Origin of the sequence: Chryseobacterium lathyri, from assembly GCF_030812195.1 — a bacterium.
GTDB classification, from domain to species: domain Bacteria; phylum Bacteroidota; class Bacteroidia; order Flavobacteriales; family Weeksellaceae; genus Chryseobacterium; species Chryseobacterium lathyri_A.
In genome coordinates this window covers 461371-519041 of record NZ_JAUSSF010000002.1, presented here as the reverse complement: position 1 = coordinate 519041, position 57671 = coordinate 461371, and the positions used below count along the sequence as shown (strand labels likewise).

Annotated in this window: 48 protein-coding genes (2 of these 48 only partly in view); 19 read left to right on the top strand and 29 right to left on the bottom strand. The window is 37.8% G+C overall.

Annotated elements, in window-relative coordinates; translation table 11 throughout:
- Positions 1-992, bottom strand: the start of a protein-coding gene (locus tag J2T03_RS12480; RefSeq protein WP_306840763.1) for a TAT-variant-translocated molybdopterin oxidoreductase. Its footprint begins 2074 nt before the window's first position; only the first 992 of its 3066 coding nucleotides appear in the window; its start codon is at positions 990-992; its stop codon lies off the left edge, out of view.
- Positions 993-1015: 23 nt separating this feature from the next.
- Complete coding sequence (locus J2T03_RS12475; RefSeq protein ID WP_306840761.1) at positions 1016-2377, bottom strand: c-type cytochrome; 1362 nt, start codon at positions 2375-2377, stop codon at positions 1016-1018.
- Positions 2378-2559: 182 nt separating this feature from the next.
- On the opposite strand from J2T03_RS12475, the gene J2T03_RS12470 reads away from it, so the two are divergent.
- Complete coding sequence (locus J2T03_RS12470; protein WP_306840759.1) at positions 2560-3108, top strand: SPOR domain-containing protein; 549 nt, start codon at positions 2560-2562, stop codon at positions 3106-3108.
- Positions 3109-3155: 47 nt separating this feature from the next.
- Here J2T03_RS12470 and J2T03_RS12465 read toward each other — a convergent pair whose 3' ends face one another.
- From J2T03_RS12465 to J2T03_RS12440, 6 genes are all read right to left on the bottom strand, one after another.
- Positions 3156-4433: a DUF6080 domain-containing protein gene (locus J2T03_RS12465; protein WP_307211508.1), complete on the bottom strand. Its 1278-nt coding sequence runs from the start codon at positions 4431-4433 to the stop codon at positions 3156-3158.
- A gap of 75 nt (positions 4434-4508) precedes the next feature.
- Positions 4509-5423, bottom strand: a complete 915-nt coding sequence (locus tag J2T03_RS12460) for a T9SS-dependent choice-of-anchor J family protein (protein WP_307211506.1) — start codon at positions 5421-5423, stop codon at positions 4509-4511.
- 86 nt (positions 5424-5509) lie between these two features.
- Positions 5510-7051 carry a protein adenylyltransferase SelO gene (locus tag J2T03_RS12455; protein ID WP_307211504.1) on the bottom strand — a complete coding sequence of 514 codons (1542 nt, stop codon included), beginning with the start codon at positions 7049-7051 and terminating at the stop codon, positions 5510-5512.
- A gap of 75 nt (positions 7052-7126) precedes the next feature.
- A complete protein-coding gene (locus tag J2T03_RS12450; protein ID WP_306840751.1) occupies positions 7127-9505 on the bottom strand; it encodes a penicillin-binding protein 1A in 2379 nt (792 codons plus the stop codon).
- Positions 9506-9511: 6 nt separating this feature from the next.
- Entirely contained in the window at positions 9512-9979 is a 468-nt protein-coding gene (locus J2T03_RS12445) for a gliding motility lipoprotein GldH (protein WP_306840749.1), read from the bottom strand.
- A complete protein-coding gene (locus J2T03_RS12440; RefSeq protein ID WP_307211502.1) occupies positions 9972-11372 on the bottom strand; it encodes a PSP1 domain-containing protein in 1401 nt (466 codons plus the stop codon). Before J2T03_RS12440 ends, J2T03_RS12445 begins: the two co-directional genes overlap by 8 nt.
- Positions 11373-11650: 278 nt before the next feature.
- On the opposite strand from J2T03_RS12440, the gene J2T03_RS12435 reads away from it, so the two are divergent.
- The 5 genes from J2T03_RS12435 (at position 11651) to J2T03_RS12415 (ending at position 17624) form a co-directional block, all read left to right on the top strand.
- A complete protein-coding gene (locus J2T03_RS12435; protein ID WP_306840746.1) occupies positions 11651-12889 on the top strand; it encodes an OmpP1/FadL family transporter in 1239 nt (412 codons plus the stop codon).
- A gap of 10 nt (positions 12890-12899) precedes the next feature.
- The gene (locus tag J2T03_RS12430) at positions 12900-14462 is read left to right on the top strand and encodes a G-D-S-L family lipolytic protein (RefSeq protein WP_307211500.1); all 1563 of its coding nucleotides are present in this window, start codon (positions 12900-12902) and stop codon (positions 14460-14462) included.
- 85 nt (positions 14463-14547) lie between these two features.
- Positions 14548-15486 carry a ribose-phosphate pyrophosphokinase gene (locus J2T03_RS12425; protein ID WP_116010304.1) on the top strand — a complete coding sequence of 313 codons (939 nt, stop codon included), beginning with the start codon at positions 14548-14550 and terminating at the stop codon, positions 15484-15486.
- 55 nt (positions 15487-15541) lie between these two features.
- The gene (locus J2T03_RS12420) at positions 15542-16183 is read left to right on the top strand and encodes a 50S ribosomal protein L25/general stress protein Ctc (protein ID WP_306840740.1); all 642 of its coding nucleotides are present in this window, start codon (positions 15542-15544) and stop codon (positions 16181-16183) included.
- Between the two features lie 220 nt (positions 16184-16403).
- Positions 16404-17624: a cysteine desulfurase gene (locus J2T03_RS12415; RefSeq protein ID WP_306840738.1), complete on the top strand. Its 1221-nt coding sequence runs from the start codon at positions 16404-16406 to the stop codon at positions 17622-17624.
- A 56-nt stretch (positions 17625-17680) separates the two neighbouring features.
- On the opposite strand, the gene hemE is transcribed toward J2T03_RS12415, so the two are convergent.
- From hemE to hemA, 6 genes are all read right to left on the bottom strand, one after another.
- Positions 17681-18712, bottom strand: coding sequence for a uroporphyrinogen decarboxylase (gene hemE / locus J2T03_RS12410; RefSeq protein WP_306840736.1), 1032 nt, complete (start codon positions 18710-18712; stop codon positions 17681-17683).
- A 66-nt stretch (positions 18713-18778) separates the two neighbouring features.
- Complete coding sequence (locus tag J2T03_RS12405; protein ID WP_307211498.1) at positions 18779-19450, bottom strand: uroporphyrinogen-III synthase; 672 nt, start codon at positions 19448-19450, stop codon at positions 18779-18781.
- The gene (locus J2T03_RS12400) at positions 19450-20106 is read right to left on the bottom strand and encodes a peptidoglycan recognition protein family protein (protein ID WP_307211497.1); all 657 of its coding nucleotides are present in this window, start codon (positions 20104-20106) and stop codon (positions 19450-19452) included. Before J2T03_RS12400 ends, J2T03_RS12405 begins: the two co-directional genes overlap by 1 nt.
- Before the next feature lie 8 nt (positions 20107-20114).
- Positions 20115-20696 (bottom strand): DUF1287 domain-containing protein, encoded by a 582-nt coding sequence (locus J2T03_RS12395; RefSeq protein ID WP_307211495.1) that lies wholly within the window; start codon positions 20694-20696, stop codon positions 20115-20117.
- A 45-nt stretch (positions 20697-20741) separates the two neighbouring features.
- Positions 20742-21650, bottom strand: a complete 909-nt coding sequence (gene hemC / locus J2T03_RS12390) for a hydroxymethylbilane synthase (protein ID WP_306840727.1) — start codon at positions 21648-21650, stop codon at positions 20742-20744.
- Entirely contained in the window at positions 21637-22911 is a 1275-nt protein-coding gene (gene hemA, locus J2T03_RS12385; RefSeq protein WP_306840725.1) for a glutamyl-tRNA reductase, read from the bottom strand. Before hemA ends, hemC begins: the two co-directional genes overlap by 14 nt.
- A gap of 399 nt (positions 22912-23310) precedes the next feature.
- Between hemA and J2T03_RS12380 the strand changes: the two genes are divergently transcribed.
- The 6 genes from J2T03_RS12380 to J2T03_RS12355 are packed head-to-tail and all read left to right on the top strand — an operon-like array spanning position 23311 to position 29579.
- Positions 23311-24336, top strand: a complete 1026-nt coding sequence (locus J2T03_RS12380) for a rod shape-determining protein (RefSeq protein WP_306840723.1) — start codon at positions 23311-23313, stop codon at positions 24334-24336.
- A 28-nt stretch (positions 24337-24364) separates the two neighbouring features.
- Positions 24365-25219 carry a rod shape-determining protein MreC gene (mreC, locus tag J2T03_RS12375; protein WP_306840721.1) on the top strand — a complete coding sequence of 285 codons (855 nt, stop codon included), beginning with the start codon at positions 24365-24367 and terminating at the stop codon, positions 25217-25219.
- Positions 25212-25718, top strand: coding sequence for a rod shape-determining protein MreD (locus tag J2T03_RS12370; RefSeq protein ID WP_306840719.1), 507 nt, complete (start codon positions 25212-25214; stop codon positions 25716-25718). The genes mreC and J2T03_RS12370 overlap by 8 nt, the downstream gene beginning before the upstream one ends.
- Positions 25715-27721, top strand: a complete 2007-nt coding sequence (locus tag J2T03_RS12365; RefSeq protein ID WP_307211493.1) for a penicillin-binding transpeptidase domain-containing protein — start codon at positions 25715-25717, stop codon at positions 27719-27721. Before J2T03_RS12370 ends, J2T03_RS12365 begins: the two co-directional genes overlap by 4 nt.
- Entirely contained in the window at positions 27718-28947 is a 1230-nt protein-coding gene (gene rodA, locus J2T03_RS12360; protein ID WP_306840714.1) for a rod shape-determining protein RodA, read from the top strand. The genes J2T03_RS12365 and rodA overlap by 4 nt, the downstream gene beginning before the upstream one ends.
- 56 nt (positions 28948-29003) lie before the next feature.
- Complete coding sequence (locus J2T03_RS12355; RefSeq protein WP_307211491.1) at positions 29004-29579, top strand: pentapeptide repeat-containing protein; 576 nt, start codon at positions 29004-29006, stop codon at positions 29577-29579.
- A gap of 236 nt (positions 29580-29815) precedes the next feature.
- Here J2T03_RS12355 and J2T03_RS12350 read toward each other — a convergent pair whose 3' ends face one another.
- Together J2T03_RS12350 and J2T03_RS12345 are read right to left on the bottom strand one after the other, a co-directional pair.
- Positions 29816-30526 (bottom strand): C40 family peptidase, encoded by a 711-nt coding sequence (locus J2T03_RS12350; RefSeq protein ID WP_306840710.1) that lies wholly within the window; start codon positions 30524-30526, stop codon positions 29816-29818.
- 337 nt (positions 30527-30863) lie between these two features.
- Complete coding sequence (locus J2T03_RS12345) at positions 30864-33059, bottom strand: glutamine synthetase III family protein (protein WP_306840709.1); 2196 nt, start codon at positions 33057-33059, stop codon at positions 30864-30866.
- Positions 33060-33349: 290 nt separating this feature from the next.
- Between J2T03_RS12345 and J2T03_RS12340 the strand changes: the two genes are divergently transcribed.
- The 3 genes from J2T03_RS12340 to J2T03_RS12330 all read left to right on the top strand — a co-directional run bounded on the left by J2T03_RS12340 (position 33350) and on the right by J2T03_RS12330 (position 37822).
- Entirely contained in the window at positions 33350-35041 is a 1692-nt protein-coding gene (locus tag J2T03_RS12340) for a DUF6909 family protein (protein ID WP_307211490.1), read from the top strand.
- Positions 35042-35267: 226 nt separating this feature from the next.
- Positions 35268-35738, top strand: a complete 471-nt coding sequence (locus J2T03_RS12335; RefSeq protein ID WP_307211488.1) for a DUF1572 domain-containing protein — start codon at positions 35268-35270, stop codon at positions 35736-35738.
- Between the two features lie 242 nt (positions 35739-35980).
- A complete protein-coding gene (locus J2T03_RS12330; RefSeq protein ID WP_307211486.1) occupies positions 35981-37822 on the top strand; it encodes a M1 family metallopeptidase in 1842 nt (613 codons plus the stop codon).
- A 205-nt stretch (positions 37823-38027) separates the two neighbouring features.
- Here the strand turns inward: J2T03_RS12330 and J2T03_RS12325 are convergent, their stop codons facing one another.
- Positions 38028-38630, bottom strand: a complete 603-nt coding sequence (locus tag J2T03_RS12325) for a hypothetical protein (RefSeq protein WP_306840702.1) — start codon at positions 38628-38630, stop codon at positions 38028-38030.
- A gap of 238 nt (positions 38631-38868) precedes the next feature.
- On the opposite strand from J2T03_RS12325, the gene J2T03_RS12320 reads away from it, so the two are divergent.
- Together J2T03_RS12320 and J2T03_RS12315 are read left to right on the top strand one after the other, a co-directional pair.
- Positions 38869-39627, top strand: a complete 759-nt coding sequence (locus tag J2T03_RS12320; protein ID WP_306840700.1) for a type III pantothenate kinase — start codon at positions 38869-38871, stop codon at positions 39625-39627.
- 32 nt (positions 39628-39659) lie between these two features.
- The gene (locus tag J2T03_RS12315; RefSeq protein WP_306840698.1) at positions 39660-40199 is read left to right on the top strand and encodes a GNAT family N-acetyltransferase; all 540 of its coding nucleotides are present in this window, start codon (positions 39660-39662) and stop codon (positions 40197-40199) included.
- An 83-nt stretch (positions 40200-40282) separates the two neighbouring features.
- Here the strand turns inward: J2T03_RS12315 and J2T03_RS12310 are convergent, their stop codons facing one another.
- The 12 genes from J2T03_RS12310 to J2T03_RS12255 all read right to left on the bottom strand — a co-directional run bounded on the left by J2T03_RS12310 (position 40283) and on the right by J2T03_RS12255 (position 55611).
- The gene (locus J2T03_RS12310; RefSeq protein WP_306840696.1) at positions 40283-40714 is read right to left on the bottom strand and encodes a nucleoside deaminase; all 432 of its coding nucleotides are present in this window, start codon (positions 40712-40714) and stop codon (positions 40283-40285) included.
- Position 40715: 1 nt separating this feature from the next.
- Positions 40716-41342: an energy transducer TonB gene (locus tag J2T03_RS12305; RefSeq protein WP_307211485.1), complete on the bottom strand. Its 627-nt coding sequence runs from the start codon at positions 41340-41342 to the stop codon at positions 40716-40718.
- Positions 41343-41397: 55 nt separating this feature from the next.
- On the bottom strand, positions 41398-42318 hold the full coding sequence (locus tag J2T03_RS12300; protein WP_306840693.1) for a helix-turn-helix transcriptional regulator: 921 nt from the start codon (positions 42316-42318) through the stop codon (positions 41398-41400).
- Between the two features lie 216 nt (positions 42319-42534).
- Positions 42535-43086: a hypothetical protein gene (locus tag J2T03_RS12295; protein ID WP_307211483.1), complete on the bottom strand. Its 552-nt coding sequence runs from the start codon at positions 43084-43086 to the stop codon at positions 42535-42537.
- Positions 43087-43096: 10 nt separating this feature from the next.
- On the bottom strand, positions 43097-45664 hold the full coding sequence (locus J2T03_RS12290; RefSeq protein WP_307211481.1) for a hypothetical protein: 2568 nt from the start codon (positions 45662-45664) through the stop codon (positions 43097-43099).
- A gap of 230 nt (positions 45665-45894) precedes the next feature.
- On the bottom strand, positions 45895-49689 hold the full coding sequence (locus J2T03_RS12285; protein WP_307211479.1) for a hypothetical protein: 3795 nt from the start codon (positions 49687-49689) through the stop codon (positions 45895-45897).
- A gap of 22 nt (positions 49690-49711) precedes the next feature.
- Entirely contained in the window at positions 49712-51892 is a 2181-nt protein-coding gene (locus tag J2T03_RS12280) for a hypothetical protein (RefSeq protein ID WP_307211477.1), read from the bottom strand.
- Positions 51893-51904: 12 nt separating this feature from the next.
- Entirely contained in the window at positions 51905-52546 is a 642-nt protein-coding gene (locus J2T03_RS12275; RefSeq protein ID WP_306840682.1) for a leucine-rich repeat domain-containing protein, read from the bottom strand.
- A 6-nt stretch (positions 52547-52552) separates the two neighbouring features.
- Positions 52553-53185: a leucine-rich repeat domain-containing protein gene (locus J2T03_RS12270; RefSeq protein WP_306840681.1), complete on the bottom strand. Its 633-nt coding sequence runs from the start codon at positions 53183-53185 to the stop codon at positions 52553-52555.
- A gap of 294 nt (positions 53186-53479) precedes the next feature.
- A complete protein-coding gene (locus J2T03_RS12265) occupies positions 53480-53650 on the bottom strand; it encodes a hypothetical protein (RefSeq protein ID WP_306840679.1) in 171 nt (56 codons plus the stop codon).
- A 232-nt stretch (positions 53651-53882) separates the two neighbouring features.
- Positions 53883-54920 (bottom strand): patatin-like phospholipase family protein, encoded by a 1038-nt coding sequence (locus J2T03_RS12260; protein WP_306840677.1) that lies wholly within the window; start codon positions 54918-54920, stop codon positions 53883-53885.
- Positions 54921-55110: 190 nt separating this feature from the next.
- Positions 55111-55611 carry a M15 family metallopeptidase gene (locus tag J2T03_RS12255; protein ID WP_306840675.1) on the bottom strand — a complete coding sequence of 167 codons (501 nt, stop codon included), beginning with the start codon at positions 55609-55611 and terminating at the stop codon, positions 55111-55113.
- A 527-nt stretch (positions 55612-56138) separates the two neighbouring features.
- On the opposite strand from J2T03_RS12255, the gene J2T03_RS12250 reads away from it, so the two are divergent.
- Entirely contained in the window at positions 56139-57410 is a 1272-nt protein-coding gene (locus J2T03_RS12250) for a Y-family DNA polymerase (RefSeq protein ID WP_307211475.1), read from the top strand.
- A gap of 229 nt (positions 57411-57639) precedes the next feature.
- Positions 57640-57671, top strand: partial view of a hypothetical protein gene (locus J2T03_RS12245; protein ID WP_306840672.1) — the start only. The gene runs 829 nt beyond the window's last position; only the first 32 of its 861 coding nucleotides appear in the window; it begins with the start codon at positions 57640-57642; the stop codon falls past the right edge of the window.

Sequence of the window (57671 nt, the reverse complement as noted above, 5' to 3'; positions counted from 1 at the left end):
TTAAGTTCGTTTGCTATTTCAGTAGCAGTCTTGTCTGAAGTACCTCCACCTACGATTGCATTGTAAACTTCAACTAATGTTTTGTTTACAGCACTTGGCTTTAATCTGTATCTTGAGTCAGCGTTAGCACCAGTCAATGACATGTTGGATTCCACCTGAATGTGTCTCAACATGTTTGGTCCAGGCTTTCTTGCTGCTGCGTAAGATGTTTCTAAGCTTGAAGCATTATAATCTCCTAAGAAATCCGCCTGGAAAGAAACAACCAGCTCAGAACCTTTAAGATCATATACCGGCAATGCTCTCTGTCCGAATACTTCCTGAGCTGCATCTAAAGCTGCAGAGTGAGGATAAGCATCATAAGTTACAAGTTCAGCAGTCGGATATTTAGCTTTGAACTCAGCAAATAACTTTTTGAAAGTAGGGGAAGGGAAAGAGTGTGACAAAAGCACGATCTTTTTACCTGCTGCATTAGCATCTGCCAGCCCTTTCAGTACAAAACTGTCTACTTTATCGAAAGTTTCATCTTTACCGTCCAGTTTAGGCTGCTTTACTTTATCGTTATCATAAAGAGAAAGTACACTTGCCTGAGCTCTTGCGTTAGTTTTTCCTAAATCTCCTGCTGCCGGGTTCGGATCTATTTTGATAGGTCTTCCTTCACGGGTCTTTACTAAAACGCTGGCGAAGTCGAATCCGTCAAAATAAGTTGAAGCGTAATAATTCGGAACCCCCGGAATAATATCGTGTGGTTTTACCACATAAGGAATCGTTTTGATCACCGGAGCTTCACAGGCAGCCAATGTTACGGCTGCTGTAGAGAATCCTAATATTTTTAAGAAATCTCTTCTTGAAGTACTGGATCCGTTCTGTTCAGCATCTCCAAGGAAATCTTCTACCGGAATTTCTTCCTGAAACTCTTTCTGAGCCAGCTTATTGTTCAAAGCCGGATCTTTAAGTTCATGAATACTTCTAAATTGTATTTTGTTTGAAGCCATTTATACTTCTAATTTTTTAGTTATTAATAATGACATTTACCACACTCAAGACCTCCAATTGCATCTACAGTGATCTTACCGCCATCCTGAGGATATTGTTTTTTCAACTTGTCATGTAGATTCTTGAAGTATTCTTTATTATAACCGTTGTTCATATCAACCTCAGTAGTTCTGTGGCACTCGATACACCATCCCATAGTGAAGTCATTAGCCATCTGAACAACATTCATTGTATCAATTTTTCCGTGACAAGCTTTACATACAACATCAATTTTGTTGTTTGGATTCTTTTTGTTGAAAGAATTAATGATTGCCTGCTCACCTGCTACTACGTGCTGAGAGTGGTTGAAGTACACGAAGTCTGGCATGTTGTGGATTCTGGTCCATTCAACCGGCTGTGTTTTTCCAGTGTACTGCTGTTTTGCAGGATCCCAGCCTGTTGCAGCATAGATCTTCTGGATCTCACCGTCGTAGAATGCTTTATCTTTTCCTGGCTCCATGTAATGCTCTGCGTTATACTCAGAAATTGTTCTGTGACAGTTCATACAAACGTTCATGGAAGGAATTTCAGATACTTTTCCGTATTTGGCACTGGAGTGACATAACTGACAGTCAATCTTTTGCTCTCCAGCGTGAATTTTGTGAGAGAAGTAAATAGGCTGCTCTGGCTTATATCCTTTGTAAACCCCGATCCACATGATCCAGTTCCAAACTCCATAAGCGGCCAGAAGGGCAAGGATTGCCAATACTCCTTTACCGATGTAATGGTATTTCTCATAGATTTCGCTGAAAGATTTAACTCTTGTTTCGTTAAGTCCAGCTAAGTCTTCAGACTGACCTAATTTAACCAATTGTCTCAGTTTAATTAAGATCCAAACTAATAAAGCTGCTATTGCAATAAGCGAAATGATAACAACGCTTGTTGTTGTTTTGTCTGCCGGCGCTGCAGCTGCTCCGTCTGTTGCAGTTGCCTTGTCGTCAGTTTTAGCTGGCTCGGGAGCCGGAGGATTAGTTGTATACTCTAAAATATCGTCAATATCCTTCTCTGTAAGATTAGGAAACTGTAACATTTCAGTCTTGTTATACTTTTCAAAAATCTCATTGGCGTATTTATCTCCAGAAGCTCTAAGAGCTTTATTGTCTTTGATCCACTTATGAAGCCAATCTTTGTCTACACCACCTTCTGTCTTTACTCGTTCTACAACCCCTTTCAAAGGAGGCCCTATTACTTGTTTGTCCAGCGCGTGACATGCAGTACAATTCGCTTTGAAAAGTTTTTCGCCGTTTTTAGGATCGCCGTCTTGCCCGTAAATTGAAGCACTGGTTGATAGCAATAAGCCTATCGCGATCAACGTTTGTTTATAATGCTTTCTCCAACTAATCATTTAAATTATCTTATGTTAGTAAAATATTGAACCAATCAATTCCGCAAAAATAATATTTTTAACAGGAATTTAACGGTATATGGAAAAGGGAAAATATCATTTACGTTTAATTTGTATTGATTCTAAATAGTGTTGTTTGGTATAATTTTTTAATTTTAATAGATTTGCAGAAACAAGTTTAAATGAGAAATTTAATCAAAATATTTTCAATATTATCTTTATTTGGGTTTTATAGTGTTGAAGCCCAACAGGTTGTTCAGAAAGATACGCTGGCGGGAACGGAGCTAATTATGACTATGGATTCCAAAGTAAGTACTGCTTTGGGAGGTATTGAAGACAAATGTTCAAGAGCTGCAGGTGGTCCTTCGGTGAGGGAAAATAATACGGACAGTGGAATTGTGACGAGTCCCAAGCCTCCAAAGATCTATGTTCCAAGCAGGGAATTGAGTAATGCGGAAATCTGTCGTAAGAATCCGAGGATTTTAGGATTTAAGATCCAGATCACAACAGTAAAAAGTAATGAAGAGGCCAACGAGGTGAAATCTTATTTCAGAAAAAGATTCCCGAACCTGAAAGTGGAAACAGATGCTTCTTTAAGACCGAATTATAAGATTCTGGCAGGAAGTTATTTTACGAAACAAAGTGCAGCTTCAGATCTGTCAAAAATAAGAGAATACTTCAAATCAGCGATCGCTGTACAGTACAGGATTTTCTGTTCTGAAGCGAGATAGCGAGAATAGCATAAACAAACTAAAGCTGAGAATTTTCTCAGCTTTTTTTATTGGTAATAAGTATTTAAAAACTGGAAGAAGTCGGACATTCTGAACAGATTATTAGTCAGTAGAAAAACAAACAGAATAACCATTGTCACCATTAAAAATGATAAGGTTTTTGGCTTTGATCTATAAGCGTAAAAAAGCCATCCCAAAAGCAGCGGATAAACAAAAACAAAGTGTCCTCCGTAGATGTAAGAAGTATGAAGCCCAAATCGCATAATGCAGTGAATGACAATATCAAACAGGAATGAAATAGCTATGATCTGCACCAGCTTATTCCTGAAATTTTTAAAATAACTCCACAAAATAAGGCTTAATAATATCATAACAAAGGCGTAACAAACCGGTGATGAATAGGACTCCATTAAAAGGCCTTTGAAATTAAATCCTTTCATATTATGTTTGTCCGTAGTCATGAAACTGGGAAGCAGAATACTGCCCCCGAAAAAATAAGAAAGCATCATATCCCAATCCGGAATGGATTCTACATTGGAGAACTTTTCATACTGCTGGTTGGTTTTTGAGAAAATATTTTCATATTTAAAATCAATCCGGAGTAAGTAAAGAAATACAAAACAGGCTGTGGCAAGTATAACACGAAAAACTGTGTTTCCGAATTTTTTCCAGCTTCTGAAAACATCCTTTTCAAATAAAACGGGAATAAAAACTTTAGCCAGATTGGTGATGGTAAGACCTCCGATGGTAATTCCGGCAAGCGTTAAAGCAGATCCGGGAATCTTTTCTTCTTTCCTGAGTTTTACGGCTGCATAATAATTGTAAATACACAGCAACAGCAGAGTATAAGTGAAATTCTCCGGAGTGAAAGAAAGAATAATACTGGTGGAAAAAATTCCAAAAAACAAAATAAGAAATAAGGCAATCATTAGCGGAAGCCTGATGATGTTCTTCAGATACTTGAAAATCTGAACAATGCATAAACTTATGGCGATATTACTCAGCCATGCCAGGGTAAGCCTGAATGTAGCATCCATTTTTCCACCCGAAACAAAAAGAGAAAACTCCCGGACCCAATTGAAAAAATAATAGGCCAAAGGATGTCTTTCGAAGCTTCCGCCTGTCATTACAATCGCTTTGTTATCAAAGCTGAAATAGGCATCCCAGGGAATTCTGTTGTCAAAAATGATCCTGTAATGAAGTGCGATATAGGTGCCCAGTATTCCATAACAAAGCAGGAAGAACATGAATACTGCCAATTCTGTGTGGGAAGATGGAAAGACCTGTTTTAATAGGTTGATGAGTTTTGTTTTAATAAAAGACACGTGTCAGTTTTTTGCAAAAATAAAATAAAAAAGCTCACCATGTCCGGTGAGCTTTAAAGATTATAGGGAAAGTAATTATTCTTTAATTACTTTTTCTGTCGTAGTTGTTCCATCTGCAAATTCAATCTGAAGCAAATAGGCTCCTTTTGAAAGAGAGGAGATGTCTACTTTTTCAGATGTTGATTTCAATACTGATTTTCCGGAAAGATCTAAAACTTTTGAAGATTTGATCTTTTTATCAGTTTTAATATTGATCTCTCCTTTTGTTGGGTTAGGATAGATGTTTGTTATTTTTGCTTTTGTTCCTATTTCATCTGTTGAAAGAGTTCCAGTTGTGATTTTTACATCATCAACCATAAACATATAAGTATCAGAAGAAACGCACTGAATGCCAATACGAACTGTTTGCCCTGCATAGGCATCTAAAGAATATGTTTTTTGTTCCCAGTTTGGGTAAGGGGCTAATAATGAGGTAGCACCTGAAATAATAGTGAAATTTGCAGAAGATGTAGGGGTACCTGAGCCAACATATACACCAATTTTATACTTCTCAAGTCCATACGAGTTAGACATTGATTTTACCCATAATGAAAGTGAATTAGAAGCGGCTCCTAATGTTACCGAAGGAGATATAAGCCAGTCATTGTTAGCAACAGCGACATCAGGAACACCTGCCCAGCAAGCAGCATATTTTTGACCACTGTGAGGATCAAAATTTCTTACCTCCGTTCCTGATGTTGCATTGGTTACAGCAGCAGCAGTAGGGTTGAAAATTTGAAATGCCATAGGGGCACCAGCATTATTCCATAATGGATCGTCTGTTCCCCCTGTATAAGTGTTAAGTTGGTCTAGATCTAATGTTTGCCAGTTACCAAATCCCGTAATTACAAAATCTGTGTAAGAATCAAAATTTTCATTTAATAATACTGTTTGTGCTTGAGTAGCGGCTCCGGTAAGCATTAAGCTTAGAGATAGTAGAAATTTTTTCATAATATTAATTTTTGATAAAATTAGTAAAAATTAACAATATGATATAAAAAATTCAATAAAAGTGAATGAAATTTTTGCTTTATCTGTCAAGAGCTGCAAGAAAGTGTAGAACATCCACTGGTGTCATCATAGGCTGCAGGCCTTTTTACAGAAAATTCAGGATACAATTCTTCATAAGGATTTTCTAAGGCACGGGTGAGTTTTCCGAGCATTTCTGTTTTTCCGGTATTAATCTCTTCGATGCACTGATAAAGAAGATAATTTCTCAGTGTGAATTTCGGATTTGACTGTCTCATCAGTGATAATGACTCTTCTCTTGAAATCGTATTGGATAATAGTCTTGCTTCATATTTTTTTGTAAAATCTTCCAACTTTTTGATTTTGTCGTCATTCAAAAAAGAATAGGAAATATCTTCAAAAAGAGATTTAATATCACTATTGGTATTAAATTTTTCCAGCTGATTAAAAAATAGCGTGTAATCAAGGTGAAATTCCTGCATCAGTCCCTGCCAGTTGGTGAAAAAATCTTCATCGCCTTCTCTAAGTTCATCGAATCCGAATTTTCTGCAGAGCATTTTATCATGGGCTTCCCAGAAATAGCTTCCATAGTGGTTTAAAGTATCTTCTAAGAACTTTTCATCTTTGATCAGCGGGTGAAGGGCATTGGCCAGCTGCCAAAGGTTCCACTGGGAGATCTGACCTTGTTTTCCAAAAGCATATCTCCTTCCCGGAAGATCAGTTGTATTCGGGGTAAAATTCAGATCATATTCATCCATCATCGAATAAGGTCCATAATCTATGGTCAGGCCTAAAACAGACATATTATCGGTATTCATGACACCATGTACAAATCCTACCCTGAACCATTCGGTCATAAGATCTGCTGTTCTGATGCATATTTTTTCAAAAAAGTCTTTATATTTCTGAATTCCGTCTGTTGTGATTTCCGGATAATAATTTTCAATAGTGAAATCTGCCAGATCCTGCAGGGTATTATACTCTCTTTGTGCGGAGAGCAGTTCAAAATGTCCGAAACGAAGAAAGCTTTCTGCAGTTCTGATCACGACAGCCCCTTTTTCCAGCTGAGGGTTTCCGTTATACATCATATCTCTTACCACATCTTCACCGGTAAAGGCAAGGCTTAAAGCTCTGGTGGTAGGAACTCCAAGATGGTGCATTGCTTCACTCATCAGATATTCACGTACGGAAGACCTCAGCACTGCTCTCCCGTCTGCATGCCTTGAATATGGAGTTGCCCCAGCGCCCTTCCATTGGATTTCTGTTTTCTTTCCATCTTTATTGATGATCTCTCCGGCAAGTATTGCCCTTCCGTCTCCAAGCTGCCCGGCCCAGTTTCCAAACTGATGTCCTGCATAAGCCGTTGCGTATGTTTTTACATTTTCAGGAAGATTGTTTCCTGCCAGAAAATCCAGATCTTTTTCTTCATATTTTCCCAGTCCGATCTCTTCGGATAAAACTTCATTAAAAGCAATCAATTCTGGTCTGTCAAAACCTGCCGGTTTTACTGTTGCGAATAAAACTTTCGGAGTATTTCTCTGAATTGGGTTGTTGGAAAGGTCTCCAGGAAATATATCGGTAAAAGGCTGTTTGATCTGTTCAGTATTCATAGGTCAAAGGTATTAATTATAAAAGAAAAGACCTTCCAGATTATTGAAAGGTCTTGTATATTTCTAAAAGAGAATTTATTTATTGAAATCTACCTCATCGGTGGAGTGAAGATTATCATTGATATTTTCTTCTTTCTTTTCTGTATTGTTTTTAGGCGCAGGGTCTACCGGTCTTGGATTTTTGATCTCATCAATGGTCTGAAGCCCTCCGTCATCTCCATATCCTTCACCGAGGCCTTTTAAATTAGAGCATCCGTCTTTCCAGTCTGATGGTCTGGTGAACTTATCATCAGGAGTAATTCCCAGGGATTTGTCTGCCCACACTTTCTTCATGAAAATTGCCCAGATAGGTAATGCCATTTTTGCACCCTGACCTTCTCCTGTTCCGAAGAAGTGGGTTGCTCTGTCTTCCCATCCTACCCATGCTCCTGTTGCCAGTTTCGGAGTGATTCCCATAAACCAACCGTCAGAGTTGTTCTGTGTAGTACCTGTTTTAGCAGCAATTTCCACACCTTTTGATATTCCTCTTCTTCCCAATTCTCCTGAAGCGGTACCGTATTGTGCAACACCTTTCATCAGTTCTATCATGGTATAGGCATACATTGGGTTCATTACCTCTTTCGGCTCTACATTTACTTCTTTGATCACTCTTCCGTTGGCATCTTCAATTCTCCAAATCATTTCCGGCTTATTGTAGTTTCCATAATTGGCGAAAGTACTGTAGGCGCCAAGCATTTCATAAATTGTAATATCCGATGAACCTAAAGCAATGGTATTGTTTCTGGGAATGTCTTCTGTAACCCCAAGATCTCTTGCGGTCTGGATAACGGCATCTACACCGGTCATTTCAATAAGTCTTGCAGCAATCGGGTTTTGAGAGTGTGCCAGACCGTCTTTTAACGTCAGCATTCCTCCTCTTCCCGGAACATTCCATCCGTTATGGCTGTAAGAGGCGTTAGAAACTGCTGAACAAGGTGTCATACCAAGCTTCATGATTGCTGTAGCATATACGAAAGGCTTAAAGGTAGATCCTACCTGTCTTTTCCCCTGTTTGATGTGGTCATACTGGAAATGCTGCCAGTCTATACCACCTACCCATGCTTTGATCTCTCCACTTCCCGGAACCATAGACATTAAGCCTGCCTGCGCAACCTGTTTGTGGTATCTGATAGAGTCCCAAGGGGACATTTCAACTTCTTCTTCACCAGCCCATGTAAAGCGGGAAGTTTTGATTGGCTTATGGAATTCCAGTAAGATAGAATCTTCAGAAACTCCGGCAGCTTTCAGTTGCTTGTAACGGCCGGTTCTTTTCATTGCCTGGGTCATTACACTGGTTACCTGCTTGTCTGTCAAATAGTAAAAGGGTCTGTTTTTTCTGCCTCTTTGCTCGGCATCAAATCTTTTTTGAAGGTCTGTTAAGTGTTCCTTAATTGCTTGTTCTGCATATTTTTGCATTTTTGAATCAAGGGTTACATATATTTTTAAGCCGTCCTTGTAAAGATTAAGTTTCTTGCCGGTTTCTTTTTCATAGCCTTCAAGATATTTATCGATTTCCTTTCTTAAATAAAATTTATAATACGCAGAGTAATCATCATTAATATTTTTGATTGGATGATAATCTACCTCAACAGGTGTACTAACTGCCTTATCATAGGTTGTCTGATCTATATAACCTGTTTCAAACATTTGCTGTAAAACAACGTCTCTTCTGCGTTTTGCACGCTCAGGGTTTCTCATAGGGTTATTGGCGATAGGCGCCTCTAACATGGCTACGAAAACTGCTGCTTCCGGAAGGGTAAGCTGGGAGGTTGTTTTGTTAAAATAAATTTTGGAGGCCATCTCAATACCGTTCGCATTATATGTAAAATCGAACTTATTGAAATATAATGTGATAATCTCTTCCTTAGTATATCGCTTTTCAAGACTTACGGCAACAGACCATTCCTTTAATTTCTGTATAACCCTTTTGATAGGGTTTTTAGATGGTTCTTTGGTAAATAGTAGTTTAGCCAGCTGCTGCGTGATTGTAGAACCTCCACCTCTGTCTCCACCATATCTCACAGCTCTCAAAATGGATTTTAAATCAATTCCCGAATGCTCTTTAAAACGCTCATCTTCTTTTGCCTGTAAAGCATAGATAAGATAGGGAGGTAGCTGTTTATAGGTAATAGGCTGCGTTTTTTCTTTTTCAAATTTCCCGAGTAAAACACCGTCCGATGAAATGATTTCAGAAGCGACATAGATATCAGGGTTTTCAAGTTCCTTTACATCCGGCATTTCTCCAAGAAATCCCTGGGAAACAGCAAAGAAAAGTCCTGAAATACCTAAAACTACTGCAATGAGTCCAATCCAAACGAATCTAACCCATCTTTTCCAAGAGGTATCTTTCTTTTTTTTGGGAGGAAGTGGGAAGGTTTTTCCCTTGTTTCCTGCATTTTGTCTGTTGTCTTCCATTTATGGTTACGGTTTAGCCGTTTCTACTTTTACTCCAACGTCTTCAATTCCCGGAAGGTTGTCATTTCTCATGGCCTGGATCAGGCTGATTTCATATTTTCCCTTTCCCGGAAACTTATAGTTCATTTTATACTGAAATAATGCTTCCTTCGTATCACCAAAACCTGTACCAAGCCATTCTCCGTTTGGTTTTGCCAGTACATAATTCAGGGTATCTGTTTCCTTCTTTTTGTTCTGGATATTGGTGAAATTGACAATAAATCTTATGTTGCTGTAAGGATATGTATTGTTATTTCTTACAACAAATATAATATTTTTAGGATTCTGCGGATCTGAAACTTCAAGATTAAATTTTTGCTCACTTTTCTTATTCCATTTGTTATTAACGGAATTCATAATGACATACTCTCCTTCTGAGGAGGAGTTACAGCTAAAGAAAAGGATAAGAGGTAATAATCCTAAAATTTTACGCATTTTTATCTTTTTTTGGAGGATATTTCTTTTTAAAATTTTTCTTGTTTGGGTTCTGCTGTTTTTTTTCAGGGCCAGAAGCGGCATCCGTTTTTTCCGCTTGTGCTTTTGGCTGCGGCTTAGGTTGTTGTCTTGGCTGATTTCCAGCATTGGCATTAGAACTTTCTGATCTGTCAGGTCGCTCGGGCCTTTCAGCTCTTTCCGGCCTGTTTTTCTTTGGTCCTTGGCCTTGTCCCTGCTGTCCTCCCTGGTTTTGCCCGCTGTTATTCGGTCTGTTTTGGTTTTTGCTTCTGTTGTTGCCTCTGCTCTTTTTTTCGAATCTGTCCATGTTGTTTTCCTGGATCAGGTCGATGGTATGAACAGGAGTGTCAGGCTGTTTAAGATCTTCTAAAGGAAGGATTTTTTCGCCTCTCTTATTTTTAGCGATTAGCTTCTTAACAAGGTCAATATCAAAGTCATACCATGCCATAGAACTGTCTACGTAAGCAAACCACATTTTCTTTTTGAAAACGTCTATTTTAATACAGAATGCTCTTCCTTTTTCTGTGTCCAAAGTAGTTGAAGAAGAAGGAAAGTTGCTTAATGCATCAAGGTAGCTGTCTAATTCATAATTCAGGCAGCATTTCAGTTTACCACACTGTCCAGCAAGCTTTTGAGGATTAATACTTAGTTGTTGGTATCTTGCTACATTCGTATTAACAGATCTGAAATCCGTAAGCCATGTTGAACAGCAAAGTTCTCTTCCGCATGATCCAATACCTCCAACTTTTGCAGCTTCTTGTCTGAACCCGATCTGTTTCATATCGATCTTTGTTCTGAAAGCACCGGCGTATTCCTTGATCAGCTGTCTGAAATCCACCCGGTTATCAGCTGTGTAATAGAAGGTGATCTTAGAGGCGTCGCCTTGGTATTCCACATCCGTTACCTTCATTTCAAGACCTATTCTATGCGCAATTTTTCTCGCTTCAAGCTTTACGCTGTCTTCTTTTTTTCTAGCTTCCTGCCAGACCTCAAGGTCTTTTTGGTTAGCCTGTCTGTATATTTTAAGTATAGATTCTTCAGGAAATTTTTTCTTTTTCATCTGAATCTTTACTAATTCTCCGGTGAGGCTTACAACGCCTACATCGTGTCCGGGACTCGATTCTACTGTTACTACGCTACCTATATGTAAAGGAATATTGTTTACATTTTTATAAAATGATTTTCTGTCATTTTTAAATCTAACTTCCACAAGATCACACCTGTTCGATGCGGGATTGTTGATGTCAGAAAGCCAGTCGAAAACACTTAATTTATAACTATTACCACAGGTATTTACACTTTCACAGCCATTCGCGGTTTTTTTTGGTCCGCAAGAATGGGCAGAATCGCCGGATGTTTTGCATCCACAACTCATATAACTATTTTTTATAATCTTGCAAATTTATGTAAATTTATCTTTATGCAATTCTAAAATACTTAAATATTCAATATCGCAGTTGTTTAATATTAAACGTGAAAAATATAGCATGCTTCAAAAGGCGATAAGTTGCTAGAGTATATGTGTTTATGTTGATATATTTTTAAAGTGTTATTTTAAACATAATTTTCTTTTGGTGTATTGTTTAAAATATTAAGAAATATTAACAGGCGTATTCAAAATAATTTTATATTTGGGTTATATAATAACAGTCTATGAAAAAAATATTAGTATCAACTGCTTTATTGGCGGGTGTTTTATCTTATGCAGGAGGCTTCAGGGTATCTCTGCAGGGAGTGAAACAATTGGCAATGGCGCATACTAGTGCTCATGCCGAAGATGCAAGTGTGGCATTCTTTAACCCAGCGGGGATGTCATTTATTCCTTCCAAACTGAGCATAGTAGCAGGAGGGTTCGGTGCAAGTAATAAAGTTACTTTTCAAAACTTGAATACTTTGCAGAGTACAGAAACAGATAATCCTATTGGTACTCCGTTATATGCTGCGGTTGCTTATAGACCGATAGAGAATTTATCTGTTGGTTTCAGTTTTACAACACCTTTCGGAAGTACAATCGAATGGCCGGGAGACTGGGAAGGTAGAGAATTGGTGCAGAAGCTGGAGCTTAAGAGCTTCTATTTTCAACCTATGGTTTCTGTGAAGCTGGCGCCTTGGGTATCATTCGGAGCGAGCTATATTTATGCAAAAGGCAAAGTAGACTGGGATAAGGCTGTAACACAGTTTGGCGGTGAATTAAATATTAAAGACGAAAAAGCAAGTGGAAGTGGCTATGGATTCGGGTTCTATTTCAGACCTGATCCTAAATTAGACATCAGTATTGCTTACCGCTCACCTATAGATATGAAAGCTAAAAAAGGAACGGCAACATTCAAGTTCCCTTCAGCATCTATTTATCCATTATTAGGACTGGACCCGAGTACGGGACAGGATAAATTTACAGCAACACTTCCTTTAGTAGAAGAATATACAATTGGTTTAACATATAAAGTGACACCGAAATGGTTGATTTCAGCAGACTTTAACTATCACGGATGGGAAAGATACAGCAAGCTGACGCTGGATTTTGCTACTGCTCCGGTGGGGAATCAGCCAGATCCTACGGTTCTTGTGTCTCCTAAAAACTTTAGAAACTCGAAAACATTCAGATTGGGTACACAGTATGCATTCACGGATATGATTTTTGGCCGTTTAGGTGCTTACTATGATGAATCGCCATACACCGACGAAAACTTCATCCCGGAAACACCATCATTTAATACGTATGTAATTACCGGAGGTGTTGGCTTTAAACTAAAGCAGTTTGGAGTTGATATAGCAGGAGGATATGCCCTTCCCCAGGCCAGAGATGTAAGAAATGCTTCTCTCGGATTTAATGGACAGGCAAAAGCTAAAGCATTTTACTTTGGTTTAGGTTTATCGTACAACCCTTTTTAATTGAAAAACTATGAAAAAAATTATAATATCAACACTTGCCGTTTCCGCACTCCTTTTTACAACAAGCTGTGAGAATGACTTTGATACTGATGTAAAAGATATCCAGGTGACAAGCGGGGAGGCGAACTTTTCCAATTACGTTTCTTTGGGAAACTCGTTGACGTCAGGTTACAGAGATGGAGCTCTTTATAGCAGCGGACAGAATGAATCATACCCAAGCATTATTGCTATGCAAATGAAGCTTGCGGGCGGCGGAGCATTTAAACAGCCTTTAATGCCCAATGATGTAGGTGGATTTATTGGACTTCCGGGCTTTCCTGGAAAATTAACCCTTCAGGTGACTGCAAGCGGAAGTTTGGGGCCGGTGGCAAGTAGCCCTGCAGCAGCATTAGACAATGTGACTGCCGGTGGGCCTTACCACAATATGGGGGTTCCTGGGGCGAAATCTTTCCATCTGGTTGCACCTGGTTACGGGAGCGCTGCGAACCTTGCTCTAGGAGCTGCCAATCCATATTTTGTGAGATTTGCCACTTCTGCAACAACTTCAGTTTTACAGGATGCAATGGCCCAGAAACCTACATTCTTCTCTCTTTGGATTGGAAATAATGATGTCTTGTCTTATGCGACCAATGGAGGAACGAATTCTCAAACTGTGGGAGGAGTTACTACTTATACCCCGGCAACAGTTCAGAGTGGCAACGTAAATCCGCTAACTTATAAATCAAATGATATTTCTGATCCTAATCTTGTAGCAGGATCTATTAAAGGGGTATTGGATGGCCTTAAAAGTGTAGGGACAACAAAAGGAGTTATTGCAAATATTCCTTATGTTACATCCATTCCTTTTTTTACGACAGTTCCATATAATCCTTTAACACCAACAACTTTAGGAGCAAATTTGGCTACTCTTAACACAAATTTATATGGACCGTTGAAGCAGGCACTTACAGCTTTCGGAGCAGGAGATAGAATTAATTTACTTTCTTCCACTTCCTCTAATCCTGTTTTGATAAAAGATGTTGCTCTTACAGATCTGTCCGCACAGCTTACTGCTGCTTTGACTCCTGCTTTAGGATTGCCTACAGCAACTGCATTTGGACAAATATTTGGACAGGCAAGACAGGCGACATCAGAAGATTATATCCTTCTTACAACAAGTTCTCTAATTGGAACAGCTGCACCTGGCGCACCAGCACCAGCAAATGTTTACGGAATTTCTTATCCACTGCAAAATCAGCATGTATTAACAAAAACAGAAGCTTCTTATGTTAAAACGGCAGTTGATGCCTATAATAATTCTATAAAATCACTTGCTGATTCTTATGGATTGGCTTTTGTAGATGGGAATGCTAAAATGGTTGAGCTTAATGGAAAGTCAGGGATTATTTATGATGGGGTAAGATATACTGCCAAATTCGTGACCGGCGGAGCTTTCTCCCTTGATGGTGTTCACCTTACAGGAAGAGGTTATGCAGTTATTGCCAACGAGTTTATCAAATCTATTAACACAAAGTATAAATCTACGCTACCGCAGGTAGATCCTAATAAATATTCAGGAGTAAAATTCCCGTAATAATACAGGAAAATAAAAACTTAGAAACCACAAGAGCAATTCTTGTGGTTTTTTTTTAAATTTGCAAAATCTTTAAAAAGTAAAAATGGCAGATCAGTTAAGTTATCTATTTTGTACAAGAACCAGTAAGGACTTGGCAGAAAACATTGCCCAATATTATGGGAAAGAGTTAGGGAAAATCAACTTTCAGGAGTTCAGCGACGGGGAATTCGAGCCCGTTTTGGATGAGTCAGTAAGAGGAGGACGAGTTTTCCTAATCGGATCTACCTTCCCGCCTGCAGACAATCTTTTAGAACTACTATTGATGATTGATGCAGCGAAAAGAGCTTCCGCTAAAAGCATTACTGTTGTAATTCCTTATTTCGGACTTGCAAGACAGGACAGAAAAGACAAGCCAAGAGCTCCGATAGGTGCAAAACTGGTTGCTAATTTATTAACAGCTGCGGGAGCAACAAGAATAATGACCATGGATCTTCATGCAGACCAGATTCAGGGATTCTTTGAAATTCCGGTAGATCACCTGTATGCTTCAAGTATTTTCGTAGATTATATCAGAGCTTTAAATCTGGATAACCTTACTATTGCTTCACCGGATATGGGAGGTGCGAAAAGGGCTAAAAACTATGCAGGTCACCTGAGTGCCGAAGTAGTGATTGCTTATAAAGAAAGAAAAAAAGCAAATGTTGTAGAAGAAATGTTCCTTATCGGTGATGTGGAAGGTAAAAATGTGATCCTTATTGATGATATGATCGATACTGCAGGTACACTTTGTAAAGCAGCGGATATCTTAATGGAAAAAGGAGCAAAGTCAGTAAGAGCGATGGCTACTCACGGAGTACTTTCCGGAAAGGCTTACGAAAATATTGAAAACTCTAAATTGTTGGAAGTTATTGTAACTGACTCAATTCCTGTTAAAAATAATTTGTCAACTAAAATAAAAGTGCTATCTTGCGCCCCATTATTTGCAGACGTTATGAAGATGGTTCATGAGCACCAATCAATTAGCAGTAAGTTTATTATTTAATTGATTTTTAGCGGATTGCAAAATTAAACAGAACAATTTTTTAAAATTTTTATAAATGAAATCTATTACAATTCAAGGTACAAAAAGAGAAAGCGTGGGCAAAAAGTCTACAAAAGCTTTACGTGATGCTGAATTAGTTCCTTGTGTTGTTTATGGAGGTGAAGCGCCTTTAAACTTCTCTGCTGAAGAGAAAGCTTTCAAAGGTTTAGTATACACTCCTGAAGCACACACGGTATCTATTGAACTAGACGGAAAAACAATTCCAGCTGTTCTTCAGGATATTCAGTTCCACCCAATTACGGACAAAATTTTACACGTAGACTTCTATCAGTTATCTGCTGATAAGCCAGTGGTTATGGAAGTTCCTGTAAGAATTACCGGACGTTCTAAAGGTGTTGTGGCTGGTGGTGTTTTGCGTCAGTCTTTCAGAAAATTAAAAGTGAAAGCTATCCCTGCAAACTTACCTGACGAGGTAGTTGTAGATGTTACTCCTTTAAAAATCGGTAACAAGATTTATGTTGGAGGTATCAAAACTGAAGGATATTCTTTCGTACATCCTGACAATGCAGTTGTAGTAGCTGTTAAGATGTCTAGAAATGCAATGAAAGGAGGTGCAGTAGTAGAAGATGATGAAGAGGAAGAGGTTGTAGCTGAAGAAGGTGCAGCTCCGGCAGCAGAAGAAACTGCAGCAGAATAATATTTGCTTATTCAATAAACAATAAAAAAACCTGTCAATCTTTGACAGGTTTTTTTTATTTTGTGATAAGGAGCAGGTAATTACCTGTCGGCTATTCTGTCCATCGAATCTTTCTATTGCCTGACAAGTATCAGTTCTCAATCCAATACATCCTTTCAGAAAAAAAGCCGTAAATTTGAAGTGTTCTAAATAAGAGCAATCTAATTTAAAATTTTTATAAATGTTTGACATTCAGGAAATAAGAAGTCAGTTTACTATATTAAACCGCGAAGTGAATGGTAAGCCTTTGGTTTACTTAGATAATGCAGCAACATCCCAGAAACCGGACTCTGTTTTAAAGGTCTGGAATGACTATTATACAGAGCTTAATGCAAATGTTCACAGAGGAATTCATACGTTAAGCCAGTTAGCTACTGAAGAAATGGAACTTTCGAGAAGGAAGATCCAAAAATTCATCAATGCTAAACATGATTTTGAAGTCATTTTTACAAAAGGAACAACAGAAGGTCTGAACCTCATCGCCTATATTCTGACACAGAAGCTTAAAAAAGATGATGAGATTATCATTTCTTACCTGGAACACCATTCCAATATTGTTCCATGGCAGCTGCTTTGTGAAAGAACCGGGGCAAAGCTCAGAGTGATCCCGATTGATGAAAACGGAATTCTTCAATTAAATTATTTAGATGAGTTTTTAAGTGAAAAAACAAAGGTTGTTTCTGTAAATCAGGTTTCCAATGCTTTGGGAATTGTAAATCCGATAGAAGAAATCATCGCTAAAACAAGAAAAAATTCAGAGGCTTATATTGTGATCGACGGGGCGCAGTCTGCTCCTCACTTTGAAATCGATGTACAGAAGATGGATTGTGATTTCTTCGTATTTTCAGGGCATAAGATGTATGCACCAATGGGAACCGGTATCCTTTACGGAAAACAGGAAATCCTGGAAGAGCTTCCGCCATTTCACGGAGGAGGGGAGATGATCGCAACATGCTCTTTCGATGGAACTACATATGCCGGGCTTCCTTTTAAGTATGAAGCAGGAACTCCAAATGTAGGAGGAAATATTGCGTTGGGCGCTGCTGTTGATTTTATTGAAAAAACAGGCAGGCAAAATATTCAGAATCATGAAAATGCTTTATTGGAATATGCCCAGAGAAAACTCCTGGAACTGGAAAATATAAAGATTTATGGAGAAAAAGCCAATAGAACAGGGGTGGTTTCCTTTAATCTGGAAGGCGTGGGAATATCTTCCGATGTAGGAATGATCCTGGATAAAATGGGGATTGCAGTAAGAACAGGACATCACTGTACACAGCCTATTATGAGCTTCTTCAATATAGCCGGAACCGTAAGGGCCAGTTTTGCTGTTTACAATACTTTTGAAGAAATTGATAAACTTGTGGAGGGCGTTAAGAAAGCTCAGAAAATGCTCAGTTAAAACTATAAAAGCCCTTTCAAACAACTGAAAGGGCTTTTTATTTTTATGAATAAATCTTAAATATTAGGTTTCCAGTCCACAACAGCTCTGATGAAAGCCTCTGCATTTTCTACAGGAATATTCGGTAAAATCCCGTGTCCGAGATTCGCAATATATCTGTCTTTTCCAAATCGGTTGATCATCTCAGTTACCATTTTCCTGATCGTTTCAGGTGTAGAATGTAATCTCGCAGGATCAAAATTTCCCTGAAGCGTCATCGTATGATTCGTTAGTGTTCTTGCAAATTCCGGAGTAATCGTCCAGTCAACGCCCAAAGCTGATGCTTTTGACATCGTCATATCCTCAAGGGCAAACCAGCATCCTTTTCCAAATACCACGACATGGGTAAGAGGGCTTAATGCTTCAACGATCTGATTGATATACTGCCATGAGAATTCCTGATAATCTGTAGGAGAAAGCATACCTCCCCATGAATCAAAAACCTGAACAGCAGAAACTCCTTTTTCAACTTTTCTTTTCAAATAGGCAATAGTAGTATCCGTGATCTTCTGAAGCAGTAAATGAGCCGCTTCCGGCTGCTGGAAACAGAATGATTTTGCAATGTCAAACGCCTTGCTTCCTTTTCCTTCCACACAGTAGCACAGGATTGTCCAGGGAGAGCCTGCAAAACCGATCAGCGGAATTTCATTATCCAACTTCTGAAGAGTCAGCTCAATCGCATCAAAAACATAACCCAATGTATCATTTACATCAGGGACTTCAATATTCTGAACCTGTTCCGCTGTTCTGATAGGATTATCCAGCCAGGGGCCAACTGATTCCTTCATTTTGAAATCAATTCCCATAGCCTGAGGAACCACCAGAATGTCAGAAAACAGGATCGCAGCATCCAACGGAAATCTTTTGATCGGCTGTATCGTGATCTCAGCAGCCAGCTCAGGAGTCTGACATCTTGTGAAGAAGTCATATTTATCCCGGAGAGCAATGAATTCCGGCAGATATCTTCCGGCCTGTCTCATCATCCATACCGGCGGTCTTTCTACAGTTTCTCCGCGGAGTGCTTTTAAATATAAGTCGTTTTTAATCATAATTTATTTAAACTAATACGGCCGTTGCCGGCACTCATTATTTTTACCAGCCAGGCGTGTGGCTGTTTAAAGTTCCTTTTTTATCAATTCAAAAATGGAAGCCAGATTGTTTTCTTCTGATGTGAAGATCTCTTCTGTAGTGTGCTTTCTAAGCTCACCTGAGGTAGTTTCCCCAATGGAAAAAATCTTCATTCCTTCTAAAGAGTTGAGTTTTGCAAAACTACGAACTCCGCTTGGACTAAAAAAAACTGCAGCATGATATTTTTCAGGTACGGAAGGGTAGATCTCTTCCGTTTTGTAAATCGTGACCTTTCTGTAGCTGATATTCTGCAAAGGAAGATCCTTATCCAGTACATCAATGGCAAGATTGCCGCAGAAGTGAAGGAATTGTTCGTGCTGGCAGTTTCCAATGATAAATCTTGAAAGGGTTTCGGCGTTTTTAAGAACTTTAAACGTTCCGAAGCCGTATTTCCTCAGTTCCCGCTTCGTTTTTTCTCCGACGCAGTATATTTTATTGTAGTTTTTTGCTGTAAAATCCTCGTTGGGCTTAAATTGATTGTTGAAAAATGAGCTTACCCCGTTCACACTTGTGAAGATCAGTGAGTAATTTTTTAAATCAAATGCAGCTGTTTTTATAGGTTCTGTCCTGATTACCTCAATACATTCAGCCAGGATATCCGATCCTAATTCGTTGGATAGTAATGTGGCATCTATGGTTTTGGTAAACAGAATTTTCATTAAGGCTTGTCTTTTAAATGTAAATCAGTTACTAGCAATCTTACTTTTTTCATAAAATCTTTCCCCGGATCATCTTTTATAGTGAAATAATTCGGATCCGTTTCTTTCCAAAGTTTAGAACCTCTGAACACACCATATTCTGAATGGCCTATAAGATATTCTATATTGTACTTTTTTGTTAAATATCTAATCAGCTGAGCATTGGCTGAAGCCTGCTTTTCCGTAAGAGGCTGGTTCCTGCTTCCTATGTTTTCAATACCGATTGCACAGTAATTAAGGCCAATGGTATGTCTTGCAAACATATTGGGCTCCATAAGCTGGTAGATGGTACCATCCCGGTCTACAATAAACTGTGAAGAGACATTTAAAGTGCTTTGTTTCTTTAAAACATTTCTGGCTGCTTCCAGATGAGTCTTATTGAAATATTTATAATTCGTTTCAACAGTTCCGCCTGCGGTATAATGCAGAACAATTATTTTAGGCGAAATCGTTGGTGAGTTTTGTACAATATTATGATGATCTTTAAGATACTCTAAACTTAAACGGACTCTCTCCTGAGAATAATCGATAGGCTTACTGACGATTTTAAGCTCGTTGGTTTGAGCTTTCGTACAACATGATAACAATACCAATAAAGCATAAATAAGATTTTTCATGAAGCAGTTTATTTTGGGTATTGATAATGTCCTGTGATGGTATATTTAAAGAGACAGTCTTCCAAAACCTGCCCCCCTCCTATGTTATGCACAATCAGGAATCTTTTTCCGTCGGCCGATTTTTTATTGACAACAATTCCGATGTGCGTCAGGTTTCTCGGTAAAATCCACGTTACAATATCTCCCGGAACATAAAGCGCAGGGTTGGTTTCAGTAGATTTTACTTTTCCAAATTTAGAAAAAAAGACGGCAAGATTGGGAACCCTTCTGTGATCAATATTCGTGTCAGGCTTTTTTAGCCCCCAGATTTTCGGATACTTTGAAAAGTTCTTTGCCATGTCCTCGTGTACTTCTTTTTGCAGATCAATACCAAGTTTTCTATAGGCTCTTATAATAACATCGGTGCATACTCCTTTGTCTGCAGGGACATCGCCGTTGGGATATTTGAGCACAAAATAGGTGGGATCGTATTTAACGGAGCTGTCTATTAGCGTCAAAGCAGAGTTGGACAATTGAAGCCCAAATTTATTCTGGGCATTTGAAACAAATACACAAAATAGGAATACGAATAAAAAAAAGGATTTTTTCATTGTTCTGCAGCTATGAAAATAAAGGTAAGGTTTACTTGAAAATTCTTAATACGAATTTTTAATTTCGGTCATCAGTTCTTTTCCGCCGTTTTCAAGAACGATCTTGGCGAACTTTTTCCCAAAATTTTCAGTGTCATTATATTCAAAGTTCTCATCAGTAGCAATACAGTTCTTGCCATCAAGAGAGCAAAGAGCAGCTTTGAAACGGATCTGGTTTTCGATCATTTCTGCAAAAGCTCCGATTGGGGCCGTGCAACCGCCTTCCAGGGTGCTCAGGAAATTTCTTTCGATCTCTACACAGATCTGGGTTTTCTTGTGGTTGATCTGGCTCAGGATTTCATTGATCTCTGTTTTATCAGAATGTCCGGCAACAGCAATGACTCCCTGTGAAGCAGCTGGGATCATTAAAGGTAGCATTTCATAATCAATATCCATTTTCATTCTCTTGATTCCTGCCAGGGACAGAATGGTAGCATCAAAATCTCCTTCTTCCAGTTTCTGAAGACGGGTCTGAATATTCCCGCGGATATCAGAAAACTCAGCATGAGGATAATTTTTTAACCAGAATGCTCTTCTTCTTAAGCTGCTTGTGGCTAGCTTCAGTTCATGGAATTCCTTATTTCGCGCAGATTCCTTTCTTATTAAGACATCCTGAGGGAAATCTCTTTCCAGGTAAGCAACGATCTCAATATTTTGAGGCAGTTGCGTAGGGACATCCTTTAAAGAGTGTACGGCAATATCAATTTCGTCATTCAATAGGGCAACATCAAGGTCTCTTGTGAAAACCCCGGTGATTCCTAAAGAATAAAGCGGTTGATTTAAGTTCTTGTCGCCGGAAGATATAATAGGAACAATTTCCGTTAAATAATTACGGTTCTGAAGGTTCCTGGCAACCTCTCTTGCCTGCCAAAGTGCAAGTGCGGAATTTCTTGTTCCGATTCTAATGCTTTTCATTGAATTCGTTGTTTGGTTGTTCAACTAATATTTCGTGCATTAATTTACTAATTTCTTCGGCTTTTAGAGGATTATCGATGATAAATTTTGCAAAACGGTTGGTGATTTTCTGGATCATTTTATCAGAAAGCTCCATGTCCGTGATGTTTATGTATTTATTCTTTTTATAAAAATTATGCATTTCATTGCGTTCCATATTCTTCAGAACGGCTTTGAAATGGTGAATATTGGGTGCCAGCTTTCTCTTTTTTTCCCATTCCAGAAACTCTTTCATCAGTTCTTTGATGATTTTTTCAGCTTTTGGAATCTCTTTTTCCCGCTGTTGAATCGTTTCCTGAATCTGTTTTGAAAGTTCATCTACATCAATCAGGGTTACATTTGCATTCTCAGTAACGTTTTTTTCAACGTTGTGAGGAATAGAGAGGTCGATCACCAGAGTTTCTTTTCCGTTCGGGAAATGAGATTTGTTGATGATAGGATGTTTGGCTCCTGTGGCAACAATAAGAATGTCAGTGTTTTTTAATTCCCTGTCAAAATCAGAATAATCAACATGAGGTATACTGTATTTCTGGGAAATTTTTTCAGCTTTCTCCTGGGTTCTGTTCGCAATTTTAATTTTTGGCTGGTAGACATGTTTAACCAGGTTTTCAACTGTATTCTGACCGATTTCACCCACACCCAAAAGAAGGATATTCTTTTCTGTAATTTTCTTCTGGCTGTTTAAAATATAATGAACAGCAGCATAAGACACAGAGGCGGCTCCGTTTGAAATTCCTGTCTCATTTTTAATTCTTTTCGAAATCTGGATCGCTGCATTGATTGCTCTTTCCAGGTATGGATTGGAATTCTGTCTTTCTTTTTTAAAACGGCTGTATGCTTTTTTGATTTGTCCGATGATCTCAAAATCTCCGATAATTTGACTTTCCAGCCCGGCTGCCACCCTGAAAAGATGGATAAGGGCCTCTTCTTTGGTGAGAATATTGGCAAACTGAAGAAAATCTGTAAGGTTTACCCCGATTGTTTTGCAGTATTCCTCTGCTACCAGGAGATAATTCGGGGAAGTGGTATAGATCTCGGTTCTGTTACATGTAGAAACTACAAATGCATCCCCCAAATCCATATTGTGGACCCTGGCGACAAAATTCTTGATGTTATCATCAAAAAATGCAAACTTTCCTCTCGTTTCCACATCAGCCTTTTCATAGCTAATGGAAAGTACAGCAAAATTTGATGTCTGATGAATATTGGAATACTGTAACATAAGCAGTCGCAAATTTACGGATTTTTTAATTAACCACCCTCTGATAATGTATATGATAATTATCGTGAAAAACTATGGTGACAGGGAAGGAGGGCAAAGGGCGAACAGGAAAAAAATTAGGTTCTGAAATGTCTCTGTAACGTAGAAAATATTTTATAATCAGCAATTTATCACTTTTTTGGAGTCGTCTTTTTGTTACTTTGAATGAAATGGCCCATCTCTCGACTTCGGTCTTTCAGCCTGTCAATTTTAGTTTAAATCAGGCTCCGTAAATGATTAAATCAAAAGTTAGTAAACAATTGTGAATTTTAATAAAATTTTAACCAAATTATATTCATGTTAAATTTCTTTAGTAGTGTTAAATTCATATCTTTGTAAACTTAAAATCAGAAGAAAAACATGAGTATATTCGATATGTTTACGCAGGAAATTGCGATAGACCTTGGTACTGCCAATACCCTTATCATCCATAATAATAAAATTGTTATAGATCAACCGTCAATTGTTGCAATTGAACGTTCTACGGGTAGACCGATTGCCGTAGGTGAGCAGGCTAAGCATATGCAGGGTAAAACTCATGAGGATATCAAGACGATCCGTCCATTGAAAGATGGTGTTATTGCAGATTTCCATGCTTCTGAACACATGATTAAGGAATTTATTAAAAAGATTCCCGGAATTAAAGGCAGATTTATTCAGCCGGCACTAAGAATCGTTATCTGTATCCCTTCCGGTATTACTGAAGTTGAAAAGAGAGCGGTAAGAGATTCTGCCCAAAAAGTGAATGCAAAAGAAGTAAGACTGATCTACGAACCAATGGCTGCGGCAATAGGAGTTGGAATTGATGTACAGAAGCCAGAAGGAAATATGATCATTGATATAGGAGGCGGTACTACAGAAATTGCAGTTGTAGCTTTAGGAGGTATCGTGTGTGATAAATCTGTAAAAATTGCAGGTGACGTATTTACAAATGATATTGCTTACTATCTTAGAACCCATCATAACCTTTACATCGGAGAAAGAACAGCTGAAAGAATCAAAATTGAAGTAGGTTCTGCAGTGGAAGATCTTGATGTGGATATTGAAGATATCCCGGTACAGGGTAGAGACCTTATTACAGGGAAGCCAAAAGAGATCATGGTAGGATATAAGGAAATTGCACGTGCATTGGATAAATCTATCATCAGAATTGAAGATGCTGTAATGGAAACGCTTTCTCTTACTCCGCCGGAATTGGCTGCTGATATCTATAAAACAGGTATCTATCTAGCCGGAGGAGGTGCTTTATTGAGAGGTCTTGCGGACAGATTGCACAAGAAGACCGGTCTTCCTGTATTTGTTGCAGAAGATCCGTTGAGGGCTGTAGTTCGCGGAACCGGTATTGCCCTTAAGAATATGGATAAATTCAATTTCTTAATTAAATAATTTTAACCTTTTACGACTATATATCTGAATGGGATTTTTGCTGAGACTATTTTCGAAGAACGCCCTTTTTGTCTTCTTTATATTCCTGCAGATTGTTGCTCTGGTTCTGATATTCTCTAAAAATGCCATGCAGAAATCATGGGTAGCTGGCCAGTCGGCTGCGCTGAATTCATGGATTTCAGGGTATATTGATGAAGGAGTTTCATATCTAAAGCTGAAACAGATCAATGAAGGTCTTGTCGCCCAGAACAAAGCTCTGATGACTCAGCTTTATGGTAAAGAAGGCGCAAAAAATCCTGTATTCAGAAAAGTGCACGATACATTAGGGGGCGGCCAGATCTATACTTTTGTAGATGGCGAGATCGTCTTTAACAGTATCAACAGAAGAAATAATTATTTTACAATTAACCGGGGCCGAAGAGATGGTGTCTTTCCTCAAATGGGCGTTATGGCTCCTAGAGGGATTGCCGGAATTGTCATCAACTCTACAGACAGCTATGCTTTGGTTCAGTCTGTTCTGAGTGTTAACAGGATCAGAATCAACGCTTCGTTGAAAAATTCAGGATATTTCGGAACTTTAACGTGGAATGGCGATAATTCCAGGGTGATGCATCTTGCAGACATTCCTAAATATGTTGCTTTAAAAGTTGGCGATACCGTTGTTACAGACGGAAAATCAGCTATTTTTCCTAAAGGAGTAATGATTGGTACCATTGCAGGATATTCTGTAGACAATAAAACAGGTTTCTGGGATATCTCAGTAGAACTAAGTGAAAAAATGGGTGCTTTAAGCAAAGTATTTGTTGTGAAGAACCTTAAAAAAGCTGAGGTACAGAAAATTCAGGATACATTACAGGCCGTAATAAAAAAAGAAAATGATTAGCAGGACTCTATTTACCGATATATTGATCATGATCTTCCTGGTTGCGTTACAGATTTTTGTACTGAACAGGATCACGATTTTTGGAAAGTACACACCGGTTCTTTATCCAGTGTTCGTCATGTTTTATCCTTTTTTCAGAAATAAATATCAGTTTTTAGCTTTAAGCTTTTTAATAGGACTTTCTGTAGACGCGTTTCTCTACTCGTGGGGAATCAATGCTTTTGCGACAACGCTGATCGCTTATTTCAGAACATTGATCTTCAGAACTTCCACAGATACTTCCACAGATTTCTTCTCTTTTCAATCCCTTCAATGGGGCCAGTTTTTGCTGTTTCTGTTTTCAAGTATCTTTCTGCATCAGCTTTTAGTGCAGTATATAGAATTTTTTAAATTTAGCCGTTTTTTTGAAATATTACTTAATGTAGTGATCACAAGTATAATTTCCTTTATATTTATAGTGGTTTATGCATTAATATTTAAAATCAAACAAAAAGTTTGAACACACGTTATTTAAAAATCTTTTCTGCTCTTGTAGTTATCGCCCTTATTTTTGTGGCGAGGCTTGCTTATTTGCAGCTGTTTACAGACCGCTATGCCTTAAATGCAGCCAATACATCTATTAAAATTGAATACGTTATCCCGCAGAGAGGTGTTGTTTTTGACAGAAACGGAAAAATCCTTGTAGGAAACCAGCCTGCCTACGAAATTTCCTTTACACAAGCCTTAATGAAACCGGATTTTGACACCCTTGGGTTCTGTAACCTGATGCAGATCAGTAAAGCGGATTTTATTAAAAGAATCAATATTATTAAAAAAGAGAAATATTATTCAAAGCTGACTCCTATGACCTTTCTGAAGGACCTCAGCAGGGAAGATATTGCCAGAGTACAGGAAATTATTTTCAAATATCCGGCTTTCAGTATTGTTTCAAGACCTCAGCGTCAGTACGAAGTGGCCACTTCCGGAAACCTTTTAGGATATACCAGTGAAGTGAACGAAAGAGAAATTAAAAAAGATTCCACATATTATCTTCCCGGTGATTTTATCGGAAAAACAGGAGTTGAGAAATCTTATGAGAAAGATCTTCGAGGGATAAAAGGGATGAAATATATTCAGAAGGATATTAAACTCCGGAATATTGGATCATATAAAAACGGGGCGCTGGACAAAGATGTGGTTACCGGAAAAGATATTACCTTAACCATTGACTACGACCTGCAAAGAATAGCTGAAGAAATGCTGGTTGGAAAACATGGGGCAATTGTAGCAATTGACCCGAATAATGGCGAGATTCTAACCATGGCGACCGGCCCGGATATTGACCCGAATTTATTTACAGGACCTTATAAATCAAAAAATCTTTACGCATTATCAAAAGATACTTTATACGAAAACAAGCCAACATTTGACAGATCTGTTCAGGCGGCCTATCCTCCGGGTTCCACCTTTAAGCTGCTAACTGCCCTGGCGGGAATGCAAATGGGAGTAATGGACGAAAATACGGTTTTCCCTTGCGGAGGCGGCTTTTATTATAAAGGTTTGAGAATTAAAGGACACGGTGGAGCTGATCCACTTATTCCTTCTATCCAGGTTTCCAGTAACTGCTATTTCTCCCATGCGTTTATTGCTATCATGAATAAATATCCGGGCGATCCTTCCAAGGGGGTTGATGAATGGAAAAAAATCATGAGCAGCTTTGGGGTAGGAGAATACCTGAACAATGACATTGCCGTAGGTTCTCCGGGAAGAATCCCTTCCGGTAAATTTTACGAAAAAAGAAGCGGAAAGAAAAACTGGAGCCCTGACTATACCATGAACGGTTCCATTTTTAATGGAATGGGACAGGGGGATGTTTTGGTAACCCCTCTTCAATTGGCGAATTATGTTGCTGCCATTGCCAATAAAGGTTGGTTTTACACGCCACATATCGTTAAATCTATTGATGGTAAGCCGAATCCTGATCCAAGATTCAAAACAAAACATAAAACCCTTGTAGATCCCAAGCATTTCGAGCCTGTACTGAAAGGAATGGAGGCCGTAGTATTGAGAGGTACTGCAAGAAGCTTGAAGTCCAATGATTTTACCCAGCTTGCAAAAACGGGTACTGCACAGGTTCCTCAGGGTAAGGACAACTCTATTTTTGTATTGATTGCTCCTGCAGACAAACCTAGAATTGTAGTAGCGGCAGTAATGGAGCATGCCGGGTTTGGTGCAACGTGGGCAGGTCCTGCCTGTACCGTGATCGCTGAAAAATACATAACCGGAGATCTTAAGAGAGAACACCTTTACAAGAAAATGACCAGCGCCAGCTTTATGCCTGAGTATAAAAGACAGTGGGTTGCAGATCTGAAACGTAAAGGATTATACAAAGATCCTAAAGCAGATTCTGTTAAGCTGAAAAGGCAACAGGACAGCCTGAATTTTATCAAAGAGCAGAAAGCAAAACTGAAGAAGAAAATAGAAGAAGAAACAAAGAACAATCCTAAAAACGTAAAGCGATGAAGTGGGCAGAAGGAATAGATAAACTAGGTCTCGGGCTGTATTTCCTGCTTTGCATTTTTGCGATTGCAAACATATACAGTGTTGACCAGAAATTAGGGGAAAAACAGCTGATCTTCTTCTGTATATCCTTATTTGTAGGGCTTATTATATTCGTAGGAAGAAGCAAGTTCTTTGAGAATATGTCTGCCATTATTTACATTGGTGGTGTTTTACTTCTCATTGGGCTTTTCCCGTTTGGAAAAGAGATCCTTGGTCAGAAAAACTGGTATAAATTTGGAAGCTTTACCATGCAGCCGGTGGAATTTGCAAAAATAGGGACAGCTCTAATGCTTGCGAACTATGTCTCCGGACCGGATTTCAATTTGAAAGTTAAAAAATCGCTTTGGACGGTTTTGTCTATTATCGGGATTCCGGCAGTAGTCGTTCTGGCGATTCCGGACGTGGGCTCCATGCTTGTGTTCATTGCTTTCTTTATTGCCTTATACCGGGAAGGTCTGAGTGGTCTTCTATTTGGTGTAGGATTTGTTTTCGCCGGAGTCTTTTTGGTCTCTCTTGCCATACCTCCTGTTTATATAGCATTGACGGTAGTTGTAATTGCCGGGATTTTAATTGCGATGAATTATCACAGAATGTCCTGGGATGTGATTTCCATTTCAGGAATTGCGGGCTCAATCCTGTTGTTGTGCGGACTGGCATTCGGGTCACCCTATATTCTGGAAAAACTCCCAAAGCACCAGAGAGAAAGAATTGAGGTGCTTTACAAAGGAGAAAAAGCATTCCGAGATACTTCCGGATACAATTTATTATATTCAAAAACAGCTATAGGATCCGGTGGGCTTTTAGGAAAAGGATACCGCGAAGGATCAGTAACACAGGGAAAATTTGTTCCTGAGCAGGAAACTGATTATATTTTCTGCACAGTAGGCGAAGAATGGGGGTTTGTAGGAAGTGCGGTATTGGTTTTATGCTATATGATCTACATCGGGCGGATCTATTATCTTGCAGAACGTCAGAAATCTACCTTTAACCGGGTGTTCGGATATTGCTTTGCTTCCATCCTGATGATGCACTTTACGATCAATTTAGGGATGGTAATGGGGCTTTTCCCGACCGTAGGTATTCCGCTTCCTTACTTCAGCTATGGAGGAAGCTCATTGCTTGCCTTTTCTATGATGACTTTTATCTTCTTTAAACTGAATTATTCAGATAAGAACAGTCTGGTATAAGTTATAGAACGATATCTTAAATAACAGGACAAAACCTTAGCATAAAGACAGACCTGATGCAAGCATATATTCTGGATCAAAATTATCAAAGCATAAATTTTAATGAACAGCCTTTGGAAAAAGGTGAATACGAAAACTGTACCTTCAGGAACTGCAGCTTTGAATATGCAGATCTTTCCGGCTTCAGCTTTGCAGACTGTGAATTTACCGGATGTAATTTAAGCATGGCAAAACTGGTGAAAACTTCTTTTCGGGACACTGCTTTCAAAGAATGTAAAATGTTAGGGCTGCAGTTTAATGATTGCAACGATTTCGGACTTTCATTTACATTTGATGAATGCTTACTGAATAATGCTGTATTCTACAAAACCTCAATTAAAAAAACGGTATTTAAAAATTCCAGGTTAATTGAAACCGATTTTGCTGAATGTGACGTGTCCAATTCAGTATTTAAAAACTGTGACCTGTCCGGAGCCATTTTCGACAATACCAACCTTGAAAAAGCAGATTTCAGGACTTCCTTCAATTATTCCATAGATCCTACCTTAAATCGGCTGAAAAAGGCTAAATTTTCACTTTCGGAAGTTCACGGACTCTTATACAAACTGGATATTGAAATAGAAAGAGATTAAACGGAGAAAGAAAAATAAGAATAAACCTCATATTTAATTATAAAACCTATCATTCTCTTTCTGTCTTCCATCATTCCCCTTCTTCGAAGGGGTGGATTTTTGCAGAGCAAAAAGACGGGGTAGTTAAAACATGTTGGTTTCAAGAACCTCAGCCAACAATCAGTAAAATATTAATGAAACAAATAAAAAAGCCATCAGATTCTGATGGCTTCATTATTTAAATCAATTATTTAAAATTAAAAACTTGTCGCTGCGGATGGAGTAGAAGATGCCAAATTGTTATAAGCTTCTCCGTTCTCGTTGATCACTCTTTTGGCAAACCTGAATTTCGGTCCCCAGTAAGAATCATTCAGCGATGAGATCATTACCCCTTTAGAAGTGGCTGCGTGGATGAATTTGATTTCACCTTCTTCAGTTACACTTTCTACGATACCTACGTGAGAGATTCTTCTTCCGTGTGAAAAGAAGATCAGGTCTCCTTTCTGAAGCTCACTTTTATCAATACTTTCTCCCTCCTGAGCCTGAGAAGCCGCTACTCTTGGTAAGCTAAGCCCTGCTGCTGCTCCGAATACAGAAAGAACGAAAGCTGAACAATCAATACCTCTTCTGGTCATTCCTCCGTATCTGTATGGAGTTCCAAGGTATGTTTCAGCTTCTGTAAGGATATTGTCGATGGTTTTATTGTATTTGACTGCTTTTGCAATCTCAGAATTCTTAATAGCTTTTTTCGCATTTGCGATAGATGCCGCCTTTTCCGCCAGGAAGGAATCAATAAGTCTTTGCTTATCCTGCTCCATTTTCTTGTTATCAATAGAAGCTAGTTTGGCATCTGTTTTGTATTCTTTAGCGTAAGTTGCTGGTTGTGAAACTACATAATTTGTAGCGCAAGATTGAACAGAAACTGTAGACACTAAAGCAACTAAATAAAACAAAACTCTTTTCTTCATATATATTTGATTATCCGTGTTAAAAGGAATATTTATTTTCACAAAGCATTACAAAAGTAGAGATTCCGAGCAAAAGACCCCTGATATGATTATTGTCAGGTTCTTTATTTAACACATTTTAACATATTATTTAAGTATGTTAAAGAAAAACAAACCGCAACCGCCTATTTTTCGTGAGTCTGCGGTTTTTTTTATTAAGATTCTTTAACATAATAAATAGCTTTTCCTTTATTAATCGGAGATTGGGATTTAAAACTCTACTTTTCACTCCTGTTAATAAAACAAAAAAACTCCCCGGAAAACCGGGGAATTTAACTAATATGGAACTTTACAGATGTTATTTTGTGAATAACATTTCTCTATATTTAGTCATTGGCCAAAGTTCATCATCCACCATCATTTCAAGATCATCAGAAGCCTCTCTGATCACATCGAATAATGGGATTACTTTGCTGCAGTATGTTTCTGCCTGCTTCTGACTATTTGATACAGCTTTCGCTGCTTCTCTTGCTTTAATAAGATCTTCAACGCCCAATTTGATCTTGGAAACATTTTCAGAGATATTGGTAATTAAGCTCATTTGCTCTTTTGCCAATGTTTTGAATTCTTTATCTCCGAATATTTCTTTAAGACCTTTTACGTTCTCGATCAGTCTGTTCTGATAATTTAAAGCTGAAGGAATGATGTGATTTCTTGCGATATCACTTAAAACTCTTGCTTCAATATCAATGACAGTAGAATATTTTTCTAATTTAATTTCGTTTCTTGCCTCAACCTCTCTGTGAGTGAATACTCCGATCTCTTCATAAAGGGCAACGAATTTTTTATCCATTTCCTGCTTAAGCGCTTCAGGAGTAGTTTTTAAGTTATTTAAACCTCTCTTTTTAGCTTCTTTCGCCCAGTCGTCAGAATATCCGTCACCTTCAAACATAATGCTCTTACACTGCTTGATGTATTCTCTTAATACATTAAAGATGGCTTCGTCTTTCTTCAGTCCGGTTTCGATAAGGGCATCAACTTCTTTTTTGAAATCGATAAGTTGTTTAGCAGCAATGGTATTCATTACCGTCATAGACTCTGCACAGTTCGCAGAAGATCCTACCGCTCTGATTTCGAATTTATTTCCTGTAAATGCAAATGGAGAAGTTCTGTTTCTGTCCGTGTTATCTAAAAGAATTTCAGGAATTTTTCCAACGACATTCAGTTTAAGGTCTGTTTTTTCGTCCGGAGAAAGCTTTCCTTCCGTTACTTTTTCAAGCTCTTCCAATACTCTGAACAATTGGCTTCCGATGAATACGGAAATAATTGCCGGTGGAGCTTCGTTAGCACCTAATCTGTGGTCGTTACTTGCAGATGCGATACTTGCTCTCAAAAGGTCAGCATATTCATATACCGCTTTAATCGTGTTTACGAAGAATGTTAAGAACTGTAAGTTTTTCTTAGGGTTTTTTCCCGGGCTTAACAGGTTTTCGCCTGTATCAGTTGCTAAAGACCAGTTGTTGTGCTTTCCGCTTCCGTTTACTCCTGCAAATGGTTTTTCATGGAATAAGATATGGAAATGGTGTTTGTGAGCAATTCTTGCCATGATATCCATCAACAGAGAGTTGTGGTCTACGGCAACGTTTACTTCTTCAAACATTGGCGCAAGTTCAAACTGGTTAGGAGCAACCTCGTTATGTCTTGTTGTTACAGGGATTCCCAGTTTCATACATTCGATCTCCAGCTCTTTCATGAAGTTCATTACCCTTGTAGGGATGGAACCGAAATAGTGGTCGTCCAATTGCTGCCCTTTAGCAGGAGAGTGTCCTAATAAAGTTTTACCTGTTAAAACAAGGTCCGGACGGGATTGGTATAATGCGGAATCAACTAAGAAATATTCCTGCTCCCACCCTAAAGTAGGAGTTACTTTTGTTACGTTTTTATCAAAATACTGCATTACGTTGGTTGCGGCCTCATCTACAGCATTCAAAGCTCTTAAAAGAGGTGCTTTATAATCTAAAGTTTCTCCTGTATAAGAAATGAAGATAGAAGGAATACATAAAGTAGTTCCCATGATGAATGCAGGAGAAGTAGGATCCCATGCTGTATAACCTCTTGCTTCGAAAGTATTTCTGATCCCTCCGTTCGGAAAAGAAGAAGCATCCGGCTCCTGCTGTATCAATAAGTTTCCGCTGAATCTTTCGATAGCTCTTCCTCCTTCAATTGGAGTGAAAAAAGAATCGTGCTTTTCTGCAGTAGTTCCTGTCAAAGGCTGAAACCAGTGGGTGTAGTGAGTGGCTCCTTTGCTCATTGCCCAGTCTTTCATAGCTACGGCTACCTGGTCTGCAATGTGTCTCTGGATCTTTGTTCCTTTTTTAATAGCATCCATAATAGACTGGAATGCTTCTTTGGTCAAATATTCTCTCATGGTTTCTTCTGAGAAAACATTCTGGCAGAATAATTCTGACAATTTTCCGGGAACCTCAACAGAATTATCTCTTCTGAAGTCCTTAAATGGTAAAGTTTCTAACGCTTTGAATCTTAAAGTTGACATATTAAGGTTGTATTTTGTGGGGCAAATTTACAAAAAAAATGAATTGAAAATATTTTACCCCTGTATTTTTTAGGGGTATTTATAAAATTCATTAAAATCAAACGATGGTTTAACTATTTTTAATAGGGGTGATTGGCTGGTGAAAGGAATATTTAGCCCTGTAATAAGCATCATAATACATTTTATGACACACTTTTTACAGTTTTAAAGATACAAATTTAAACTGCTTGTTAAAAGATACTTAAAATAAGTTGAGCGAAGATTTTGTATATTTGTGTGAAATTTATTTTATGACAAATTCTAGAGCTAGAGAAACAACGGAAGCAATTGAAAGATTGTATATTTCTATGAGACACCTCTTTTACAGAGGTTTTTTTAAACCTGCCGGTGTTTCTGGAGAAAGTATCAGAAGTTTGTTAAAGACTATCAATCCAGAGATATATGGTACCATGAATATTCCTAACAAAATGGAATTGGATGGTTTGATGTACGTTTTAGACAGACTTCCGGAGGGAATTGAAGAATGTGCTTTTATTCATCTTACATCAGATGAAGGTTTTGATAAAGGAAGTTTCGAACCAATTGTACCTAAAAAAAGAAGAAGAAACTGTTACAGGATAGATGAGCACCAGATGAATATTGAAGTTCTTTTGGGGCGTTCTGAGATTTACGATATTCTTACCCACTTAACATTCTTATTTATAGAAGCGGATAAAGTGAGAAATCTGGCTTTCATTCAGGATGAAAACTGGAAACCGACACGTGCTTTTAAAATTATCGAAGAAGTAGTAAAAGGCGAAAAGAAATTCAGTAGAAAAGAAAAAGAGGTTGCTCTTATTCATCTGTCTTCATTAATAGGAAGAACTTTTGAAGAAACGCTGAATGCTTACAATGCTTTTGGGGATGATGAGAATCCAGACCGTTTATTCAAAATCATCTACAACTTAGGAAAAGTAAGCCTGGAAGATGCAAAACAGACGAGAGAAAGAGAGATTCATTTCAGTGCCATATTAAAGGAAAGAGTGGGGCATCACTATTTTGGTGAAAAATGGGCCAACAAAGTGAAAGAAGTTTTGTTTGAAAACAATCTTCATATGCGTCCGCTTCACATTATTTCAGCCAATATGCACTCGGTAAAAAATATGCTGTACGGAAATGATGCCTTAAAGAAAAAAGACAACAAAGAAGTAGACTATAAACTTTACGGAGAGATTTCTGATAAAAAAGAACTTCGCGACAAAGTTTCCAAATATGCTTTGGAAGAAGGATTGATTTATATTAATGATAAGAGCGGAAGTAATATAGATGTTCAGATCATTGATTTAAGCAAGACAGATCTTAAAAACACTCCGTTCAGTGGTATAAAATATGGCGGAGATGATGTGATCATGGTTTTCGACTATGCTTTCGGTGAACAGGCCTTTGAGGTAATGGACGAATTATTGAGACCTTTCGAGCACAAAGGAGAAGTGTATATGATGAAAGTGAAATCTGTTTCCATTATGGGTAAAGCAGGTATTCTTGCCGGAGGAAAAGGGGACATCATGATTCCTACTTCCCACATCTTTGAAGGAACGGCAGATAACTATCCTTTTGAAAATGCTTTAAAACTAGATGATTTTAAAGATGATGAACTGAAAGCGTTTGAAGGACCGATGATTACCGTTTTAGGAACCTCACTTCAGAACAGGGATATTCTTTCTTATTTTATGAACACTTCATGGAAGGCGATCGGTCTTGAAATGGAAGGTGCACATTATCAGAAAGCCATTCAGGTAGCTTCTAAGATCAGGCATCATATTGTCCCGGATCTGTTCGTATGTTATGCGTACTATGCATCGGATAATCCTTTGGAAACCGGAAGCACACTTTCTTCAGGAGGCTTAGGCCTTACAGGGGTAAAGCCTACCTATCTGATCACTTTAAGAATCCTTGAAAAGATCTTACAAAGCGGAAAAAAAGAAATTCCTGCTAAAAAATAATTTGATTTTAAATCATATTGAAGCCTCAGATGTTTTGCATTTGAGGTTTTTTGTTTTTGAAACACAAATGACAAAAATGTTTTTCACTGATGAAACGAATGAAAGGTTTAAAACCTTAACAAGGCTCATAGGAGGTATATGTATAATCATCCTGGAAAATTCAAAAAATCTACCAGAGGTAAAAAAAATAAAATAATTATCTTTAGAAATAACAAAATTTTAAATAATGAGTTCAGCTTCACAATTAGCCAAAAGGTTCAGGGAAGTCTTGCTTGACGGGCTTTGGATCGCCAATACCAATTTTAAAGATCAGCTTAAGGACGTTACCTGGAAACAGGCGGTCACAAAAATAGGATCTTTAAACACAATCGCTATGCTTGCTTTTCATATCCATTATTATATAGCCGGAATTGTGAATGTGCTGGAAGGTGGTGAACTCGAAATAAAAGACAAATTCAGCTTTGATCTTCCGCCCATTGAGTCTGAGGAACAGTGGAGAGATTTATTAAACAGGCTATGGACAGATTCAGAAAAGTTTGCATTATTGATTGAGCAAATCCCTGACAACAAGCTGGATGAAGTTTTCGTAGATGAAAAATACGGAACCTACAGGAGAAATATAGATGGGATGATAGAGCATGCTTACTATCATTTGGGGCAGATCACTTTAATTAGGAAGATGCTGACCCATTCATAATATTGATTTTATCTTGAAGCACAAATGCCGCTAATTCATGAATGTTAGTGTTTAAAATTGTGTTTTATTTGTGCCATTTGTGGTTAAAAAAAATTTGCATCATCTATAAGATATGCGCAGGCAAACTTAACCATCAGAATAAAAAAACATCTAAATCCATAGCAGATCAAAAAGCCCTAAAACAGCTCTATATTTGAAGGGTTTACATAAATTACTTACCTTTAAAAAAAAATAAATTTTAAATGAGAAAATCGGCTGCAATCCTTTTTGCGTTTATCATTTCACAATTTCAGGCTCAGCAGGGAGCTTATTATCAGCAGGCTGCGAAGTATAAGATGGAGATTGACGTTAATGCTGAAAAATTTACTTACCAGGGAAACCAGACGTTAGAATACACCAATAACTCACCGGATGAGCTGAATGTAGTGTATTTTCATCTGTACTGGAATGCTTTTAAGCCTAATTCAATGATGGACCAAAGAGTTGCGGGCCAGGGTAAAAATGGAGACTCAAGATTGCAAAAGGATGGTATTTCAAGGCTGGCTTCTATTCCGAAAGATCAGGAAGGTGCCCAGAATATCCATTGGATCAAACAAAACGGAAAAGAGGTGAAATTTGAAATCCAGGAAACCATTATGAAGGTATATCTGGCGGAACCTATTCAACCTAATTCTAAGACAACCTTTACCATGAACTGGGACGCTGTAATTCCTCAGCAGATCAGAAGAAGCGGAAGAAACAACAGGGAAGGAGTTGATATGACGATGACCCAATGGTATCCTAAAATTGCAGAATACGATTATGATGGCTGGGCAACCTTTGACTATATCGGAAGAGAGTTTCATGCACCATTCTCAGATTTTGACGTAACCATCAAGATCAACAAAGATTATGTAGTTGGAGCAGGAGGGATTCTTGAGAACCCGGCAGAAGTTAAAGGCTATGACACCAATGCAAAAATCAAAGCCGAAAAAGATAAAAAAGCAACATGGAGATGGACTGCAAAAAATATGCTGGATTTTGCATGGAGTGCAGACAGAGATTATGTTGTAAAGAGTTTTGACGTTCCGGAAGGGCCAAAAGTGTTTTTAGTGTATCAGCAGAATGAGAGAACAAAAGTGTGGGAAGAAGCCCAGCCTTATGTGACCAAATATTTCCAGCTGATGAACAGCCATTTCGGAAAGTATGTATATCCAACCTATGCATTTATCCAGGGCGGAGATGGTGGTATGGAATACGGGATGTGTACCATGATTCTAGGTGAAGCCAAAGATATTAAAGGTTTAATGGGATTGATGGCTCATGAAGGTGCGCACTCATGGTATCAACAGATGCTGGCCACTAATGAATCCGTACGTCCGTGGATGGATGAAGGATTTACCAGCTATGCAGAAGGCTACGTCATGTATCAGCTGTTTCCGGAAGAACTGCCGAATCCTTTTGCCAATACTGTCAATGCATACAGAAATTTCATTAAAAAAGGAATTGAAGAACCCGCTGTATGGCTGGGAGATCACCATGATAATGGAACTTCTTACACGTATGCTTCCTATGTGAAAGGGGAATTATACCTTGTACAGCTAGGTTACATCATGGGTGAGCAAAAGCTTGCAGAAACTTTAAAACAATATTATGACCAATGGCACATGAAACACCCATCTGATAGGGATTTTCTGCATATTGCACAGAAAGTTTCAGGGATGGATCTGAAATGGTTCCACAATTATTGGATCAATACCACAAAAACCATTGATTACGGAATTAAAGATGTGAAGTACGATGCAAAATCTACCACCATTACTTTAGTGAATAATGGACAGGTTCCGATGCCGGTTGATTTCAATGTAGTGACGGTGGATAAAAAGATCGTTACCTATCAGATCCCTTTAAATATGACACATACATGGAAGGAGAAAGATATTTACGGCGACTTTAAAACCATGCCTTACTGGCCCTGGACTCAGAAAGAATATACGCTGACAATTCCCTATCCGAAAGCCCAATTATCTGTCCTAGGAATAGATTTAAGCCAGAGAATAGCAGACGTAAATATGAATGATAATATTGTAGAAGTAAAACAGTAAATCATGTAATATAAAAGATAATCCCACAGAAAATTCTGTGGGATTTTTTTTGCATGAAAAATTTTTAAGCGTTCTTAGCATCCTGGATTTTAGTACAAATCTTGAAAATTGACCATTTACTTGCGAAGCAAAAATTCACGGTTCACAATTACATAACTATGGAAGCCAATATTGTGAGGTTAGATGTCTGAAATCTATCATTCCGTTATTTTATCCTAAATTGCAGGACCATCCAGTGATTAGGATGATTTTTCACAAGATCATTTCTTAAAACCTCATCTTTCGTATTAAGATAGCTGTATACTTTTAAAGGAACTGAATCAGGGTATTCTTTTAATCCCTGGTCTACAGCAGCTTTGGCGTCTTCCTTCTTTCCTGCCCCGTCCAGTGCCTCAGCCTTATAGATATAGATAATTACAGGCACTTTTCCATAGATATCTTTGGTTTCATTTTCCAATAGTTTCATGGCTTCGGTCTGAAATTCAGTGTCAGGTGTTTTTCCAGCCATAGAAGTCCGGCTGAGATGCTGCTGATACATCAGGAACAGCAACAGGATGTGAAGGTTTTTCGTGTCGGGATTGGAAGCTAGTTTCTCAATTCTTTGAACCGTTTCCGGTGTCATTTCATCATTTTCTGCCTGCAGGCTTTTAGTATAAAATTCATCCAGAATATCATAAACAGCTTGGTCGTTGCGGTCGATCTTTGATTCCTGCTTTATTTTCAGGAATATATCTTTTACCTGGTTTCCGTTTTGGGCAAACGTATTCAGGCCAATACAAAAGAATATGGTTAGGATCAGTTTCTTCATGGAATCAGGATAAAAATATTTTCAGTCTTAAAGGTAATTAAATGTTTTCAATCTTCTAAATCTCAGGCTCAGGTTTTCCTTATTATGCATGTCAGAAATCTACTTGTTTGTCTTTGTGATAAAAACGCAATTGTCTTTAGGCATTTTCTCAGATTAAATAATATAGATATTGCTTATTTTTGAGGATAAAGGCTTATTTTTACAACCGTTTTTTAACCCAGACTAGCTTAAAAAATAAATGAATTCAATCGTAATCAACGTAGGGAACAGCAACATCAGATTCGGACTTTTCAATGGAGACAACTGTGATATTTCATGGGTGATCAACACTAAGCCGTACAGAACGGTAGATGAGCTGTATGTACAGATCCTCATGCTTTATCAGACCTATAAAGTAGAGCCAGAAGATATCAGTAAAGTCATCATAGGGTCCGTAGTACCACAGCTTACCAAAGTGATGAGTTCGGCGATTAAAAAGATCCATGGTCTTCAACCTGTGATTGTAGACAGGTCTACCCCTTCTGGAGTTCAGGCAAAATCCAAACAGATGGGAACCGATATTTATGCCAATCTTGTGGCCGCCCATAATCTTTACCCAAACCGGAAGAAGATCATCATTGATTTTGGAACGGCTCTTACAGCAAGCTGTGTAACGGAAACCGGAGAGACACTGGGAGTGATTATTGCTCCCGGAATTGTAACCTCTTTAAATTCATTGATCAGCCAAACCGCCCAGCTTCCTGATATTGAGCTGAAAAAACCTAAATCAGTATTGGGTCTGGATACGGTAACCTGTATGCAAAGCGGTATGGTATATGGGTTTCTGGGAATGGTAGAAGGTTTTATAGATCGCATCAATGATGAGGTGAATGATGACTGTTTTGTGGTGGCAACAGGTGGTGTTTCCCATGTTTATAAACCTCTGACGGAAAAAATTCATGTAATGGACAGGCTCCATACCCTGAAAGGACTTTATTTTTTAGGAAAAGATTTATAGAGATAAAAGATTTAATAAGTTAAAACTATGGTATGAGAAAATTAAAAGAATTTCCCAGAATAGAAACAGAAAGGCTGATTCTTTCACAGCTGGAAGAAGAAGATATTCCTTTCGTGACTGAATATTTACAGGATAAAATTTTCTCAGATCTTACCTCCAATATTCCTTATCCTTATACCGAAGAGCATGCCGGTCTTTGGGTGAAAATGTCCCGAGAATCCTTTGAAAACAATACAGGATATACTTTTGCTGTCCGAAATAAAGAGGAACAGATTATAGGAGCTATTGGTCTTCATGACAGAGATGATGACAAAGCTGAGCTTGGCTACTGGATGGGAAGGCCTTTCTGGAACCAAGGCTACGTTACGGAAGCTGCTATAGCTTTAATTGATTTTGGGTTTAAGGTACTTCAGTTCAATAAAATCTATGCTACTTATTTTCTACATAATCCTGCATCCGGAAGAATCATGGAAAAAATAGGGATGGAAAAAGAAGCTCTGTTAAAGCAGCATCTCAAAAAAGAGGGTGAATATTTTGATGTGATGATGTATTCTGCTTTAAAAAACAAGTAATGATTTGACCTTTTGTGGAATTGTATTAGAATTCTAAAATACTTCCGCAAATAACCTGTTCTCTCTTTACTGTAAGCATCTGCCTATCTTTTGTTTTTAAAAAATTCTTTAACGATAGTTGAACATTCATTTTCCATTACTCCGGTTACCATTTCTGTTTTTGGATGCAAAGAAAGATGTTTGTTGATAAATCCCCTCTGCTCATCTCTGGCTCCAATTACGACTTTAGAGATCTGTGACCAGGCTAAGGCTCCGGAACACATGACACACGGTTCCAAAGTTACATAAAGCGTACAGTTGATCAGATATTTGCCTCCAAGGAAATTAGCGGCGGAAGTGATGGCCTGCATTTCGGCATGGGCAGTTACATCATTTAATGTTTCAGTAAGATTGTGAGCTCTTGCAATAATCCGGTTATTGGAAACGATGATACATCCGATGGGAACCTCATCTTTTTCCAGAGCGGCTTCTGCTTCCTGTAGGGCCATTTTCATGTAATATTCGTCGGTAAACATTTTATTCTTCAATAGTTAAGGTTAAAGGAAGCCTGAGATAATATCTTACCGGATCGCCTTTGCTAATTGCCGGAGAAAATTTCTCTGAAACGGAATACAGTGCAATTTCAGCCTGTCTGTTAAAGGTGAAATTATCCCCCTGTGCGTGTACATTACTGATGCTTCCGTCTTTTTCAACAATAAAAACCACATTTGTTTTTACTGTTTTCGTTTCAGTGTAGACACCTCCTGTATAAAAAAGATTTGAAACTTCCTGTCTCAATGTATTGAATCCGCCGGGATAGTCAGCAGATTTTTCAAAAACAGCAGATTTCTCAGTGATGTTTTTCGATATATCTTTGGGGCTCTTCAGGGACTGCAGATCTTCCAGGTTTCTTACTTTTAACAAAGCTCCTATCATGGCGACATTTTCAATGCTGTCCATCTTTTTCATGAAAAGCATAAAATCGAGTTTTATATTGGCTTTTTTGAAAGAATCAGGCTCTGTGTCAAACTTCTTTTTAAACTCAGTATTCAGCATATTCCTGTGGTGGTTATAATAGTTTTTAACCTGCCGGAATTCCTCTTTCTGCTGCGAAAAACAAAAAGAAAAAGTAAGGGAGAATAGGTAAAGGAATAAAGCTTTCAAAAGAGTATATTTATGTAAATATACTTAAAAAATAGGAACTTTTTATCCTTTGATATCAGCTTTCAAGATAGCGGTTCAGGGATTCCTGAAGATGGGTCCGGATATCATCAACTAAACCTTTCGGTTCCAGAACTGTGACTTCTTTACCATAGGAAAGAATCTCCTGCATAAAATCATAGGTAGGGTGGAGGAAGAACTCAAAATAGATCTCCTCTGGTGTTTCTTTCGTTTCTTTCTGAGACTGGTGAAGCGGAAAACTTCTGATATACTCTCCCTGATGTCTGCTGCACTTCATAATGATCTTCTGAGGGTTTTGTTCTGCAAGATTCATCACCCCGAAAGCATTTTTGAAATGTTCCCTGAAATTGTAGTTATACTTTTCACGAAATTTGCTGTCGCTTACATCCAGATAATTGACTCTGTCCAACCCGAATGATTTTAAGGTTTTATCTTTAGTGTCAATCGCGATGAGGTACCATCTGTCCTTGGATTCTTTTAAAGCCAGCGGATGTACTTTCCGTGAAGTCATGACTTTATTTTTGTAGTTGTAATGTTCAAAACTAACGACTCTTTTATTACGGATCGCAAAGAAAAGATCATAAAAATGTTCTATCCCTGTAGGCTTTCTGCTTTCAAAAAAGATAAAATCTGAAAAGTCCGGATGAAGATTCAAGGCGTTGCTTACCTGGAAGGATTCCAGTAATTTTTGGTTGTATTCATCCACTTCCATGATCGGGCGGCTCTCAATATAATACCTGTTATCCCCTTTCTTTTTGTTGTGAATGGAAAGGTTAAAAAGATCAGAAATCTCACGGATATCCCTCTGCAGCGTACGGATCGAGTAACTCTTGATCCCCGCATCCTGGAATTCGAAAGAGTTTAAAAGATAGTCCTCCAGCTGGGAATAGGTAGCCGGAGAACTTTCTAATCTTTTGATAATTAAGGCATATCTTGTCAGATAAAAATCTTTTTTCATTCGTCTGTATTTTATAGGGCAGCACTGCTGCGTTTCATGGTAAAATTTTATAAGACAAATATATAGGGTTAATGCGACAAAACGTGTCGTGTTTTATTTTTTTGTAGAAAGTTTTTAGAAAAATAATAAGCCACAGAAATACTGTGGCTTATTGATTATTGATCAAAATATTCTTTTCCTTTTCTATCCACCCAGCCTTTTTTTGCTATCTGTGTTTCAAATCTGTTTTTTCTGACCTTCTACAGTAGCAACTGAAATATACAAAGGGTATCCTTCTTCATAATTATTTTTTAAGTTGTTATAAAACAATTGAAAGTAATATAATTTAAGATCTCTTCTATGTTTCCTTATATTATGATGATAAAACTCTCCTAGAAAATTCTCTACATCTTCATATTTAAGATTCCAATCATTATCAGGATCATAATGTTCTTCTTTATACGCTCTAATGTAAGCAAGAGGATTTTGCTGATGTTCTTCTGGTACTTTTTTTATTGTTTTTAGTACTTCTCTTATTTTCTTTTCCACTGCATCTACAATAAATTCCCATGTTTTAGATTCGTAATAAAAATCTTTCTTCCCGAAATCTTCTCCTAACAATTCTTCAAAAACTTCTTTTTCATAATCAAATTCATTCCATTCAGGATTTTCTTGGTAATCTTGAATACGTACACCAATTCCTATTGAAGTACCATCAGTATTGTATAATCCCACTTTTTTTATATCTTCTACTGAAATTATTATTTTATCTACTTTTTCCTGTGGCATAATATTTATATTATTTATGATAAATTACTTTAAGTTCTTTTAATTTGTTAATGTCTCCAAAAAGTCCATCAAATTCTTGCATGGTAGTCTTCAGTTCAATTTTATCAAAACCTTTTTCTTTAGCCCATTTATAGGGAGTAATTTGTTTTACTGCTTCTATAATGTTGGCTTCTGTAATAGATTTTCCCAACATTGCTTTTTTAAAACGGGTTAAATTTACAGATTCTCCACCATAAGCAATATATGAATCATTTTTTACATACAATCCATAAATTCCATCAAATTCTTTTCTTAAATCTTTTTGTAAAGTTACAAAACCATCATCATACATGGTTTTTCCTAAACTCACATCTGTTAGCTCTGTTTTGTTAGCTTGAAGGGTGGTATTCAAGTTAGGTGCAACCATAAAATCTCCAGTGTAATAATTTTTTCCGTTCTCTTTTACAATATAAACTTTACACTCAAATTTATCCATAACATCTTTTTCCTTTACGGTCCAGCTTTTTTTATAATGTAATTTAGAATTTAGCTCATGAAGTTCATAGGAATAATATTCTCTATTATTTTTTGGTTTTTTAAGAAGCTTCCCTACATAGGTTTCTCCAGTTTGAGAGTGTAAAAGCCTGGTCTCTTCAGAAGCTATTTTGGCAAAAAAGAAATTTTCCATAGCAGCTTGCCCTTCGCTTTTATATACTACTATGGCGTTTTCCATAAACTCTTTTGCTGAAGATTTACTTCCGGAAAAAATCTCTGCTCCTTTAAAGAAAATAGTGACATCTGTTATCGATTCCTTTATTCCTTGTAAATAAAATAAAAGTTTTCTTCCACCTTGTACTGCATAAAGTCCCAAAATAAATTCTGGAAGTATAATGCCAAGTGCTCCAATGGAAAGCGGTTTATAGGTTTTTCGTATTCCCTTAATAAATTTTACTCCATCTATTGTTGCTTCATAAGGTTCAAAAGTAATTTTCTTCGCACTAATAGAGGTTCTGAGCTCCTGTGACAATCCTTTTACATTAATGAAATCGGATACTAAACGTGCCCACATTGCATAATGTATGTATTTTGTAATTACAGGATGATCTTTTCCAAATTCCGGAATCAAAGTAGCTCCAAAACTTGCATCTATCGCAACTCCAGTAGCCGAGTAGGCAATTCCAATAGTACTTCCTGCTTCTACGGCAGCCATTATTTCTCCTACACCAATAAGACAGAATGCTATTTGAACAATAACCTGTGCAGCAAGTATATTTGTTTTCCATGTTTCCTCGTTATATAGAAAATAAACAAAACAAGCTGGAACAGCGTATATTTCACCTGCTTTTAGTTCATATATCTCGATATCTTCCACTGGGGTAAGGCTTATAATATCTAAGGGGTTGCACGAAATAGATTTCTGTAAGTCATCAGCATTCATATTAGACAGAAAAGGAGCTGCAATAGTCCCTTTACCGATTTTTATAAAGAGATTCAGATCTGTGGTAAATTTCAGTTTGTTGTGGACAGTATCAAATTCCTCTATATTATGATTTCCAAAAGTTTTATTGTCAAATAGGATCTGTCTTCCGAATTCCAATGCTTCTGCATATTTTTTATCCATTTCTCCTTTTTTGACATAAGTCATATAGACACTGCTAATAATAGAACATACTTCGGAAAATGCTTTAAATCTTAGGTTATTGAGCAAATGAAAAAGTTTTCCCTCTTGTTCCAGACATATGATGATGTTGAAGAGATCCTGTTTATTGGAACAGGTTTTAAATAAAGCGGCTACAATATCTCCATCATTAAAACCTGTTGAAATATTAAATCTTGGAAAGAATTCTTCCTTTACACAATACATTTCAATGTATTTTTTTCTCTGTTCCGAGTCTAAACTGAAAAAAGGAGTATCAATAAACCATTTGAACATACTTCCTCCTGCTGTAAGATTTTTTTCAACAAAGGAGTTCATATCTGCAATACTTGTAATTCTTCCATCTTTCAGCTCGCCTATATTCTTTTTATAATTCTTAAGTTGCGTAATGAGTTGTTGTAAGTCTTTCAGGGAAATGTCCTTATTGTTATTGAGGTGAACCCAAAAATAGTTGTATGGATCTGCTTTAGATATGATCCATTCATTATAGGCATGTTTTTCTTCTGCTCTCATTTTGGCAATAGTTCTGTTCACTTCCTGTAACGCCCTTATTACCCCTTGTTCTTTTAAATTTACTTTATTTTTCAAAATTTGGCTTGGTATGGCAAATTTTGATTCCTGCTTGCTATTTTGTTCACTTGTAATAAATTTATAATCTGCTATAGCATCATCAATGGCATTTGAGATTTCATCGTGGGTAAAAGAGAACCCCGGTTGCCTGTCATTAATGATATTACTTATTACATATTCTTTAAATGTTATGTTATCTTTAAAACCTTTATATTTGAAAACTTGTTGGGAACCTAATAATTTATCATATTCTTTAGACCTGCCAGTAATAGTAATATATAATTCATTTTTACTTCCAAGTAAATAGAATATTAATAAATCAGCATCGCTATGATCTTTTAAAATTTTTGAGTCATTATATTCATCAACCAATTTATTGATATCTCCATACGGTAAAAACTTGTGAAAATAGGTAGCCCCTTCACCATCTAACTGGCTGTGTTTGTTTTCAGGAGAAAGCCCTAAGCCACTTATTTTGGTAATTTTAGGCATCTTTAATGAAGGTATATCATTACTTACTAATGCTTTTATTGGTTTCATTTTTATAAGTGTTAATTGTTAAAAAGAAATGGCGGCTATATGCCACCATTTCATTAATTTATTTAATCCAAGGTGCTTGTTTCCTTTTCTCCATGTGATAACTGAATATCCCTATGTTCAAAATTCGTTTCAAATTCCAGTTCAGAAGGATTCTCACAGTTTTTCGGATCAGTTTCCGGGAAAATCGGCAACGGCTGATCCACTGGAAGTCCTGTAGACTTATCCTGAAGAATAGTAAGTGTTGTAGGCAATCTGGTAATCCAATATTTACCCTGAGGTTCTCCAGTTGGCTGTCTCATTTCGTCCACAATACTCATGTACATTGGGTCTCCGATTACCGGAACTTCACCACCATTCCAGATTAAGCCTGTTTCCAGGAAGAACTGTACGGCGTTTTCAAAACCTGGTTTTACGGTAACGATAATTCTTGCCATCCCTGCCTGTAGGAAGCTTCTGAATAAAGGATCCAGACTTTCACTCAAATAGAATTCCTGCCAGCTCTTACGGTTAGCCCAATAGTACGGATAGAAGGTATAATCCATGATTTCCCATTCAAATGCCTGTTCCATAAACTTGGCAAGGGCAGTATATTTATCCAGGTTTTCATTCAGATATACCTGGAAGTTATCCATGGTTGTCTTATCATCGGCTCCGTTTGTTGTTGCCTGCCCTAATGTGCTAAGGTAATCCTGCAGCAGGTATGCAATACAGTTGTGCTTTAAGACATCATGCTCCATATAACGGTAGAAATGATCCTGTCTTTCTTTAGCCTGTGCTTCTTTTTCTTTCTGCTCGGCATCTAATCTTGCCTGCTCCTCCTGGAATTTTGCATAAGCTTCTTCATAGGCTTTAATAATGGCATTGAAACTTTCTGTTTTCCAGTTGTTGATGTATGCATCACTTAGCTCACAATTTACCGTTACTTTTATGTTGTAATTTCTTACGTTATGTCCTTTCACTTGGAAAGAAACATTACCGGTTACATTGAGGCCTGATGCTCCTTCGTCAAAATTAATATCACCATACTCAGAACGGCCAATCATGTCTCCTTTTAGATTGGAGCACACTACCTCGGAATAACGGGCTCCTGACCATCCGCCGCCTCTGTTTCTGGATGATCTGCAGCTAAAGCTTGCACTTTTCCCGGCATAGTTATCCGGAATCGTAAACTGTGAATAATCTACTCCAAAATCATCATTGGTTTGAGGAACGCTCGCGGCACTATGGATAATTTGTTTGGTAGCCTCTGGAAAAGCTTCTAAATTTACTCCGTAAATCTGTGCCCAATGCTGGATCTGTACTATCGTTGCAGACTTTGGATCTGGCATATACCACGGTTCAGGAGCCTTTCTAGGATCTACGGGAGCAGTAAGCACCTGAGCTTTGGCAACAGTAAGAGCCAGACGGTGCAATCTTGAAGGTTCAGGAACCATAAATTCAAACATGGTACGTTTACCGTAATTGTAGATCTGGTTTTTCATCTTTTTATCTACCCATCTGTAAACGCCTGTAATGTGCTGTGGCGGTAGATTGGTTGTAAGAGCTTTTCCTCTGTTGTCAAATTCATGGACATTGGTTTCCGTGTATTCTTTGATGATTTTCTGTACCCTTTCTTCCGAAATTTTGGTAAGAACTCTTTCCATTGCTCTTTCCGTGATCTCCTGAGATTTCATCATGGCTTGTCTTGTGCTGTCGTGCTGTGCTGTATTATTGGCATAGTCTGCTCCAATTTCAAACTTCATGGCTTTGTCATTTCCGTAGCTGAATCTTGTATAGGCAGTAATACTTTGCTGCTTGTCAATTTCTTTGGCAACCTCAGTCTGCATATCTGTTCTGGAGGTTTTTGACGTGTCGGAAATTTTCTCGGTTTCTTCAGATTTGGATGTGGTATCTGTGATTTCAGAATAATCCCTGGCAACAGAAGACTTATGTCTCAATTCGCTGGCCATGACGTTTTCAATATTTGAAACTTCTCCAGGAACATAAGCATGAAGACTTTGGACTACTTTCAGATAATCAGCAACCCCGAGTCTTTTGATCCCGAAATTTTTGCGTTTCTGGATGATCACAGGTTCTGGTTCACCAGGATTTTCAACTACAGCACGTTTTAGGGTCAGCATGCCGGTGAGGTTCAGGTCTTCTTTTGGATATTGTATAGCAATATCTCCGTATGCCTGACTTCCGTTATCAAAAATAATTTCTATTCTGAAGCTAAAACTGTTTCGGAACTTATCTATTAAACATGTTGGTAACGTGATTTTATTATCAATGACCTGAAGATTGCTGTAGTTTTCTTCAAAGGTTCCGGCAGCGTCTGTGGTGGCAATGATCTTGGCATTGGCAACGCTCCACGAAACATCTTCAACTTCAAAAGAAAAATTAACAAATCCTCTACTGCCGGACAACCTGAAGGAGTTGTGTGCATATAAACTATATGCCATAGGAGTTCTGGAAGTATTCTGAATAAGGGGAACTGAAGCTCCACCGATATTTGCATACTGCTGCTCGAGAAGAGGGCTGTTTTGCAGAACGGTTTCCATTGATGAAGAAATATTGTTTTTTATAACAAGTAAAGCATCGGAATAGGTTTGTATTTCATCATCAAGGATAATGGTCTGATCACCAATCATTAATGTATTGTCAGAGAGAAGCTGGACTCTTTCTGTGGCTGGAACATTAGATACTTTCTCTGCATCAAATTCTGAGAAAAGCTCAACAAAAAGGTCGAAAGATTCCGGAGAAAGTTTTGCCTGCAAATCTTCTAAGTCGATTTCATTTCTATATGAAAATACAAAAGACGGAACTTCATATTCCTTTAAGCTGTTATACAGACGTTCTTTTTCTTCTTCCGGAGTTTCGGGAGTAATCTTACTTTCCACTTCGGCCAGCTTTCTGTCATAGAGATCTATACGTTCCCTGTTTTCGTCCATGTATCTTGCATAGCCGTCTTGGTATGCCTGATAACGGGCTTTGTGATACTTTTTCTGAAGTTTTTCCAATTCGGTGTTTAGCTTGTCCAGACCTTCTTTTCGGTGGATCGCTTTGCTGGCTGTCAGCGATGTTCTTGCTTCAGATTCCAGTCTTTGAAGGGTTTTTGCACCGAGAGCCGGAGCGGAAGCTTCAGATACTGTAGGCGAAGCTGAAGAAGATGTTTCCAAGTAATCCTCTGAAAATAATGATGTTGGCAAAATTACTTTTCCATTCATTGCTTTTTCTAATGGTTTTTCACCATTTACCTTGATGATTTCCTGGTCAGTAAGATCCTGATTGTTAGCAAAACCAAGCTGAATGGCCATCAGAATATGGCTGATCGCTTCTTTAATATAAAAATCTCCCTGGGTAACGATCAGATAGATGAAATTATTCCAAAGAAGGGAAAATGTTTGGATTCCTTCAGCATTAAGCTCTTTATCAGCATTAATAAGGGTTTTGTAATAATCGGTAACATAAGGCAGGTCATTGCTGCTTAATGTTTCTTTTTTAGAAAGTTTTCGTCCGATAATAAGAAGGTCTCTGAATGCTCCTTCCTCAATTTTCTTTTCTGATTCAAATCCCAGATTGCTGAATCCGCTTGCCGCCCTTTTCATTTCTCCAAACTTGGTAGCTTTGGCAGGTCTTCCGGCAACCGCAGTATCAAAAATACCGGTGACGCCTTTTGGTCTGTGGATAAATCCTAAATTTTTGTCTTTTGTTTCCGTTAATTGTGGATTTCTTAAACTCACAAATCTGAAAAGAGTCTGTGATACATTATTTGTTGGGTTCATACCTTCTGCTGCTTTATAGTTAATAATACCTTCTCCTATTAAGGATTCTCCTACAGTAAATGCGGTCTTTGCTGGTGTATTGTTTGTTGACATTTTAATATTTTGTTTTAATGATTTATTTTTTTGTGTATTCGAGGGTCAGGGTAAATGAGTCAATGACAGAAAAATCATAGTCCGGATCACCTGTCAGTTCAATTCTAACCATTCCTCTTTCTACAGTGATATAGGCTTTTGTTCTCCATTGGTTACCTGCGAATACAGCATCCAGAGCATACCATTCTGTAAACATCTGATTTGAGACAATGGTTTCAATATCAGGGAATTCAGCTGTGATATCTATCTCGCCGGTTCTCGGGACCTGGTCTACAAACAAGGTTTTTTTGTAAACCGGCTTACTATTGATCCATGTTCCGCCTGTTAATTCTTCTTTGATGGTATAAGAATGCTGCTTGTCTGCATATTGTTTCTGGATGTAATCATTTTTTTGAGCATTGTCTCCAAAATAAGTTTTAGAGCTTAAACCTCTGGGAGCTGTTGCCTGATGTTCCACTAAAACCGGCTCATCAGGATTGTTCCCAACAAGAATTCCTTTTCCTTCAGGACCGGAAAAATTCATTAAAGAAGCTCCTGTTGTACTTAAAGACATCTTTGCACCATAAGCTGCCGCCAGGACACCATATTCTTTGCTGACATCTACTTTTGATTGTAAGGCATAATCCAAACTGCTTGAAGTAATCATCACACCACTTGGGAAAAAACCTACCTGGTTTTGATTTCCATCGATAGTATTTGTTTTATAAAGAAGGGTTTCATACTCCTCTCCGTTAGCGTGCTCAAACTGGATGTGTCCTGAAACGGGTTTATTTACTTCTGTTCCTGAAATTGGAAGGTAATTCTGGAAATCGGAAAGGTTTTTATAACCAATAGTGTTATTGGCGTTCATTACCGCTACTTTCGAATACGTATTATCGGCCAGAGGTGTTCTTCTAGCTGTAATTACAGCATCAAAATTCAAAATTCTTGCAGCGAAATCACCATAGATGAAAGGTGTTACCATGTCATGCCTTTGAGGCGTCGTATAAGAGTCAATAACCAGCTTATTCGATGTAGAACCTCCCAATGGAGCATTACACCCAATCACGACATTATTATCGCCCCAAACTCCCATTGCATGAGTAGTTGATGCTGCATTATAACCTACAAACGTATTATATCCCCATGCTCCGGAGCCGGTTACTTTTCCATGGTTTGTTCCGGAAAAAGCACCTAAAAAAGTGTTTTGAACTCCATTCGTTAAAGAGTAAGCTGCTCCAATACCAAGAGCGGTATTATTAGTTCCTGTTATATTTTTATTTCCTGCCTCATCTCCAATATAAGTATTTCCGGTTCCGGTTGTTGTTTCGGTTCCTGCCTGAGTTCCAAAAAAGGCATTGAAATTTCCAGTTGTAAGTTTGGCTCCACTTGAAATACCAGTTGCTGTATTCCATCTTCCTATGGTTACTTCGTTTAAAGCATAAGAACCAAGTGCGACATTATTTGAACCTGTGGTTAATTTTGATAATGTATTATAGCCAATCCCTAAACCGTAGGCTCCTGTATGGGCATCGTTGATATTCCCCCAATAATGTGAATATGTATTTTTGTTAAAGCCCAATTCACCTGCTCTTCCCTGATCAGCATTGAATACAAGCGGTTTTGTTGTTGTATTGCTGCGATCAACAACATTCTGTAAGGTATCAGTATTTGTAAAAGACGGTTTATCTGCTAAATCGTTGTAACTTCCGGAAACGGCAACTTTATGTATTTTTACTTTTTCGGTACCTTCCTGGACCAGAGAAACACTTCCGTCTACATTTGTAGTTGGAACAATACTAAATTCTGAAAGATTGATAGGAAACGAAGATCCGTCACTCTGAGTAATTGTAATGATATTTTGAGAAGCATCGTATTCTGCATGCTCAATACGGATATTATTGGTTATCAGGCTGCTCAGATCTACCGTTTTACTTTGTTGAATACTATTTTCTCCTGTATAAAATACCGTTAAAATATTTCCATTCAATTCCGGATTCTGAATTGATGTTTGAGTTTCTATTTTATCTTTCCAAAGCTGGGCATTTTGCGGGCTTATATTGGAAGCATCTGCATCTGCCTTTTGAGAAAAATCATATTCTAATCTATCTGTCGGAATTTTCTCATCCTTATGCCAGTAAGATTCCTGCCATTCCCAGAACTGTTCCTGGATAGGAATATCCCCGTTCTCGAAATATTGTTTTAGTTCTTGTTTTGTTTTCATTTGTTGATGTATTTAAGATTCGCTGATAAGAGTTCCACCAATGACCCTCGTATTAGGATCAAATGAATTAGAGTAGTACTGTGTATTGCTGTCAAGTATGACCGTGTTTACACCCGGATTATAATTGAAGGCATTAGGTCCGATCTTTGAAACCCCGGCCACAATGTATATTGAGCTAAGCTTGTTGTAGGCAAAAGCATACTCTTTAATTTCTTTTACATTCGCTGGAATTGTTATTGTTTCCAGTAGATTAGATGAAAAAGCACGGTCATTGATTGTGGTAACACTTTCTGGAATGGTTAAGGATTTTAGTTGATTACTGCTGAAAGCCTCCACGCCGATAGTTATAACACTGTCGACAAGAAATAAATTTGATATTCCGCTTGCTATCGCAAATTGTGCAGGAATGTGCAAAGTACCTTGCTTTATAAATATACTCATGACCCGGAGAGGTGCTAATGTGGCATTTCCGTTTTCATCTATCTCCGCATGAAAATCATTCCAGCGTGGCAGCCCGTTTTCCAGACCTGCGATCTTAGTCATGTCTATTTTTTCGTCCTTATGCCAGTAAGAGTCCAGCAAAGCCCAGAAATCTTCCTGTACCGGCTTGTCTCCGTTTTCGAATAGGGACCTTAGTTCTTCTTTTGTTTTCATGATATTTTATCTATAAGTGATTGTTGCTGTTGATGGAATTCCTGCATTACTTAGATCTAGACCAGACGGAGCTGAAACTGTTTTTAGCGAAGGAATGGCAAATGCATTTTGCCCGACAGATGTTACTGTGCTGGGAATGTATAAGTCTGAAATAATGGTTGCTCTGGGGCAGTTAAATGCAGCAGCTCCAATAGTAGTTAAGCCATCATTGAGAATAATTTCTTCTAAGGAATCTGGACCATTAATAATATTTCCTTGGCTAGTAAAGGCTTGATCCTTAATGGTTTTTAATGTTAATGGAGTTCTGATGCTTTTAATATTTTGCCCTAAAAATGCAGATTCTCCTATTTCTTCAAGTCCTTCATTGAAAAGTACTTTTATGATTTGGTATGACATTCCTGTATAAACAAAGGCTGATGGAAGGATTTTTTTTGTATCGGCAGGAATAGTAACTGCTACTGCTGAGCCAAGTAATCCGGCTTCGGCAAAAAATGGAACCACCTTTTCAATACTTTCAATAGAATCTTGAATGATTTTTTCGTCCTTATGCCAGTAAGAGTCCAGCAAAGCCCAGAAGTCTTCCTGTACCGGCTTGTCTCCGTTTTCAAATAAAAGCCTTAATTCTTCTTTTGTCTTCATAATAAATTGTGTGATTTTGTTGATTAATTAATAGGTTGATTGGAAGAGCCTTTTAGTAGAATCTCTTCAGGATTTTTAGTCTTAATTTTTTAGTGGTTATTGACAGTTTCCACTTTATTATTATGTTTTCATATTTTTTATAGATTTTTAGACATAGTTCTGGCTGTCCAGCATTTTGTGAATGATAGATTCAAAGGTGTATTTGAATGATTATAGGGTACTGTACAGGTGTCTTGATATGGTGTTTCAAAGATAATTCCGGACAGCGTCAGAACTTGTCGTGTTAGAAATTATTTAGTATATATTTTCTTCAGGAATAGCATCTTCAAAGTCTTCCCTGAAAAAGCTTTCAATGTCATTGAGATAGTTTTCATAGTCCATCTCAGCATGCTCGATGTCGCTCCATTCAATAGTATAGAGATCTGTATCGAAAAGGGTGTCTGGATTGTGATCTGGTGTTTGCATGTTTTGTGTTTTAAGGTTGAGGTTATGTTGTGAGCATATTTCTGGCTGTCCAGCATCGATAAATGTTGAATTCAAAGGCTTTTTAAAATTTTATGATTGTTTTTTTTATGTCTTTGTTTATACTCCAAAAGTAGTGGGAGAAGACGACAAAACTTGACGTGTTTTAAAAACTTTTTACATTTTTTAAATATTAGCTCTTTAGCTTATATGGGTCTTTTATAAGGTAAATAGCTTATATTTTATTTTTGATCAGCTTCTGTACAATCTGGTTCAGAACTTCCCTGTTATCATCAATATAGCTCAGCCCTGCCTGAATAAGATTTTCAATATTTGATCTTCTGACATTATCCATAGCTGGAGATGCATTTTTTAGAGAAGGATTCAGGCGGTAATAATTTTTCTGGTTTCGCTGGCCTAAAGTCTGGAACATCTGGCAAAGCTGATAATCTACAGTTTCAGCATTGGCGGACATTAATATATCAATAATCGGATTTACCCAGCCTATTTTTCCTGACTTTTGAAGTTTTCTGAAAGAATAAGGCCTGGCCTCAATACCGGTTCCGATAGAAACAATAATCATATCATTTACACCGGGATGATTGGCCTTCTGATGATTCTTCAATACTTCTGCAAAAGGAATTTTTCTGGCTTCTGCATAAGCGCAAAGAGCAGGATTATTGGCAAACATGCCACCATCAATCAAGCTGAAGATCTGCCCGTACATCGATTTGATCTGTACCGGACTGAAATAAGTAGGAGCAGCTGCTGTCGCCCTGCAGATATCTTTTACATAAAAGTTATCCGTACTCAGATTAGCCTCCCAGGAATTAAAAAGTTTTGCTCTTCTGTTTTCAATATCATAACTGGTTATTAAACATGGTTTTATAAATTCTTTAAGTTCTAAAGTTCCAAAAAAGTCATTCAGATTTTTTTCAAGTGCATCCTGAGAAATTTTTTCATTAAGCAGGCCAAACGGATTGACCAGCTTTTCCCAAAAAGAAACCTGAAAGATGTCGCCTCCCTTTTCAGCATATAATTCTAGCCCTTTCTGGATAGAATATTTTGCCTTCCGGTGTTCATCGGGACATAGAATAATAGAAGCGATCAGTCCTCCTGTGCTGCTTCCCGCAACCAGATCAAAATAGTCACCGAGTTTGGCACCCGGATTATCATGATACTGAAGCTGCTCTTCTATGTAGCGGAGAATAATACAGGTGATAATACCTCTTATTCCGCCCCCGTCCAAAGAAAGAATGGTTGTCTTTTTCATGTGATGTTTTGTTGGTTTTTAAAGAAAAATTAAGGTCCTGAGACAACTAAAACCAACTTTCTGCCTTTAAAAACAGATGCTGGTTTTAGTATTTGAAATCTCAGTTAACTAACATTTTCTTATAAAACAAAGGTAGGCCGGGGAAGCGACAGAACTTGTCGTATTATAATTATTTTCAAATAATAGAGAGTTAAAACAGAATATAATTTTGCTTATCTTTTGGCATCTTGGATAATATTCGCCAGCTCGTTTTTACAAGTCCTTTTTTAGTCCTGATATTCTTTTTTTCGAAGTGGGGAAGGTCCTTGAAGGTTTTCCAGTTTCCACCCCAGTCCCAGCCGTGCCTTGCAAAAATTTTCACACATTCGTACCAGTCTGCTACTCTGTCGTTATCCCAATCTTTCACGGTGTCCCAGCTTGCAACTTTACCGTCGATCATCAAGCAGATGTCAACAGCAAGTCCGTAATTGTGGATGCTCTGACCGGCTTTGGCATTGGTTACTTTTTTCCCGGACGTAACCCTTCCGATGGCGTACAGTTTTTCCTGCTCTTCAAAAGATCTCAGGCCTTGGGTAATTCTTACTTTAGCTCTTCCGGTAAGGGCTTCATCGCATTCTTTTATGATCTGCTTTACTTCATCCCTTACAGAAGGGTGAAGCTTATTGATTCGTTCTGATGTTACTTTATCCATGATTCATTATTATTTATTCTATGAAACAAAAGTATAAGTTAAAGGCGACGGAACTTGGCGTGTTTAATTAAAATATTAAATAAAAATGTATTTTAAATATAAAAAATTTTCATTCAACTTTATACCCTAACGATATATGGTATTTCAAAAATTTAATTCACAGACTCAATGATCAAGGAGTTTTTGCTACCCACTAAATTTAAGTTCAATGCAAAATTATTTTGTTGAAAATGCTCGAAAACCAGAGACCGTATTTTTCAGAATTCAATAAAGATATTATCCATTAATGAAGAGATCATCCGTCAGCATTTATATCAGATCGATCTGGGAAAGAACACTTAAAATAATCTAACAACAGCTGAATTAAGGGCGTACAAATTATAATGCTAATGCGACAAAACTTGACGTATTTGAAATGAATTAACTAGATCATATTCAGTGCGTTAAATATGATGTTAATTTTAAGATAAAACAAAATAATTATTTTTTAAAATGTAATTTTGCATTAAAATTACCAGTACCCTGTCATGTATGCTTTAGTAGATTGCAACAACTTTTTTGTTTCCTGCGAGAGAACTCTGGACCCGTCTCTTGAGGGGAAAGCTGTTGTGGTGCTTTCCAACAATGACGGATGTGTGGTGTCCAGAAGTAAAGAAGCTAAAGACCTCGGAATTCCCATGGCCGCTCCTGCCTTCAAATATAAAGACCTTTTCAAACAACATGATGTAAAAAGCTTCTCTGCAAAATTTGAGCTCTATAACTACAAAAGTCAACGCGTTATTGAGATTTCAAAATCATATGTCCTGGAATATGAAGTTTATAGCATCGATGAGCTGTTTTTAGAACTTTCAGGCTTTAAGTATATAGATATCCGCGATTATTGCCTTAAGATCAAAAATGAAATCTGGAAACAGGAAAATATTCCTGTAAGCATAGGAATTGCCCCCACTAAAACGCTGTGTAAAGTAGCCAACAGGATTGTAAAAGAATTTCCGGATCAATTTGACGGAGTTTATACCCTCGATACCCCCGAAAAAATTGCAAAGGCCCTAAAATGGCTCAATATAGGTGATGTCTGGGGAATAGGACGGAAACTTGCGGCAAAAATGAATGACAGCGGGGTTTATAAAGCCTGGGATCTCCTTCAGAAACCCGAAATGTGGGTTAGGAAAATCATGGGGATCCATGGTATAAGGATGATCAATGAGCTGAAAGGAATCCGTCAGCTGGAATTAGACAGCCCATCTCCTAAAAAGTCAATTGCAGTTACCCGAAGCTTTATGGAAATGCTTACCAAGAAAGAAGAAGTCCGGGAACGTGTAGAGACTTTTGGGATGTATTGCTCCGAAAAACTCCGTAAGCAAAATACATGCTGCCGGATGGTTACCGTTATTGTCCAGACCAATCGTTTCAGAAAAGACCTTCCCGAATATAAAAATGCAATGACGCAGATCCTTCCTAACCCTACCAATTCCTCTATCCTGATAGGACGAGTGGTGAACGAACTTTTTGAGGCTATTTACAGAGAAGGGTATCATTACAAAAGAGCAGGAGTTATTGTCAATGATTTTGTTCCTGAGAATGAAAGGCTGATCAGCCTTTTTGAAGAAGATACCCAAAACCAGCATCTTCCCGTTATGAGAGCAATGGATGCCATGAATAAAAAATTCGGGAAAGATAAAGTGCGTCTCGGAAGCATGAGCGGAGAAAACACATTCGGGCGGGCGAGACTTTCTCCGGAATACGAAGCATTCTTAAAAAAGAATACACTCCCTGAGGCCAATTTCAGGTTTCATTAATGTTAAAAAATTTCTGATAAATATACTTTCCGGTTAAAAAAAATGCACGCTTTTTTGAATTTTGACATCAGTATTTATTAAAATTCCGAATTTTGATATTGTTTAAATATTTGTAATACCAATATTATCAAAGGGTTAGGCTTTATTGCCCAATCCGTGTATTGTACAGGTGATTCACTTCAATCTATCTTTGCAGAAGAATTTTCACATTCTAAAAACCACAAATTACATGAAAAAAACAAACACATTGATGAAAAGTGT

Coding starts and splice junctions, on each gene's coding strand:
- J2T03_RS12475 (WP_306840761.1), bottom strand. CDS start 2,377: ATGATTAGTTGGAGAAAGCATTATAAACAAACGTTGATCGCGATAGGC.
- J2T03_RS12470 (WP_306840759.1), top strand. CDS start 2,560: ATGAGAAATTTAATCAAAATATTTTCAATATTATCTTTATTTGGGTTT.
- J2T03_RS12460 (WP_307211506.1), bottom strand. CDS start 5,423: ATGAAAAAATTTCTACTATCTCTAAGCTTAATGCTTACCGGAGCCGCT.
- J2T03_RS12455 (WP_307211504.1), bottom strand. CDS start 7,051: ATGAATACTGAACAGATCAAACAGCCTTTTACCGATATATTTCCTGGA.
- J2T03_RS12450 (WP_306840751.1), bottom strand. CDS start 9,505: ATGGAAGACAACAGACAAAATGCAGGAAACAAGGGAAAAACCTTCCCA.
- J2T03_RS12445 (WP_306840749.1), bottom strand. CDS start 9,979: ATGCGTAAAATTTTAGGATTATTACCTCTTATCCTTTTCTTTAGCTGT.
- J2T03_RS12440 (WP_307211502.1), bottom strand. CDS start 11,372: ATGAGTTGTGGATGCAAAACATCCGGCGATTCTGCCCATTCTTGCGGA.
- J2T03_RS12435 (WP_306840746.1), top strand. CDS start 11,651: ATGAAAAAAATATTAGTATCAACTGCTTTATTGGCGGGTGTTTTATCT.
- J2T03_RS12430 (WP_307211500.1), top strand. CDS start 12,900: ATGAAAAAAATTATAATATCAACACTTGCCGTTTCCGCACTCCTTTTT.
- J2T03_RS12425 (WP_116010304.1), top strand. CDS start 14,548: ATGGCAGATCAGTTAAGTTATCTATTTTGTACAAGAACCAGTAAGGAC.
- J2T03_RS12420 (WP_306840740.1), top strand. CDS start 15,542: ATGAAATCTATTACAATTCAAGGTACAAAAAGAGAAAGCGTGGGCAAA.
- J2T03_RS12415 (WP_306840738.1), top strand. CDS start 16,404: ATGTTTGACATTCAGGAAATAAGAAGTCAGTTTACTATATTAAACCGC.
- hemE (WP_306840736.1), bottom strand. CDS start 18,712: ATGATTAAAAACGACTTATATTTAAAAGCACTCCGCGGAGAAACTGTA.
- J2T03_RS12405 (WP_307211498.1), bottom strand. CDS start 19,450: ATGAAAATTCTGTTTACCAAAACCATAGATGCCACATTACTATCCAAC.
- J2T03_RS12400 (WP_307211497.1), bottom strand. CDS start 20,106: ATGAAAAATCTTATTTATGCTTTATTGGTATTGTTATCATGTTGTACG.
- J2T03_RS12395 (WP_307211495.1), bottom strand. CDS start 20,696: ATGAAAAAATCCTTTTTTTTATTCGTATTCCTATTTTGTGTATTTGTT.
- hemC (WP_306840727.1), bottom strand. CDS start 21,650: ATGAAAAGCATTAGAATCGGAACAAGAAATTCCGCACTTGCACTTTGG.
- hemA (WP_306840725.1), bottom strand. CDS start 22,911: ATGTTACAGTATTCCAATATTCATCAGACATCAAATTTTGCTGTACTT.
- J2T03_RS12380 (WP_306840723.1), top strand. CDS start 23,311: ATGAGTATATTCGATATGTTTACGCAGGAAATTGCGATAGACCTTGGT.
- mreC (WP_306840721.1), top strand. CDS start 24,365: ATGGGATTTTTGCTGAGACTATTTTCGAAGAACGCCCTTTTTGTCTTC.
- J2T03_RS12370 (WP_306840719.1), top strand. CDS start 25,212: ATGATTAGCAGGACTCTATTTACCGATATATTGATCATGATCTTCCTG.
- rodA (WP_306840714.1), top strand. CDS start 27,718: ATGAAGTGGGCAGAAGGAATAGATAAACTAGGTCTCGGGCTGTATTTC.
- J2T03_RS12355 (WP_307211491.1), top strand. CDS start 29,004: ATGCAAGCATATATTCTGGATCAAAATTATCAAAGCATAAATTTTAAT.
- J2T03_RS12350 (WP_306840710.1), bottom strand. CDS start 30,526: ATGAAGAAAAGAGTTTTGTTTTATTTAGTTGCTTTAGTGTCTACAGTT.
- J2T03_RS12345 (WP_306840709.1), bottom strand. CDS start 33,059: ATGTCAACTTTAAGATTCAAAGCGTTAGAAACTTTACCATTTAAGGAC.
- J2T03_RS12340 (WP_307211490.1), top strand. CDS start 33,350: ATGACAAATTCTAGAGCTAGAGAAACAACGGAAGCAATTGAAAGATTG.
- J2T03_RS12335 (WP_307211488.1), top strand. CDS start 35,268: ATGAGTTCAGCTTCACAATTAGCCAAAAGGTTCAGGGAAGTCTTGCTT.
- J2T03_RS12330 (WP_307211486.1), top strand. CDS start 35,981: ATGAGAAAATCGGCTGCAATCCTTTTTGCGTTTATCATTTCACAATTT.
- J2T03_RS12325 (WP_306840702.1), bottom strand. CDS start 38,630: ATGAAGAAACTGATCCTAACCATATTCTTTTGTATTGGCCTGAATACG.
- J2T03_RS12320 (WP_306840700.1), top strand. CDS start 38,869: ATGAATTCAATCGTAATCAACGTAGGGAACAGCAACATCAGATTCGGA.
- J2T03_RS12315 (WP_306840698.1), top strand. CDS start 39,660: ATGAGAAAATTAAAAGAATTTCCCAGAATAGAAACAGAAAGGCTGATT.
- J2T03_RS12310 (WP_306840696.1), bottom strand. CDS start 40,714: ATGTTTACCGACGAATATTACATGAAAATGGCCCTACAGGAAGCAGAA.
- J2T03_RS12300 (WP_306840693.1), bottom strand. CDS start 42,318: ATGAAAAAAGATTTTTATCTGACAAGATATGCCTTAATTATCAAAAGA.
- J2T03_RS12295 (WP_307211483.1), bottom strand. CDS start 43,086: ATGCCACAGGAAAAAGTAGATAAAATAATAATTTCAGTAGAAGATATA.
- J2T03_RS12285 (WP_307211479.1), bottom strand. CDS start 49,689: ATGTCAACAAACAATACACCAGCAAAGACCGCATTTACTGTAGGAGAA.
- J2T03_RS12280 (WP_307211477.1), bottom strand. CDS start 51,892: ATGAAAACAAAACAAGAACTAAAACAATATTTCGAGAACGGGGATATT.
- J2T03_RS12275 (WP_306840682.1), bottom strand. CDS start 52,546: ATGAAAACAAAAGAAGAACTAAGGTCCCTATTCGAAAACGGAGACAAG.
- J2T03_RS12270 (WP_306840681.1), bottom strand. CDS start 53,185: ATGAAGACAAAAGAAGAATTAAGGCTTTTATTTGAAAACGGAGACAAG.
- J2T03_RS12265 (WP_306840679.1), bottom strand. CDS start 53,650: ATGCAAACACCAGATCACAATCCAGACACCCTTTTCGATACAGATCTC.
- J2T03_RS12260 (WP_306840677.1), bottom strand. CDS start 54,920: ATGAAAAAGACAACCATTCTTTCTTTGGACGGGGGCGGAATAAGAGGT.
- J2T03_RS12255 (WP_306840675.1), bottom strand. CDS start 55,611: ATGGATAAAGTAACATCAGAACGAATCAATAAGCTTCACCCTTCTGTA.
- J2T03_RS12250 (WP_307211475.1), top strand. CDS start 56,139: ATGTATGCTTTAGTAGATTGCAACAACTTTTTTGTTTCCTGCGAGAGA.